This is a genomic window from Streptomyces sp. NPDC031274, assembly GCF_055570235.1.
The window spans coordinates 56454-112537 of sequence record NZ_JBVIHP010000012.1; the positions used below are offsets into that span (position 1 = coordinate 56454).

Consider the following 56084-nt stretch of genomic DNA (forward strand, 5'->3'; position numbering starts at 1 on the left):
CCTGCCGACCGCGGGCGCGGCGAGCGCCGCGGAGCTGGACCCGCGGAAGATCGCCGACAACCCGTTCACGCTCGGCGTGGCGTCCGGGGACCCGCTGCCCGGCTCGGTCCTGCTCTGGACCCGCCTCGCCCCGTCCCCGTACGAGCCGGGCAGCGGTCTGCCCGCTCAGCGCGTCACCGTCCAGTGGGAACTCGCCCACGACGCCCGTTTCCGCCGTATCGCCAGACGCGGTTCCGTCATCGCCCACCCCGAGTTCAACCACTCCGTACGCGTCGAGGTGGGCTACCTCGACGCCGGCCGGACCTACTACTTCCGCTTCAGGACGGGGACGTGGACCAGCGAGACGGGCCGGACCCGCACCGCCCCCGCGCTCGGCGGCAAGGTGAGCTCCCTGACGCTCGCCGCGGTCTCCTGCCAGGCGTACCACGACGGTTACTTCACCGCGTACAAACACCTGGCGCAGGACGACGTGGACGTCGTCTTCCACCTCGGCGACTACCTCTACGAGTACGCGGTGAACTCGGTCGGCGGCAACCGCAACTACACCGACCGCACCCTGCCCGCCCTCTACAACCGTGAGACGCAGACCCTTGAGGACTACCGCCTGCGGTACGCCCTCTACAAGTCCGACCCCGATCTGCGCGCCGCGCACGCCGCGCACCCCTTCGTCGTCACCTGGGACGACCACGAGGCCGAGAACAACTACGCGGGCGACCGCGACGAGAACGGCAACCCGCCGGCCGAGTTCCTGGTCCGCCGCGCCGCCGCCTACCGCGCGTACTGGGAGAACCTGCCGCTGCGCAGCCCCCAGCGGCCCAGCGGCCCCGACCTGCAGCTCTACCGCCGGGTGCAGTGGGGCAAGCTCGCGCAGTTCGACGTCCTCGACACCCGCCAGTACCGCTCCGACCAGGCCTACGGCGACGGCTCCCACGTCCCGGGACCGGAGTCCACGGACCCCAGGCGCACCCTCACCGGCGCCACGCAGGAGCGCTGGCTCATCGAGGGCTGGCGCCGCTCGCGGGCGCTGTGGAACGTCGTGCCGCAGCAGGTCAACTTCTCCGAGCGCAAGCTCGACCTCAACGCGGTGGCGAAGGTCAGCATGGACGCCTGGGACGGCTACACCGCTTCCCGCGACCGCGTCCTGGCGGGCGCGGCGTCGGCCGGGATCGAGAACCTGATGGTGCTCACGGGCGACGTGCACGTCGCGTACGCCTACGACATCAAGGCCGACTTCGCCGACCAGGGCTCCAAGACGGTCGGTACGGAGATCGTCGCCACGTCCATCGCGAGCGGCAAGGACGGCGCAGACAAGCCCGCGAACTGGGACACCTACACCAAGGCCAACCCGCACATGAAGTTCTACAACGGGCGCCGCGGATACGTGACCGTGGACCTCGGCCAGGAGTCCGCGCGCGCCGACTTCAAGACGGTCCCCGCGGTGTCGAAGCCCGGGGCGCCGATCACGACGGCGGCTTCGTTCGTGACGGAGGCGGGGAACCCGGGCCTGAAGCCCGCGTAGTCGGGCGGTTCTGTACGGGTGCGCTCACTCGCCCGGGTAGCGCACCCCGATCCGCTCCCGCACCGCGTCCAGGGTCCGCATCACCGCGAGGGTGCTGTCCAGGGGGACGAGGGGCGACTCGGTGTCGCCCGCGCGCAGGCGGTGCATGACCTCGGCGGCCTCGTGCCTGAGGCTGTCGCGGGGGCCGTCCTCGGGGGCGGCGGTGAACTCCTCGGGCTCGCGGCCGTCGCGGTGCAGCACGAAGCGCTCCGGGAAGAAGAAGCCGTCCGGTACGTCGATGCGGCCCCGCGAACCGGTGACGGAGGCGCCGACGGGGGTGCCCGCGTTGATGGAGCAGTGCAACAGAGCGTGAGCACCGCTCTCCCACGAGAGCAGCATTCCGGTCTGGAGATCAACGCCCTCATCCGAGAGCGTTGCTCTCGCGGTCACTCCCGAGGGCTCCCCGAGCAGCAGGTGCGCGAACGACACCGGGTACACGCCGAGATCGAGCAGCGCGCCGCCGCCCTGCGCCGGGTCCCGCAGACGGTGCGAGGAAGGGAAGGGACCCGCCAGCCCGAAGTCGGCCTGCACCGTCCGCACCTCGCCGATCGCCCCCTCGTCGACCAGCGCCTTCAGCCGCCTGACCAGCGGATGGCAGTACATCCACATGGCCTCCATCAGGAAGAGGCCGCGCCGCCGGGCGAGCGTCACCATCTCCTGCGCCTCGCGCGCGTTCAGCGCGAACGCCTTCTCGCAGAGCACCGCGCGCCCCGCGTCCAGGCACAGCCCCGCCGCCGCCCGGTGCGACGCGTGAGGCGTCGCCACGTACACCACGTCGACGTTCTTGTCCTCGGCGAGCGCGCCCCAGTCCCCGTACGCGCGAGGTATCCCGAACCGCTCGGCGAACGCCTTCGCCGACGCGTCGGTGCGCGACGCCACCGCGACGACCTCCGCGTCCGGCATGTCGAGGAGGTTCGCCGTGAACGACGCGGCGATCCCGCCCGTCGCGAGGATGCCCCAACGCACGGGTTCGAGGTTGTCTTTCACCACTGGGGCCCCTGTCCATACCGCGAAAATGGTCTCAACCAGCACAGCTGAGCTGAGAGCATAGGTAATCGCACGCCTAATCGGGAGGGAATCCGCATGCCGGAGCACGGCAGCCGCACCACGAGTGGGTCCAAAGACCCCCTCATACGGCAGTCCCGGACAGCGGAGCCGGGCCCTGCCCCCGTTGTTCCCGCCGCCGGGGCTCTCGCCGCGCAGCGCCGCACCGGCCTGCTCGTCACCCTCGTCCTTGGCGGACTCACCGCGGTCCCGCCGCTCTCCATGGACATGTACCTGCCGGCGCTCCCGGAGGTCACCCGCACGCTGCACACGTCCGCCGCGACCGCCCAGCTGACCCTCACCGCCTGCCTCACCGGCATGGCGCTCGGGCAGCTCGTCGTCGGGCCCATGAGCGACAAGTGGGGGCGGCGCAAACCGCTGCTCATCGGGCTCTTCGTCTACATCTTCGCCACCGCGATCTGCGCGTTCGCGCCCACCGTCGAACTCCTCATCGGCTTCCGCCTGTTGCAGGGCCTCGCGGGCGCCGCAGGCATCGTCATCGCCCGCGCGGTCGTACGCGATCTCTACGACGGCGTGGAGATGGCCCGCTTCTTCTCCACGCTCATGCTGATCTCCGGGGTCGCCCCGGTGGTCGCGCCCCTCATCGGCGGCCAGGTCCTGCGCTTCACCGACTGGCACGGCATCTTCGTCGTCCTCACCGTGATCGGCGTCGCCCTCACAGCGCTGGTCTGGCGGTGTCTCCCCGAGACGCTCGCCCCCGAGAACCGGCACAGCGGCGGCACCGTCGAGGCGCTGCGCACCATGAAGTCGCTCCTCGCCGACCGCGTCTTCACCGGGTACATGATCGCGGGCGGCTTCGCGTTCGCCGCGCTCTTCGCGTACATCTCCGCTTCGCCGTTCGTCATCCAGGAGATCTACGGGGCGTCCCCGCAGACCTTCAGTCTGCTCTTCGGCGTGAACTCCATCGGCCTGATCGCCGTCGGCCAGATCAACGGCAAGATCCTCGTCGGCCGGGTCAGCCTCGACAAGGCGCTCACCTTCGGCCTCGTCGTGATCACCCTCGCGGCGACCGCGCTGCTCCTCATGACGTCGGGTGTCTTCGGGGACGTCGGCCTGTTCCCCGTCGCGGCCGGGCTCTTCGTCCTGATGTCGGCGATGGGCCTCGCGATGCCCAACACCAACGCCCTGGCGCTGATGCGCACCCCGCACGCCGCGGGCTCCGCGTCGGCGCTGCTCGGCACGTCCTCCTTCCTCATCGGCGCGATCGCGTCGCCCCTCGTGGGCATCGCGGGCGAGGCCACGGCCGTCCCGATGGCCGTCGTCCAGCTCGTCTGCGCCCTGGCGGCCATAGGCTGCTTCATGGGACTGTGCCGCCCCTGGCAGCACTCGGCCAGGCCGAACCGGGAGGGGACGGACCACTGACCGCGCCACGCCTGCTGCGCGCCGGGACGCCGGACCGCGCGGGGCTCGACACGGACGAGATGGGCCACCTCGTACGCGAGGTGCGCGCCCTGACGCGCGGCGAGAGACCCTGGTGCTCCGGCGCCGTCGTGCTCGCCGGACGCGGCCCGGTGATCGCCGTCGAGGAGGCGGTGGGCCGTGCGGTGCGCTACGCGGCGTACGACCCCGAGAAGGACGCGGGCGTCGAACTTCCGCCCGCGCAGCAGGTGTTGACCCGCACCGGCACCCCCTTCGACCTGGCATCGCTCACCAAGCTGTTCACGACGGTCGCCGCGATGCAGCAGCTCGAGCGGGGCACGCTCGGCATCGACGCCCTTGTCTCGGCGTACGTCCCCGAGTTCGGCGCGGCTGCCGAGCACGGCATCACGGTGCGCCAGCTGCTCACGCACACCTCCGGCCTCCGGCCCGAACTCCCGCTGTACGACTGCCCGGACGACGCGGCGCGCCTCGCCGCCCTGCGCGCCGAAGCCCCGTCGAGTCCGCCGGGCGAGCACCTCTACTCCGACCTGAACATGCTGCTCCTCCAGCACGTCCTGGAGCGCCTCACACGCCGCCCGCTCGATGTCCTCGTGCGCGAGGGCATCACCCGGCCGCTCGGCATGGCCGCCACCGGCTTCGGGCCGCGCCCCGAAGCGGCCGCCACCGAGGACCAGCGCAGGCCCTGGGCGAAGGCCGATCGGGGGATGCTGCGGGGAGAGGTGCACGACGAGAACGCCTGGGCCCTCGGCGGCGTCGCGGGGCACGCCGGGCTCTTCTCCACCGCGCGTGACCTGGCGGTCTTCTGCCGGGCGCTGCTGTGCGGCGGCTCGTACGGCAAGGCGCGCATCCTCGGCCCCGACTTCGTGGAGCTGATGCTGACGCCGCCGGGGCTTGGTTTCGGCGTCGATCAGGCGTGGTTCATGGGGGAGCTCGCGGGGCGCGGGGCGGCGGGGCATACGGGGTTCACGGGGACGTCGCTGGTGATCGACCCCGTCACGGACACGTTTCTGGTTCTCCTGGCGAATACGGTGCATCCGCGGCGGGGGCCCGCCGACAGTGGGCCTCGGGCACGGGCTGCTTCCCGGTTGGCCCGGGCCGCGGTGCGCTGAGCGCTTCGCAGAGCGCTTCGCCGGGGTGCGGTGATGTGCCCGCGGGCCCGGTGGGGGTTGGGCGCGCCGTTCCCCGCGCCCCTTGCGGGACCCTGGTGGTGGGAAGCCCGCGGGGCGGTGGGGGCTTGGCGCGCCGTTCCTCGCGCCCCTTGCGGGGTCCGGTCGCGTCCCGCGGTGGAGCCGCTTGCCCCGCGCCCCTTTCGGGGCGCTCCTTCACGCACCCTAGAATCACGGGGTGAACGCCCCGATTTCCCCGGCATCTCCTGCCGAGAACCTGCGCAGTGCCCTCGCGGGGCTTCTCGACGGGTTGCCGCCCAAGCAGGCCGTGCAAGCCGTTGAGCGGCTGATCGCCAACTATCGGGGGCGTACCCCGACCGACGCCCCGATTCTGCGTGACCGTGCGGACGTCGCCGCGTATGCCGCGTACCGCATGCCCGCGACCTTCGAGGCCGTGCGTTCCGCGCTCGGGGCCCTCGCCGACGCGGCGCCCGCGGGGTGGGCGCCCGGCAGCCATGTGGACGTCGGTGGTGGGACCGGTGCGGCCACCTGGGCGGTGAGTGCGACCTGGGACGGGGAGCGGCCCGTCACGGTTCTCGACTGGGCCGAGCCCGCGCTGGCCCTGGGGCGTGAACTGGCCGCCGCCAATCCTTGGTTGAAGGCGGCACAGTGGCAGCGCTCTCGTATCGGATCGGCGCTCAGCATCGAGAGCACCGATCTCGTCACGGTGTCGTACGTGCTCGGGGAGCTGACGGAGAGCGACCGCCGCTCGGTCGTGGACGCGGCGGCGGCAGCCTCCGCCCAGGCCGTCGTCATCATCGAGCCCGGCACCCCCGACGGCTACCTGCGCGTCATCGAGGCGCGGGACCGGCTGATCGCCGCCGGGTTCCGTATCGCCGCGCCCTGCCCGCACAGCTCCGCCTGCCCCATCGTGCCCGGCGAGGACTGGTGCCACTTCTCCGCCCGCGTCAGCCGTTCCTCCCTGCACCGGCAGGTCAAGGGCGGCTCACTGCCGTACGAGGACGAGAAGTTCAGTTATGTGGCCGCCGTCCGCTTCGACGCCGAACCGGCGCCGAAGCGTGTCGTACGCAAGCCGCAGATCCGCAAGGGCCAGGTCCTGCTGGACCTGTGCGCGACGGACGAGACGCTGCACCGGGAGACGGTGACCAAGCGCCACGGCCCGCTCTACCGCGCGGCCCGCGACGCGGAGTGGGGTGACGCCTGGCCGCCGCACCAGGAGAGCCAGGGGAGTGGTCAGGGGAGCACCCCCTAGCCGCGCAGCTCCTGCGTGCAGCACTTCACGCTGCCGCCGCCCTTGAGCAGCTCGCTCAGATCCATGCCGACGGGTTCATAACCACGCTCCCGCAGCGGAGCGAAGAGGCCGATCGCGCCCTGCGGAAGCAGCACGTGCAAGCCGTCCGAGACCGCGTTGAGCCCGAGAGCCACCGCCTCCGGCTCCTCGGCGATCAGCGCGTCGGGGAAGAGGCGCCGCAGCACCGCCTGGCTGCCCGGCGAGAACGCGGGCGGGTAGTACATGATGTCGTCCCCCGTGTCTCCCGTGTCTCCCGTGTCGCTGAGCACCGCGAGCGCCGTGTCGAGGTGGTAGTAGCGGGGGTCGACGAGGTCGAGTCCGAGCACCGGGCGGCCGAAGAACTCCTGCGCCTCCCCGTGCGACAGGGGGCTGGCCCGGAAGCCGCGTCCGGCGAGGACGTACGAGGACGTGACGGCGAAGTCGCCCTCGCCCTCGTTCACGTGCGTGGGTTCATGGAGGTCCGTGAAGCCGTGCTCCCGGAACCACTCCAGGTGGGCGAGGGCCTCGGGGCCGCGCTCGGGGTAGGCGAACCGCGCGCCGAGCACGCGGCCCCCGATGACGGTCGCGCCGTTCGCGGCGAAGACCATGTCCGGCAGGTCCGGACGTGGGGTGAGCTCCTCGACGGTGTGGCCGAGCGAGCGGTAGCGGTCACGCAGGTCCTCCCACTGGGCGACGGCCAGGGGCACGTCGACCGGCTTCGAGGGGTCCATCCATGGGTTGATGGAGTACGTGACCTTGAAGTGTGCCGGTGAGCACATCAGATAGCGCCGGGGTGTGGCGCGACGAGGAAATCGAATCAACGAGGGCTCCTCACGTACCGCGGTGGTCAGTTCCTGCCCATAGCGGGTCAGTTGTGCCCATGGTGCGGTCTGAGGAGCCCTCGCGCTGTGATCTGAACGGGTGGTTCGACGAGTGGTCCACCCGGGGCCGCGGATGGTTAAGACGCCATCCACGTCCCGGCCTCATGACTCGTCGCGCGCCGAGCGGCCTTCCCGCAGTTTGCGCAACAGCTCACGCTTCTGCGCCTGCGGGCTGAGCCCGCCGCCGACCTGGCCGCCCCGGCCCCCGCCGCGCAGCGCCTTGCGGGAGAGGGTGGTGCGTGTACCGCCCACGCCCAGCATGTTTCCTGCTCCGCCTCGCGTCATGTGTGTACCTCCGGATCGAGAACTTCGAGAACTTCGAGAACTTCGAGAACTTCTAGGGCTTTCGAGAACTCCGAAAACCTCCCACGAGACGTCTCGTCTCGCTTCTTCGACTACTTTGAGCGAGACGGTGCGTCTTGTCAAGCATTAATGAGACGGTACGTCTCGGCTCGTTCGCTGCTACATTCGACGGCATGACCACGAAATCCGCCCCTGACTCCAAGCGCCGCAGCGAACGCTCGCGCCGCGCGATCTATGACGCCGCCCTCGACCTGGTCTCCGAGGTCGGCTTCAGCAAGCTCACGATCGAGGCGATCGCCTCCCGTGCGGGCGTGGGCAAGCAGACGATCTACCGCTGGTGGCCGTCGAAGGGTGCCGTCCTGCTCGACGCCTTCCTGGACCTCGGCCAGCAGGCCAGTGCGGAGGCGAGCACCGAGGCGGGCCGCGAGCTGGAGCACGAGATTCCGGACTCGGGGGACCTCGAGGCCGACCTCAAGTACGTCGTGCGGGCCACCATCGACGAGCTCAAGAACCCCAAGTACGACGTGCCGTACCGCGCACTCGCCGCCGAGGGCATGCTCAACGACGAGATCGGCACCGAGTACGTGGAGAAGTTCCTCGAACCCTCGCTCCAGCTCTACGTGAAGCGCCTGCGGATCGCCCAGGACGCGGGCCAGGTCGCGCCCGAGGTGGACCCCCGCATCGCCCTGGAACTGTGGACGGGCCCGCTCGCCCAGCGCTGGCTGCAGCGAACGGGGCCGCTCACGCACGAGTACGGCGACAAGCTCGTCGAGTACGCGCTCTACGGAATCGCGCCCCGCTGATCACATCGGGTTCACCGGCCACCGCTCCCGCGAGCCCGCGGCGCTCACGCCCTTCGTGCCCTTCGTGCCGTTCGCCGGCGTCCGCGCGAGCAGCCCCGGCGCGTCCGTGATCACGCCGTTGCAGCCCAGCCGCAGGGCCCGGTCGCGCTGGCCCGGAGTGGTCACCGTGTGCGCCCACACCCGGGGGACCCCGGAGTTGACCGCGCGCAGGAGGTCGATGTCCCGCGCCTTGTGATCCACGTCCAGTACGTCCACGTACCCGGCCCACCGCTCGGGCCGGTCCGTGCGCATCTGCGTCCTGGAGCGCCACACCTGCGCGAGCAGGCCCATCCGGTGCGCGCGCAGGGCGACGCCGGGATCGTTGGAGTTCACGAACACCGAGCGGGTCAGGCCCCGTGCGCGGATCAGCTTGCCGAGCGACCGCAGGCCGCGCGGATCCTTCGCCTCCAGCATCAGCACGATCCGGCCGCCGAAGCGGTCGAGGATCTCGGCGACCGTCGGTGGCCGCTCGGAACGCCAACTGCCGGGCAGGCCCGGGCCGGGGCGCAGTCTGACCTTCTTCCACTGGCGCAGGGTGAGCGCGCTCACCGGCCCCCTCGACGTCGTCGTACGGTCCAGGGTCGCGTCGTGCATGGCCACGAGCGTGCCGTCGCGCAGTATCCGCGTATCGGCGTCGATGACCTGGGCCGTGCCGCGTTCGTACGCCGCCACCAGGCCGGACATGCTGTTCTCCGGCACCTCCAGGGCGCCGCCGCGGTGTGCGGTGTAGGTGACGTGGGGGAGTGCTTCCACCGTCAGGGGGCCGCCGCCCCATTCGAGCGGGGCGAGGGGGCCCGCGGGTGCGGCTGGCGCGGCTGGTACGGCGAGGGTCAGTGTGGTGAGGCTCACGAGCCCCGATAGTCCGGTGAGGACAGTCCTGGTGACCATGCCGAACACGGTAGGGGGGTATGTCACCGGTTGGTACGCAATGACGCGCGATGTCACCCTGCGCCTTGCATCACCCCAGCTACCCCGGATGTGGGCTCTGGCCCCCCGAGGAGCAGGATGGTGCGACCATGGGACATGCTTCTCGGCACACATGCGAGGTGAGGGGATAGATGGGCGCGGAGTTCGGTCGCCGTTCCGGCGGGCAGAGCAGGATTTCCCAGTGGCTTCGACGACGTCCCCAGCCCAAGGACACGGCGGGTGACGAGGCGGACCGCGAGGCCCTCCTGGTCGCCGCGGCGGCGGCGGGTCTGCCGCTCTCACCGGCCGCGCACCCTTCCGCGTACCGATGTTCCTGTGACCGCATAGGCTGTCCGACCCCCGCCAGGCACCCCATCTCCTTCGCCTGGCAGACGCAGTCCACGACCGACCGCGGGCAGATCGAGCGCTGGGCCAGGCATCAGCCCCAGGCCAACTTCATCACCGCGACGGGCATGGTCCACGACGTCCTCGACGTGCCGCTCGCCGCCGGGCGCGAGGCCCTCGCCAGGCTGCTGGCCGACGGCATCGAGGTGGGCCCTGTCGCCGAGTCCGAGGGCCCCATGGACGACGGGCGGATGCTGTTCTTCACGCTCACCCGTGGCACCCCGGAGGACGAGGACGAGTGGTGGCCCTGTGAGCTCGACTGCCACCCCGAGACGACGAACGAACACCCCGGTCTGCGCTGGCACTGCCGCGGTTCGTACGTCCTCGTGCCGCCCGCGCGGCTGCCCGGCGATCTGGCCGTCAGCTGGATCCGCGGCCCCGAGCACGCGCTCCCGGACCCGCTGACGCTCCTGGAGACGCTCACCGACGAATGCGCCCGCGTCGCGGGCGAGCCCCAGCACGACGACATCGCCGCCTGGCCGTCCAGAGGCTGACGCCCGGCCGCGGGGGCCGCTCCTACTCGCCCCGCGCGCCCGTCAGACCCTGGATGCGGCTCAGGAACGACACCTTGCCCGATCCCGCCGGGTCGATGACGACCTGGTTGGAGACGCGCTCCAGCGTCACCGACTGCTTGACGTCGCCCTTGAGGAGCGGCTTCACCTCGGGATCCACGGTGAGGTTCACGCCCTTCGCGGCGGTCTGCTTCTCGTAGTGGTGCGTCGAGAAGAAGACCATCGCGCCGCCGTCCTGGGTGCGCAGGCCCACCGGAGCGAACGTTCCGTCGTTGCGCGGCTCGTCGATGTACTGGATGGCCATGCCGCGGCGCTTGGTGTTCTTGTCGCGGGCCGCCTTCCACAGCGACGTGTGGTCGCCCGGCGCGAACGCGTCGCCGCCCGACTTCAGATACGTCGTGTACTGCTCGCCGAGGTTCTTCGGCGCCACCGCCAGGGCCTTCGAGTTCAGCTCGACCGGCTCCGCCCAGCCGTCCTTGTCCTTCTTCAGCTCGGGCATCTTGTCGGGGGACACCAGGTTCAGGTAGGACGCCTCCCACAGCTGGTCCTTGCTGCCCTTGGTGAAGACGAGCAGCCAGCGCAGGTCGCCCCTGCGGTTGGACTTCGTGTCCGCGACGAACCACCGTGGCCAGCCGGCCTTCTTGGGGATCGAGAACTTCGGATCCGTCAGCTCTAGCGGAACTTGGTTGGGGCTGCCGCCCGGACTCCGCGCACCCTTCGACTTCAGGCCCGCCTGGTTGATGGCGCTCAGGGGGCCCGTGACCCGGGCCGCGTCCAGGGCCGGGTCGTACGCCTTCTCGGCCTTGTTGTACGCGGTGAGGAAGTCTTTCAGCGCGCGGTCGGCCTCAGCCTTCGTCGCCGACGGGATGACCTCCCGCTCCCCGTGCACCGTCACGCACCCGCTCGCCGTCACCGTCAGTACGGTCACCGTCGACGCCACCATCGCGTACCGGACCGGCCGTTGTCGCCGTCCGCCCCGCATCGGAGTGCGCTGCCTTGGAAGCCTGCTCATGCGTTGCGTTCACCTTCCCCTTCCCGGGCCCGAACCCTACCGGGGCGAAGAAGAACGCGAGCGTCGGGATCAGGTACAGCAGCCACACCGTGACCTGGACAACCGTCGGATCCGGCTGGAAGTTGAAGACGCCCTTCAGGAGCGTGCCGTACCAGCTGTCCGGCGGAATCGTCGCGCTGATGTCGAACGCCTTGTTCCGCAGGCCGCCGATGAACTCCGCCTCCTGCAGGTCGTGGACGCCGTACGCGAGGACGCCCGCCGCCACGATCACCAGCATGGCGCCGGTCCAGGTGAAGAACTTGGCCAGATTGATGCGGACCGTGCCCTTGTAGAACAGCCAGCCGAGCGCGATCGCGGTGAGCAGGCCCAGGAGCACGCCGATCAGCGGACCGTGCGTACCGTCGCCCGAGGCCCGCACCGAGGCCCACACGAACAGCGCGGTCTCCAGGCCCTCACGGCCCACGGCGAGGAACGCGGTGGCGACCAGCGCCCCCGTGCCCATCTGCAGCGCCGCGTCCAGCTTGCCGTGCAGCTCCTTCTTGAGGTGACGGGCCGTACGCCGCATCCAGAAGACCATCCACGTCACGAGCGCGACGGCGACGATCGACAGCGAACCGCCGAGCGCCTCCTGCGCCTCGAACGTCAGCTCCTGCGAACCGAAGGTGAGCCCGCAGCCGAAGCCGAACGCGAGCGCGCACGCGACACCGATGCCGATCCAGATGGGCCGCAGGGCGTCACGCCGCTCCGTCTTCACCAGATACGCGATGAGGATGCAGACGACCAGACTGGCCTCAAGACCCTCGCGCAGCCCGATCAGATAATTACCGAACATGTCCGTCAGATCCCCTCAGCTGAACAGTGCCCGGCCCCACCAGTCGTCCTTGTCGCGGACGCCCGGCGGGATCGCGAAGACCGCTGAACCCACGTGCTGGATGTACTCGTTGAGCGCGTCGGAGCGCGCCAGGTTGCGCTGCACCGGAATGAAGCCCGTACGGACGTCACGCTGGTACGCGAGGAAGAAGAGCCCCGCGTCAAGGCGGCCGAGGCCGTCGGTGCCGTCCGTGAAGGAGTAGCCGCGGCGCAGGATCGTCGCGCCGTCGTTGGTGTCCGGGTGCGCGAGCCGGACGTGCGAGGTCGGTTTCATCGCCTTCAGGAACGGCTCGTCGCGCTCCTTGGCCTTGCCGACCGGGGCGCCTCTGCCCTTGTCGCGGCCGAAGACGTCCTCCTGCTCACCGAGCGAAGTACGGTCCCAGGTCTCGACGTTCATGCGGATGCGGCGCGCGACGAGATACGAGCCGCCGGCCATCCAGCCGGGCCCGTCCTTCTCGCCGACCCACACATGCTTCGCCAGCGCGGAACGGTCATCGCCCGAGACATTGCGGGTGCCGTCCTTGAAGCCGAAGAGATTGCGCGGCGTCTGCGAGCCCGGCGTCGTGGAGGACGTCTTCCCGAAGCCGAGCTGCGACCAGCGCACCGCGACCTTGCCGAAGCCGATGCGGGCGAGGTTGCGGATGGCGTGCACGGCGACCTGCGGGTCGTCCGCGCAGGCCTGCACGCACAGATCGCCGCCGCCGCGGGACCTGTCGAGGTTGTCGCCGGGGAACTTGGGCAGATCGACGAGCGCCTCCGGGCGCCGGTCGTCGAGCCCGAACTTCTCGAAGAGACCTGGCCCGAAGCCGATGGTGAGCGTGAGTCGGGACGGCTTGAGGCCCAGCGCCTCGCCGGTGTCGTCCGGCGGCGCCTCGGTGAGCCCGCCGTAGGCGCCCTCACCGACCTCGTGTCCCGCGGTCATCCGCGCGGCGGCCGCCGTCCAGTCCTTGAGGAGCTGTACGAACTCCTCGCGGTCGTCCGTCTTCACGTCGAACGCGGCGAAGTGCAGCCGGTCCTGGACTGCGGTGGCGATGCCCGCCTGGTGCGTGCCGTGGAAGGCGACCGCGCCGCCCGCCGACGACGCGGGCACGGCCTCGTCCCCGGACCGGGCCACCGCGACGGCGCCCCCGGTGACGGCGGCACCGAGCGCGAGTCCGGCACCGCCCCAGCCCAGGAGCGAACGCCGCGAAGGAGAACTGGAGTTGGCGTCGTCGCGATCCGGCGCGGACGAGCTGTCACTGCTGCTTTCACTGCTGCCGTTACGGCTGTCGCTGTCGCTGTCGCTGTTGCTGCCGCTGCCGCTGCCGCTGTCGCTCGTGGTCTCGGTCATCGGTCCCGTACCCCCTGCCGCTACTTGCTACTTGCTACTTGCTACTTGCTCTTGGCCACGGCGGCGGCCAGCTTCGACAGCGGCTCCGCGAGCGCGTTGACGCCGTCCTGGAGCTCCTTCTGGTCCGCCTTGCCGACCTTGTCGTACGACGTGAACGTGTACGAGTCCTCGCCGCCGCCCTGGCGGTGCTTGCCGAGCAGCTTGTCCAGGGCCGCGAACTGCTTGTCGAGCTCCTTGGTGAGCGCCGGGTCGTTCTCCGACGCGACGGCTTTGAGCAGGCCGTACGCCTTCTGCGCACCCTCGACGTTCGCCTTGAAGTCGACGAGGTCGGTGTGCGAGTAGCGCTCCTCCTCGCCGGTGACCTTGCCGGTGGCGACCTCGTCGAGGAGCTCCTTGGCGCCGTTGGCCATGGAGGTCGGGGTGATCTCCGCCTTGCCGACGCGCTTCTGCCAGTCCTTGAGGTCCTTGTCCAGCTGGGTCGCGAGTTCCTTCTCGCGCCCACCGATCTTCTTGTCCTTCCACAGGGCCCGCTCCAGACGGTGCCAGCCCGTCCAGTCCTTCTCCAGGTCCTGGCCCTCCTCCAGGCCGTCCTCGCGGACGTCGACCTTCGGGTCGATGTCACCGAAGGACTCGGCGACCGGCTCGGTGCGCTCCCAGCCGATGCGGGAGGTGGAGTACGCCTTCTTCGCGGCCTCGACGTCGCCCTCGCGGACGGCGTCGGTGAAGAGCTTCACCTTGGGCAGCGTCGCGTCGGCCTGCTCCTGCGCGTAGGCGCGGTAGTCGGCGACGGCCTTGTCCAGGCGCGGGTCGCGCTTGACGGTCTTGCCGCCGCTGACGGTGACCTTCTGGCGGATGCCGTCGCCCTTCATGCCGGGCTTGCAGGCGATCTCGTACGACCCGGCCTTCACCTCGGCGGTGAGCTTCTGCTTCGTGCCGGGGCCGATGTTCTCGCGCTCGCTGACGATGCGGTCGTCGGGGAAGAGGAGATAGACCTCGGTGACCTTGGAGCCCTTGTTCTCGATGGCGAGTTCGACGTGCCCGGCGGGAAGCTTGGCCGTGGAGACCTCGCACTTGTCGTCGGTGGCGGTCACCTCGACGGTGTTGCCGCCGCCCTTGGCGTCGCTCTTCTCGGTGCAGCCCGTGACGGCGGTGAGCGCCGCCGCTGCGGCGATGGCAGTGGCGACGGGGAGGCGGACGGGGCGCATAGGGGCTCCAAGACGGTTCACGGATGATGCCGACGTGCCGGTGAGGCGGACCTAACTTAACTGACCCTTACCTGGTCGATACCCAGCCGTCCAGTGATTCACCTCTCACCAGGTGGGGGCGCTTACGGGGGCGTCACGACGGGGCGATGGGGGGTTCATGGAGTGGCAAAGGATGGGTCAAGAAGAGTTCCTTTCCCCGGCCCCGACCCTCCTGGTTGTGACCGGGGAAGGCCCCGCGGGGCCCGCCCTCACCCCCGCACCGGCGCCACCAGCGGAGCCCCCGTCCGCGGATGCGGAAACACCTCCACCGGCTGCCGGTAGACCTCGCTCAGAAGCTCCCCGGTGAACACTTCCCCCGGAGGCCCCTCCGCGGCGAGGCCCCCGCCCCGCAACACCGCCACACGATCCGCGTACGCCGCAGCGAGCCCCAGATCATGCAGGACCACCACCACCGCGTCCCCGGCGGCGGCCCGCTCCCGGCAGATCCGCAGGACCAGCTCCTGATGCCGGAGGTCAAGCGCCGCCGTCGGCTCGTCGAGAAGGAGGAGCGGCGCCCGCTGCGCGAGCACCCGCGCGAGGGCGACCCGAGCCCGCTCCCCACCGCTCAGCGCCGAGAAGGGGCGGGCGGCGAACGCGCCGACCTCCGTCGCGGCCATCGCCTCCCTCACCACGCGATCGTCGTCGTCCTGAAGCGCCGTACCGGCCCAGGGCGCCCGCCCCATCCGTACGACATCCTCGACCGCGAAGGGGAAGGAGAGCGCGGCGGACTGCGGCAACACGGCCCTCCGCAGGGCGAGTTCACGGGCGGGCCACTCCGTCGCCGGACGCCCACAGACGCGTACGACCCCCTCATCGGCCGGGAGGTCCGCGGCGAGGGCGGCCAACAGGGTCGATTTCCCGGCCCCGTTCGGCCCGACCAGGGCAAGCACCTCGCCCGCCCGCGCGGTCAGGGACACCCCGGCAAGGACCTCGCGCCCCCCGAGGCGCACCACGAGTTCCGACGCCTCGGCGAGCGCGTCGCCAGGAGAGACGGGCCCCGGCAGCGCACGCCCGCCGCCGGAGGGGAACAGCCGGTGGGCGATCCACCCGATCATGCCCAACCCCCTTGCCTGCGACGGGTCCTGCGCAGCAGCCAGAAGAAGAACGGGCTCCCGAAGAGCGCGGTGAGCACCCCGAGCGGCAGCTCCGCGGGCGCGGCCACCGTCCGCGCGGCGAGATCCGCACCGACCAGGACGACCGCCCCGCCCAGCGCACTGCCCGGCACGAGGAAGCGGTGCCCCGGACCTGCCGCCATCCGCAGCAGATGCGGGACGAGAAGCCCGACGAACGTGATGATCCCGGCGACGGCCACGGCGGCGGCGGCCAGCAGCGCCACCACGAGAACGAGCAGGAGCCGCAGCCGCTCGACGTCGACCCCGAGGTGCCGCGCGGGCCGCTCGCCGAGCGCGAGGAGGTCCAACTTCCGTGCGTACAGCGGCGCCACGGCAAGACCGGCCACCGCGCACGGCAGCACGGCGAGCACCTTCGGCCACGTCGCCTGGGCGAGCGAGCCGAGCTGCCAGAAGGTGATCTGGGTGACCTGCGCGTTGTCCGCGAAGAAGACACAGAGCCCGATCAGCGCCCCCGCGAAGGCGTTCACCGCGATGCCGGTGAGGATGAGCGTGACGACCTCCGTGCGTCCGCCGTTGCGCGAGAGGGCGTACACGAGAAGGACGGTGGCGAGTCCGGCGACGAACGCGCAGACCGTCACGGTCCAGTTCCCGAAGAAGCTCAGGCCGAGCGCGATCGACGCCACCGCGCCGACGGCCGCGCCCGCCGAGATCCCGATGACGCCGGGTTCGGCGAGCGGATTGCCGAACACGCCCTGCATGAGCGCCCCCGCGCAGCCGAGCGACCCCCCGACGAGCAGCGCCAGTGTCACGCGCGGCAGCCGCACGTTCCACAGGACGCTCTCGCCGACCCGGTCGAGCGCGCTCCCGCCGAGTCCGATCCGGTGCCGCACGGAACTGAGGACGTCCCCGAGCGGGATGTCGTACGCCCCGACACCGGCGGAGAGCAGACAGAGGAGAACGAGGGCGGCCGTGAGCCCGATGGCCAGGGAGGCGGCTGCGCCCCGTCGACGGACGCGCGGAGCCGAGGGCTCGACGCCGGTGGCCTCGGCGTCCTCCGCCGCCTTGGTCAGGACGGTCACTTCTTGCTCCCGTACAACTGCTCCACCAGCGACTTCAGGACCTGGTCCGTACGCGGCCCGTAGTTCAGGAGCACTCCGTCGTCGATGGAGACGACGCGGCGGTCGAGCCCGGCCGGGGTCTCGGCGACACCCGGGACCTTGAGAAGCCCGTCCACGCCGTCCACCGATTCCAGCCCCTTGGACATCACGAGGATCGCGTCCGGCGCCGCCTTGGCGAGCGCCTCACTCGTGATCGCCGTGAAGTCCTTCCTCAGGCCCGATGCCTTGCCCGCGTCGACCGCGCCCGCCGTCTCCAGGAGCGAACTCGCGCCGGACTCGCGGCCGCCGAGCAGATAGACGGAGGCGGAGCCGCGCAGGTAGAGGAAGGCGACGCGGGGCTTCTCGGTGCGGGCGGACGCCGGGACGGACTTCCCTGCCTTCGCGATGCGTTCCCGCGTACGGGACTTGAGCTCGTCGCCCGCCTTCTCGACCCCCAGCGTCCTTGCCACCGCGTCGATCCGGGGGCCCACGTCGTCGAGGCCCTTCGCCGCGTCGAACACGACGAGCGGGATGCCCGCGTCACGTATCTGGTCGATGGCCTCGGCGGGTCCCGTCGTGGTGTCCGCGAGGACGACCGTCGGCTTCAGGGAGAGGACGCTCTCCGCCGAGACGTCGTGCGCGCGTGTCACCACCGGCAGCTTCTTCGCCTGCTCGAAGGTCGCGGTGATGTCGCGGGCCACGACGTTCTCGCCGAGCCCGAGCGTGAAGACGATCTCGCTCAGGCTGCCGGTGAGCGGCACGATCCGGTCCGTGTCCTCGACGGTGACCTTCTTGCCGTCGGCCGAGGTGACGGTGGCGGGGAGCGCGGGGTCGGGACGGGACGTCAGCGGCTCGACCCGGTCGGGCGCGGAGGCCGCCGCCTTCGCCTTCGGGGACGTGTCGCCGCCGTCGCCCGACGATGATCCACACCCCGTGAGGGCCAGGGCGAGAACGGCGGTCCACGCGCCGGCGATACGGAGTGAGCGCGGCATACGCACCGAAGTCCACCGTCCTGTTGCTGTTGCTGAGGGAGCTGGGGGTTCCAGCCGGAGTGATCGTAGTTTAGGTTAGCCTTACCTAATTAGCTACACCTGGAGGGGTCCCATGCCGCCGTCAAGACGGGCGCGAGCCATCGCTCGTGCCGGAGCCGTGGCCGTGCTCACCGCACTCGTCGGAGCGCTGCTCCCGGCGGGCGCCGCGCACGCCGAGGACCGCACGGTCCAGGGCGGACGGCTCGACTGGGGCATCAAATCCTCGTTCCAGAGCTACGTCACCGGGCCGATAGCCCAGGGGAGTTCGACCCTGCGGGGCGGCGCCGCCACGGTCGGCGGCAGCCAGTTCCGCTTCCACTCGGCGAAGGGCTCGTACGACCCGGACAGCGGGGCCTTCAGCGCCGGGTTCTGGGGCGGGGTGCGTTTCCTCGGCCACAAGAAGGGCGGCTCGTACGAGCTGGACCTCACCATCAGCCGCCCCACCGTCAGGATCTCCGGCGGCTCCGGCACGCTCTACGCCGACATGGTCAGCAAGGAGAAGGGCACGGGCAAGGTCACGTCCAACGCCCAGGTGCCCCTCGCGACCCTCGGCATGTCCGGCATCAACATGAAGGGCGGCTCCGGGCCGATCGCCCTCGACAACCTCCCCGCGACGCTCACTTCCCAGGGCGCCAAGGCCTTCGCCGGGTACTACGCGGCGGGCACCGAACTGGACCGCGTAAGCCTGTCGACGGACCTCACGGCGAAGTCCGGCCCGGACAAGCAGTCGAAGAAGCCCTCGCCGAAGTCCTCGAAGCCCTCGAAGTCAAAGGAGTCCGAGTCCGGGAAGAAGGCGAAGGCGGGCCGGATCGAGGACGCCGCCGTCGACTGGGGCGTGCGCCGCACCTTCCGGGAGTACGTCACCGGGTCCATCGCCAAGGGCGAATGGAAACTGACCGCCGGGGCCCAGGACGGTGGCGCGCTGTTCCGCTTCCCCCGGGGCGAGGGGACGTACGACAAGAAGAAGCAGGCCCTCGACGCGGACTTCGCGGGCACGGTGCGTTTCACCGGTGAACACGGGCTCGACCTCGCGCTGAGCAAGGTGGCCGTCGAGGTGAAGGACGGCAAGGGCACGCTGTTCGCGGACGTCGACAGCAAGGGAGGAAAGGGCGGCGATGGCAGCAAGGGCGTCGCACTGAAGAAAGCCTCGCTTGTCACCTTCGCGGCCGAGGAACTGAAGCCGGAGGGCGGGCTCGTCTCGCTCACCGAAGTGCCCTCCAAGCTCACGGCCGACGGTGCCAAGGCGTTCGGCGGCATGTACAAGGCGGGCTCCGACATGGACCCGCTCTCGCTCGCCGTCGCCCTCGACGCCGACGCGAAACTGCCCGCGCTGCCGGACCTCGGCTCGTCCGCTAGCCCGACGCCGCAGGCGAAGGCCGGACAGAGGACCGAGCCGAAGACCGAGGACGCCGCCGACTCGTCCGACTCCTCGTCGCCCGCCGTGCCGATCGGCATCGGCGCGGGTGTGGCGGTGCTGCTCGCGGCGGCGGTCACGTTCGGAGTCGTACGCAAGAAGCGTGCGGCGACGGGCGCTCCGGGCACACAGGACGCCCCCGGCTCGGATTCCTGACCCTTCCGCCTCATCTCTTTCTCCCCCCTGTCTCTTTCTCCCCCCCTCTCTTTTCCTCCCCCACCTCTCTCTCCAAGGAGAAGCCTGACCATGGCTGCCACCCGTCGTCCCATAACCCTCGCGGCAGCTGTCGCGACCGCCGTCACGCTGGGCGCGACCGCCCTCACTCTTCCCGCGCTCGCCGCCGACGGCGGTGCCGCCGCCGCGCCGAAACTGGAACTGAAGGACGGCACGCTGGACTGGGGCTTCAAGGAGTCCTTCCGCAACTACGTCACGGGCAGGGCCGCGGGCAAGATCGAGGCCACGGACGGCGCCAAGCAGGCCGCCGGCAACGGGGTGTTCACCTTCACCGGCGGCACGGGTACGTACGACACCGGTACACACGCCACCGACACCGCCTTCAAGGGCAGCGTCCGGTTCTCCTCCACGGCCCACCGCTTCGACATCACGGTCGCGGACGTGAAGGTCCGCACCGAGGGCACGAGCGGCGCCATCCAGGCCGACGTGAGCCTCAACGGCACCGCCCAGAACGACATCGACCTCGCCGAGCTCGACCTGACCGGGATCAAGCCCGGCACGGGCGAGGGCGGCGCGATGACCTTCAAGGACATCCCGGCGACGCTGACGGCGGACGGCGCCAAGGCCTTCAACGGCATGTACAAGGAAGGCGACAAGCTCGACCCGGCCACCCTCTCGGTGAAGGCGGGCGGCGCCCCGACCGAGAAGCCGACCGAGAAGCCGACCGAGACGCCCAAGCCCACGGACAAGCCCACCGAGGCGCCCAAGCCGACCACGACGCCCACCAAGACCTCGAAGCCGAATGCCACGCCCACCGCGACCCGGAAGCCGACGTCCGGCACCGAGAAGACCGCGGGCGAGGTCCACGACGGCTCGCTCGCCTGGGGCGTGAAGAAGACCTTCCGCCGCTACATCGAGTCCGGCGGCGGCGCCACACTTTCCGGCGGCGCCGAGAAGAACGACGACGGCTACGACTTCCCGTACGCCAAGGGCGATGTGGACAGCGACGCGAAGAAGCTGACCGCGTCCTTCGGCGGCGCCGTCCGCTTCCAGTACAAGGCGCACGGCATCGACATGAAGTTCAGCGACATCAAGGTGGCGGCGAACGGCACCAAGGGCACCCTGACCGTGGACGTCACCACGCCCAAGGGCAAGAACAACGACGTGAAGTTCGCGACGCTCGACCTCTCCAAGGCGTCCTACGCGGCGAAGGACGACGTCGTACTCCTTGACAAGGTGCCCGCGATGTTCACGGCGGCGGGCGCGAAGCAGTTCGAGAGCGAGGACGCGCCGTCCGGTTACAAGGCGGGCGAAGCGATCGACCCGGTGACGGTGGCGCTCTCGGTCGCCGACGGCGCGGAGCTGCCCGGCGGCAGCGGTGGCTCGACCGGCGGATCGGCCGACTCCGGTTCCACCGGCGGGGGTTCGTCCGACCTCGGCGGCGGTTCGGTCGGCGGCGGTACGGGGGGCTCGATGGCGTCCACCGGCGCCTCGGTGCCGACGGGCGCACTGCTCGGCACCGCGGGCGCGATCGTCGTCGCGGGCGCGGGTGCGGTCTTCGTGGCCCGGCGCCGCACCTCCTGAGGATGCTTGAATGCCCGGGTGACAGAACTACTTGACGGACTGGACGTCCTGCGAGTCTTCTGCGGGCCCGACGGTCGGCACGGCAACGAGCTGGGTGTCGTGCGCGACGGGGCCCGCGTCCCCGGGCGGGGCGAGCGGCAGGGGATCGCGGCGAAGCTCGGCTTCAGCGAGACGGTGTTCGTCGACGACCCCGAGCGCGGGGTCATCGACATCTACACCCCTACGTCGCGGCTCCCTTTCGCCGGACACCCTTGCGTCGGTACGTCCTGGCTGCTCGATGTCCCTGAACTCGTCACGCCCGCGGGCGTGGTGGAGGCCCGTCAGGACGGGGAGTTCAGTTGGATCGCGGCGCCGGCCGCGTGGGCGCCGGGGCGGACGCTGCGTGCGTACGACAGCCCGGCCGAGGTGGATGCGCTCGCGGTGCCCCCGCTGGGGGAGTGGGTGTACGCCTGGGCGTGGGAGGACGAGGCGGCGGGGCGGGTCCGGGCGCGGGGCTTTCCCGGTCGGGACGACGGCATCCGGGAGGATGAGGCTACGGGGGCGGCGGCGTTGCTGCTCTGCGCCGAGCTGGGCCGGGCGCTGAACATCACGCAGGGGCGTGGGTCGCAGATTCTTGCGGCACCGGGGCCCGGCGGGGTGATCGAGGTGGGAGGACGCGTGCGGCTTGCAGCGGGCTGAGGTCTGCCTCCGGCGGTCATTCCCCCAACCCCGCCCCTTCCCGAAAACCCGCTGGGCACGGGGGCCTTGCCGTTGCCGTCAGCACCGGCTCCGCCGAGTTCGTCCTCGATCGCCGGACAGGCCGGATATTCCAGCCCGCCCCTACGCCGACAGCGGGAACTCGTCGCCCAACTCACGGAACACCCCGGTGTTCAAGGCGAAAGCGCGCTTGCACTCGTCCACGATCCGCTGCCTCTCCAACTCGTCAGGGACCACTTCTCCCAGACCGTCGAGCAGCTCCCGATAACCGCGCTTGAACGCGGCCGGGTTGGAGATCCCCTCGAACACGTAGAACCGCACGCCGTCGCCCTTACGCGCGAAGCCCCACGTCTGCTCCGCCTTGCCGCGGATGATCTGGCCGCCGGAGAGATCGCCGAGGTAGCGGGTGTAGTGATGGGCCACGTAGCCCCCCGGCCACTCCTGGGCGCACTCCGCGACCCGTGCCGCGTACGCGGCGGTCGCGGGCAGTGGCGTGGCGGAAGACTTCCAGCCCGCACCCCGCAGATGCGCGAGGTCCCGCTCGAGCTCCGCGACGCGCAGCAGCTCGGGCTGGATGAACGGACCGGCGATCGGATCGTCCCGCAGCGCCGCGGCGCCCTCCTCCAGGGCGCGATACACGAACCACAGCTGTTCCGTGTAGCGCGCGTACGCGTCGACGCCCAGCTTGCCGCCGAGCAGGTCGCTCATGAACGTCGAGGTCTCCGCCTCCGTGTGCTGCTCGTGCGAGGCGGTGCGGATGACCGTGGAGAACGGATCCATGAGGGACCTCCGAAGCCGAAGATAGCGGGTGAGCCTAAGAGAAGCCGAAGAAATGCCCGAGAAGGGCGGGAACCAGCACGACCACTGCCGATCATCCAAGTTAGGCTTACCTAAGTCAACTGGTTCCCGACGCCCTGTCGGTAAAATCTGTCGGTGAAAAACTACCCGCTCAGAGCTCAGGGAAGCGTAAGGATCTCCGCCCCGCTGTCCGTCACCACGAGCGTCTCCTCGAACTGCGCGGTCCGCTTGCGGTCCTTCGTCACCACGGTCCAGCCGTCGTCCCACATGTCGTAGTCGTACGAGCCGAGGGTCAGCATCGGCTCGATGGTGAACGTCATGCCGGTCTTGATCGTCGTCGTCGCGTGCGGGCTGTCGTAGTGCGGGACGATCAGGCCGGAGTGGAAGGACGTGTTGATGCCGTGGCCGGTGAAGTCGCGTACGACGCCGTAGCCGAAGCGCTTGGCGTACGACTCGATGACGCGGCCGATGATGTTGATCTGGCGGCCGGGCTTGACCGCCTTGATGGCGCGGTCGAGCGACTCGCGCGTCCGCTCCACGAGGAGCGTGGACTCCTCGTCGACGTCCCCGACCAGGTACGTGGCGTTGTTGTCGCCGTGCACACCGCCGATGTAGGCGGTCACGTCGAGGTTGATGATGTCGCCGTCGTTGAGGACGGTGGAGTCCGGGATGCCGTGGCAGATGACCTCGTTGACGGAGGTGCACAGCGACTTCTGGAAGCCGCGGTAGCCGAGTGTGGAGGGGTAGGCGCCGTGGTCGCACATGTACTCGTGGGCCACGCGGTCCAGCTCATCGGTGGTCACCCCGGGCGCGATGTGCTTGGCGGCCTCGGCCATCGCGCGCGCGGCGATACGGCCCGCGGTGCGCATCAACTCGATGGTCTCGGGGGTCTGCACCTCTGGCCCCGTGTACGGGGTGGGCGCGGGTTTCCCCACGTACTCCGGGCGCCGGATGTTTCCCGGAACGGGGCGGATGGGGGAGAGCTCCCCTGGGACGAGCAGTGACTGGCCAGACATGCCAGCGAGTCTAACCAGCGGTGGTGGGGCAGCATGGCGGAGAGAGAGCGGGACCCAGCGGTACTGAACTGAGAGGAGCGGGCCATGGCGCTGTTCAAGAGGCGGACCGTCGGAAAGCCGGGCGAGTGGTACTACTGCCTGGAGCACCGGACAGTCGAGGAGGGCCCCGACTGCCCGGGCAAGGACCGCTTCGGCCCCTACGCCTCCCGCGAGGAGGCCCAGCGCGCGATGGAGACCGCCGCCGAGCGGAACCTGGAGTGGGAGACCGACCCGAAGTGGCATGACAAGGACCCCCGGGGCGAGGGTGAGGGCTAGGGCTGAGGCGCGGGCTGGGGCTAGGGCTGGGGCTGGGGCTACGAGGGGCAACGCCTGATCCCTCGTGCCGGGCGGCCGTCACCCGGTGGCGGACATCTCCCGGCGCCGGGCGGCGTCCTCGTCCGTGCTCGCGTCGTACGAGAGCAGCTTCGGCAGCACCGCTGTCAGCGCGGCGACCGAGGCCACGCAGGCGAGGCCGCCCGACCAGATGGCGGTGCGGGTGCCGGTCCAGCCCGCGGCGGCACCCGCCCGGACCTGGCCCAGCTGCGGGCCGACGCTGTAGGAGAGCACCTCGATACCGGCGAGCCTGCCCCGCAGCTCGTCCGGGATCGTCTGGTTCCAGATCGTGGAGCGGCCGAGCCCGCTGAGCATGTCGCCCGCGCCCGCGAGCGCCAGGCACACGAGCACCAGCCAGATGTTCGCGAACCACCCGGCCGCCATGATCGCGAGCCCCCAGCCCGCCGCCCCGAACACGACGAGCAGCCCGTGCCGCCGTACGCGTGACGTCCACCCGCTGGTCAGGCTGAGCAGCAGCGAGCCGACCGCCCCGGCCGCGTACATCAGGCCGAGCGCCCACTCGGCGTTCAGCTCCTCCGCGAGGAACGGGAAGATCGTGTTCGGGAAGGCGAAGAACATCGCCGCCATGTCGATCGCGTACGTACCGAGCAGCACCGGCCGTGACCACGCGTACCGCGCGCCCTCCGCGAGACCCCGCAGGGACGGCTTCTCCGCGTCGTGCGCGGGAGGCGCGGGCGCGATCCGGGTGCACAGGGCCACGGAGACGGCGAAGCAGGCCACCGTCACCGCGTACGCGGGTGCGTGCCCGGCGTACGCGACGACCACGCCCGCCAGCGAAGGGGCGGCGATCGCGCCGACGTTCCAGCGCAGTGAGTTGAGCGCGGTGGCGGCGATGAGCTGGTCGTGCGGCACGATGCGGGCCATGAGGGAGTCGAGCGCGGGGCGTTGCAGCCCCGCGAGCGCGGAGACTCCCGCCGCCACTACGTACAGCGGCCAGAGCAGCGGCTCGGGGAGCAGCGCGTTCACGAGCAGCACGGCGGCCAGCAGCCCGAGTCCCGCCTCGGTCAGGAGAATCACCTTGCGCCGGTCGACCGCGTCGGCCAACGCGCCCCCGTAGAGCCCGAAGACGATCAGCGGCACCAGCTCGACCGCGCCCATCGCCCCGACGGCGAGCGGCGAGTCGGTGAGGTCCTTGATCTGCAGCGGCAGCGCGACCAGGGCCATGAAGCTGCCGAAGGTGGTGACGAGCCCCTGGACCCAGAGCAGCCGGAAGTCACGGGTGGAGCGCCAGGGGGAGAGGTCGGGCAATATCGAGGAGAGAGACACGAACAGCCATGCTCAGCGCGGCGGGGGACGCGGGGCAACCGATTTCTCCGGGCGGGGCGCCTTCTGTGCCGACCCTGGGCCGCCGCTGTGCCGGGCGGGGCGCCTTCCGTGCCGACCTGGGCCGCCGCTTCGCGGCGGATCTTTTCCCGCTCACCCGCCCGATTACCCCGCATAACAAGACTCTCGTCCCCGAAGCGGCCGCTCAGGCGAGTGACGTCACGTGACGTCACCACCGTGCCGGAGGCGGCGCCGTCAGTTGGTCGGCCAGGCGGGACAGCCGGTCCCGCAGCCTCCTCCGCCCCCGCGCGGCAGGCAGTGAGTTCTCGCCGGCCGCCGCGCTCACCAAGTGCTGGACCATGTCCAGGTCGAGCTCGGGCGACTCCGGCACGGCGAGAGCTTCGTGAGCCATGGCTCGCAGATCCCCGTGCCCCGAACCCAGGGCAAGCACGGTCGCCCCCGCCGCACGCGCGTCGTGCACCCGCTCCAGCAACCCCGCCCCCGGCGGCCGCTCCGGCGTGTCCGGCGCCACCACGAGCAGCGTCTCACCGCGCCGTGCCGCCTCGATCCGGCCGAGCCCGGTCGACAGATGCGCGGGGTCACCCTCCCGCACCCGGTGGCGTACGAGTGTCGGCGTCAGTTCCGGCGTCCCGGACCACGCCGCCTCGTCCACGAGATGCGCGGCCAGATGCCAGGGTTCGTACTCCTGCGTGCCCACGAGCAGCAGCCCGCCCCCGTGCGGCACCACGGAGGACCGCAGTGTCCCCGCGAAGCGGCGCGTCGCGCCCACCCACTCGGTCCCGGCGAGCACTTCGCGCAGCAGCGCGACCCGTACGGCGTCCATGGGGCCGCATCCTGCCCCAACGCAGGAGTCGTCAGGCGGAGTTCACCGGGAATTCGCCCGAGGTGGGGAATGACCGGGGATGGCTGATGAGACATCTGTTCCCTTCCGGGCCGGGCGTGAGGGCTACGCGAGCTTCCGTATCCCCGCCGTCGTGGTCACGAACTCTGGCTCTCTCCTCGCCTTCTGCGAGGGGAGGGTCGGCTCGCAGGAGGACTTCGGCAACATCGACGTCGTACTGAAGCGGTCCGGCGACGGCGGCCGCACCTGGGGTCCGCTCCAGGTCGTCGCCAAGAACGGCGACAACCTCGCGGGCAACCCCGCACCCGTCGTCCTCGGCACCGGCCGGATCCTCCTCGTCCACGTCCGCAACGCCGCCGCCGCGACCGAGGACGCCATCCGGCGCGGCACGGTCTCCGCGGCGAACGGGCGGCGGATCTGGGTGCAGCAGAGCGACGACGACGGCCTCACCTGGTCGGCCGCCCGGGAGATCACCGGGCAGGTGAAGAAGGCGAACTGGCGGTGGTACGCGACCACACCCGGCCACGCGATCCAGCTGACCGGTGGCGCGGGAGGAGGAGGCGAGAGCCGCGGCCGGGTCGTCGTGCCCGCCAACCACTCCCTGCCGCCGACCGGTACGGACAACGGCACCGAGGGCAAGTACAACGGCGGCCACAGCCTGCTCAGCGACGACCTCGGCCAGACCTGGCGCATCGGCTACACCGACGACAACACCGACGGCTATGTGAACGTGAACGAGACCACCGCGGCCGAACTCCCGGACGGCCGCCTCTACTTCAACACCCGCAACGACTCCCCGGCCCCCGGAACCCGCGCCGACGCCCACTCCCGCGACGGCGGCCAGAGCCTGGTCAAGCCCTTCCGGCCGCAGGCCGGGCTCGTCGGCCCGGTCGTCGAATGCGGCGTGCTGCAGCTGCGTACGCCGGACGTGCTGTTGTTCTCCGGTCCCGCCGACCCTGGCTTCCGTGCCCTGATGACGGTGCGCCGCAGCCGCGACGGCGGCACCACGTGGCAGGACGCGTACACCGTGGACGGGCTGCCCGCCGCGTACTCCGATCTCGTCCGGGTCGACGAGGACACCGTCGGACTCCTCTACGAGACGGGTGACTTCAGCGCGTACGAGACGATCACCTTCCGGCGGATACCGGTGACCGCGCTGGCCTGAGCCGAGCGGCGGCCGGGCGGTGAGTAAGGTCGGCCGCATGACCTCTAACGACAGTGTGCAGAAGGCTCCGGCGAAGGATCCCTGGGAGCTGCCCGACGTCTCCGGGCTCGTCGTCGGCGTGCTCGGCGGCACCGGCGACCAGGGCCGCGGCCTCGCCTACCGCCTGGCCCGCGCGGGCCAGAAGGTGATCATCGGCTCCCGCGCGGCCGAGCGGGCGCAGACCGCCGCCGACGAGCTCGGCCTCGGCGTCGAGGGCGCCGAGAACGCGGAGTGCGCGCGGCGCAGCGACATCGTGATCGTCGCCGTGCCGTGGGACGGGCACGGCAAGACCCTCGAAGCGCTGCGCGAGGAGCTGAGCGGCAAGCTCGTCATCGACTGCGTGAACCCGCTCGGCTTCGACAAGAAGGGCGCCTACGCCCTCAAGCCCGACGAGGGCAGCGCCGCGGAGCAGGCAGCCGCCCTCCTTCCGGACTCCAGGGTCACGGCCGCCTTCCACCACCTGTCGGCCGTCCTGCTCCAGGACCCGGCCGTCGAGGAGATCGACACCGATGTGATGGTCCTCGGCGAGGTCCGCGCCGACACGGACCTCGTCCAGGCGCTTGCCGCGCGGATCCCCGGTATGCGGGGCGTCTTCGCCGGGCGGCTGCGCAACGCGCACCAGGTCGAGTCCCTGGTGGCCAACCTGATCTCCGTGAACCGGCGGTACAAGGCGCACGCGGGGCTGCGCGTGACCGACGTCTAGGACGTAGCGGGCATGGGGGACACTGGGTGCGGACGCCGTCCGCGCACGTCGCTGCGCGCGGTGTCCCCGCGTCACCCGAACCGACCCCCGACAGGAGCCGACCCCCATGCCCCGCCTCGCTCTCTACGCCCTCACGGTCTGCGCTCTCGCCGTCGTGGCGGCCGTGGTCTCCTTCGTCCAGGGCAACTGGATCGGCGTCGTCTGGGTGCTGCTCGCGGGCCTCTCGTCGAACATGGCGTGGTACTACCTGCGCCGGGCGAAGGCCGAGCGGAACGCGCGCGCCGCTACGGGTTGAGCGTGCAGTACTGGCTCGGGTCGCCGTCCCAGAAGCGGTAGAAGTCCTGGCCGCAGTAGGTCATCAGGTCGTTGACGCCGAGGCCGCGCAGGATCGCGTCGATCGCGTCGAAGAACGCGCCGTTCACCTCGGGGATCCACAGGATGCCGAAGACGGCGATCAGGCCGAACGGCGCGAACGGCTCCACCTGGCGGCGGATCTTGTGCGAGAGCCAGGGCTCGATGACTCCGTAGCCGTCGAGGCCGGGGATGGGCAGCGAGTTCAGGATCGCGGCCGTCACCTGGAGCAGGGCCAGGAAACCGAGCGCGAACCGGAAGGTGTCCGGGACGCCGGAGAGCGCGTCGAGCCAGAAGGGCGCGGTGCAGACGACCGCGAAGAGCACGTTGGTGAGCGGTCCGGCGGCCGAGATCAGGCTGTGCTTCCACTTGCCGTGGATCCGGCCCCGCTCGATGAAGACGGCGCCACCGGGCAGACCGATCCCGCCCATGATCACGAAGAGCACCGGGAGCACGATGCTGAGCAGCGCGTGCGTGTACTTGAGCGGGTTGAGGGTCAGATAGCCCTTCGCGCCGATGGAGATGTCGCCGCTGTGCAGGGCGGTGCGGGCGTGCGCGTACTCGTGCAGACAGAGCGAGACGATCCAGGCCGCCGTCACGAAGAGGAAGACGGCGATCCCCGGATTGTTCGCGAATCCGGTCCATACGGCCCAGCCGGAGACCGCGGTGACGGCGGCGATCCCGAGGAAGACGGGGCTGATCCGCCGGTCGCTGCGTCGGGTGGGAGCGGTGGTCATGGGGCGGGGCTCCTGGGTCTTGCGGGCCGGTTGTCGTACGGGACCGTACCCCGGCGTACGACGAAAACGTCTCGCACTCGGTGGGGAGTTCCAGGGAGGGTGGGGGCATGGTGCTGTGGAACGTGCGGGACGAGGACCGGGGGCAGGGGTACCTTCGGCGGGAAGTGGGGGTGCTGGTTTCGCTCGGGGTACTGGAAGTCGACGTACTCGACGTACTGGAACTCGACGTACTGGAAGACGACATCTGACCGGCGGCCCTCCCTCACCGCGGGCACGCAGGGATGCGGCCCGGCAGCGCTCGACGACGGACCTCGCGGCGCCGGTGACCGACGCGCGCCCAGGCCCGGCGCGGCACCCGATACCGCCCCTCACCTCCACCGGAGACAATGGACCCCGTGCGCTACCGCATTCTCGGCACCACTCAGGCGATTCAGGCCGACGGCACCCCCATCCCCGTCGGCGGCACAAGGCTGCGCGCTCTCCTGACGGTCCTCGCCCTCCGCGTCCCCCGCCCCGTCCCGGCGTCCGTGCTCGTCGACGAGGTGTGGGACGGCGATCCGCCCGCCGACGCGACCGGCGCGCTCCAGGCACTGGTGGGGCGCCTGCGCCGGGCCGTCGGCGCCGGGGCGATCATCTCGACCGACGGCGGCGGCTACGCGTTGTGCGCCGGGCCGGACGACATCGACCTGTACCGCTTCGACCGCCTCGCGGGCGAGGGGGTGAACGCCCTCGCGGACGGCGACGCGGCCAAGGCGGCGATGCTCCTGGACGACGCCCTCGCCCTGTGGCAGGACCCCGCGCTCGCCGACCTCCCGGACCGCACGGCGCGGGCCGCCCGGTGGGAGTCCCGCCGACTCGAAGCCCGCCGCGCCAGGCTCGCCGCGGCCCTCGCCCTCGGCCGGGCCGAGCAGGCACTGCCCGAGCTCGCCGCCCTGTGCGACACCCACCCCCTCGACGAGCCGCTCCAGACCCTGCGGCTGCGGGCGCTGCGCGACGCGGGCCGCCCGGCGCAGGCGCTCGCCGCGTACGACGAAGTGCGCCGCCTCATCGCGGACCGCATAGGTGCCGACCCTGGGCCCGAACTGCGCGCCCTCCACGCGGAGTTGCTGCGACACGAAACCCCGCATCCGCCGCCCGCTCAGCCCCGCCCGCCGCAGCGGGCGCAGGGCAACCTGCGGGCCAGGCTCACCTCCTTCGTCGGCCGCGAGGGCGACATCGAGACCATCCGGGGCGACCTGGCGCAGGCCCGCCTCGTCACGCTGCTCGGGCCCGGCGGCGCCGGGAAGACACGGCTCTCGCAGGAGGCGGGCGAGGTCTACGCGGGGGGCGTGCCCGACGGCGTATGGCTGGCCGAACTCGCGCCGGTCGAGGACCCGGACGCGGTGCCGGAGGCCGTCCTCACCGCGCTCGGCGCCCGTGAGACGGTGCTGCGCGGCGCGGGCGCCGAAGAGATGCGGGCCGTGTCGGACCGGCACGGCGACGACCCCGTCGTACGCCTCACCGAGCACTGCGGGCCCCGCCGCATGCTCCTGATCCTCGACAACTGCGAGCACGTCATCGACGCCGCCGCCCGCCTCGCGGACCGGCTGCTCGCGCACTGCCCCGGCCTCACCGTCCTCGCCACGAGCCGTGAACCCCTGGGCGTGCCGGGGGAGTTGCTGCGCCCCGTGGAGCCCCTGCCGGAGCCGATCGCGCTGCGTCTGCTCGCGGACCGCGGCGCGGCGGCGCGCCCCGGCTTCCGTATCGAGGACGACCGGTCGGCCGCGGCGGAGATCTGCCGGCGCCTTGACGGTCTGCCGCTCGCCATCGAACTGGCCGCCGCCCGGCTGCGCATGCTCACCCCCCGGCAGATCGCCGACCGCCTGGACGACCGCTTCCGTCTCCTGACGAGCGGCGCCCGCACGGTCCTGCCCCGCCAGCAGACCCTGCGCGCGGTCGTCGACTGGTCCTGGGGCCTCCTCGACACCTCCGAGCGCACCGTCCTGCGCCGCCTCTCCGCCTTCTCGGGCGGCTGCGACCTGCCCGCGGCGGAGGCGGTGTGCGGGGCCCCGGCCGAGCCCGACGGCGGGACGGGTGTTCAGCCGCTCGACGTCGCCGACGTGCTCGGCTCCCTCGTCGACAAGTCCCTTGTCGTCGCGGCCCCTTCGCCGCAGGGCGTCATGCGCTACCGGCTCCTGGAGACCGTGGGCGAGTACGCGCGCGAGCGGCTCGACGAGGCCGGTGACCGCGCCGCCGCCGAGCGGGCCCACCTCGTGTACTTCCGCGAGTTCGCCAGGCTCACCGAACCGCGGCTGCGGGGCGGCGGACAGCGGCAGGCCGTCGAGGGGCTCGAGATCGAGTACGAGAACCTGCGCACCGCCCTGCGGCACGCCGTCGCCGCCGGGGAGGAGCAGGAGGCGCTCTGTCTGGTCCTCTCGCTCTCCTGGTTCTGGACGATCCGTGACCTGCGCGTCGAGATCCGCAACTGGTCCCGCGACGTCGTCGCCCTTGGCCCTGACCCCTTCGCCCGCCCCGTCACCCCGGTGGAACCGCTCTACGAACGCTGTACGGACGCCCCGCTGCCGATGCGCCCCGAGGTGCTCGAAGAGGCGCGTCGCGGAGTCCATCTCATCCAGCTCTCCTGCATGGACATGAACCTGGAGGCCTGGCAGACGCCCGAGTCCGTCGAGAGACTCGCGGGCATCCGGGAGGCGTACCGGCCGGGTCTTCCGCAGACCTGCTGGTCGCCGGGGAGCCTGTGGTTCTTCGCGGTGCTGCTCGAGGGGGACATCACCCAGCTGTACGACCTCATCGACGCGACCATCGCCACCTGCCGCGAGCTCGGATACGACTGGGAGCTCGCCGCGTCCTTGCAGCAGCGCGCCAACATCCTCGCCAACCGCGCCGACTGGGCGGGCGACGCCCGCCGCGACGCCGACGAGTCCCTGGAGATCTTCACCCGGCTCGGCGACGTGTGGGGCATGGCCGAGGCGCTCTCCTCGCGCGGCGAGGCCAATGAGCGGCGCGGCCGGTACAGCCTCGCCGCCGATGACTTCGCCGCCGCCATCGAGCACGCGGAGCGGCTGGGCGCCCCCGCGCAGGTGAGCGTGCTCACGGCCCGGCTCGGGGCGGCGCTCGCCGAGGCGGGCGAACTGGCCCGGGGCGAGGAGCTGCTCTGGTCGGTCATGGAGCGCGACGGCAAGGGCGGCCACACCGGCGAGTCCCTGCCCGCCGCCCGGTTCTTCCTCGTCGACCTGCTCGGCCGCACCGGGCGGACCGCCGAGGCGCGCGAACAACTCCGTCTCCTCCAGGAGGAGTTCAAGGCTGTCCAGTTCGTCATCTTCGAGGGTTTCACGCTGGGCGCCGAGGCATGGCTCGACACGGTGGACGGCCGCTACGCCGAGGGTCTCGGCACGGCGCGCAGGGGGCTCGACAAGTCCCTCGACCCGCTGACCAAGATGATGGCGCCGCAGATGACCTCCGTCCATCTCTCCACCGCCGCCCGTGCCCTGGCCGCGCTCGACGGCGGCCGGCACGCCGCCGACGCCGCGCGGCTGATCGGCGTCGCCCGCCGTGAGCTGCCCGCCGGTCACTTCGCCGCCGCCGCGGAGCGCGAGATCCACACGGCGGCCGAGGAGTCGGCGCGCGCGGCACTGGGTGACACCGCGTACGAGGCCGCGTACGAGGAAGGCGGCGGCCTCTCCGTGGAGGAGGCCGCCGCTCTCTGCGACAGGTACATCACCGGCTAGCGGATCGGCACTCAGCTCTTGGTCACTCAGTGCTTGGTCACTCAGCTCTTGGTGCGGAACTTGTGGATCGCGATCGGTGCCATCACCACCGTGAGCACCACCGACCAGCCGACGGTCACCCAGACGTCGTGGGCGACCGGGCCGCCCACCATCAGGCCGCGCGCGGAGTCCGCGAGCGAGGACAGAGGGTTGTAGTCGGTGAAGGCCTGCAGCCAGCCCGGCATCGACTGAGTCGGCGCGAAGATGGACGACCCGAACTGCAGCGGCATCAGGACCAGGAAGCCCATCGCCTGCACGGACTGGGCGCTCTTCAGGGCGACGCCGAGGACCAGGAAGATCCACATGATGGCCGAGCCGAAGAGTGCGGACAGACCCACGGAGGCGAACAGACCGCCCCAGTTCGTGATGTCGAAGCCCACCAGGACACCGACGACCATCATGACCGCCGTCGCGACGAGCATCCGCATGAGCTCCACCACGATCTTGGCGAAGAGCACCGAACCCTGACCGATCGGCAGGGTGCGGAAGCGGTCCATGATGCCGTTCTGGAAGTCCTGGTTGAAGCCGGTGCCGACGGCCATGGCGATGTTCATGCTCATCATCGCCATCATGCCCGGCACCACGTACTGCACGTACTGGTCCTGGCCGCCGCCGAGCGCCTGCCCGATGGAGCCGCCGAAGACGTACACGAACAGGAGCGTGAAGACGATCGGCATCAGGATGGCGTCGAGCATCGACTCCGGGTCCTGACGGATCCACAGCAGATTGCGCCGGACGAGCGCGCTGGTGTGGCGCACGTGGTCGCGAAGACCGATACGGGCGTCGGCCTCTCCCTGGTGGAGGGGCGGCGCGAGAGTGGTGCTGCTCATACGGCAACCTCCTCCAGTTCGGGGCGGACGTCCTGCGGGGCGCTGGCCTTGTGGCCGGTGATGGAGAGGAACACCTCGTCCAGGCTGGGCAGTTCGGTGGTGATCGCGCCGATCGTGATGCCGCGCGCGGTGACCGCGCCGACCACGGCGGTGAGCTGCTCGTCGCTGAGGATCGGCACCAGGACCGTGCCGGACTCGGCGTCCACGGTCGAGGTGGCGATGCCGGTCAGACCCATGTCGTCGAGGGCGCCTGCCAGTGGGTGCAGCTCCAGCGGGTCGGCCGGGCGGATGCGCAGGGTGCGTCCGCCGACCTTCGCCTTCAGCTCGTCGATGCCGCCGTTGGCGATGACCTTGCCGCGGTCGATGACGGTCAGCTCGGAGGCGAGCTGCTCGGCCTCCTCCATGTACTGGGTGGTGAGCAGCACGGTGACGCCGTCGCTGACCATGCGCTTGACCTCGGCCCACACCTCGTTGCGGGTGCGGGGGTCGAGGCCGGTGGTCGGCTCGTCCAGGTAGAGGACGGACGGGTTGCCGATCATCGACGCCGCGAGGTCGAGACGCCGGCGCATGCCGCCGGAGTACGTCTTGGCGGGGCGGTTCGCCGCCTCGGTGAGGGAGAACCGCTCCAGGAGGGAGTCGGCCTTCGACCTGGAGTCCTTGCGGGAGAGGTCGAGGAGGCGCCCGATCATGTACAGGTTCTCGCGGCCCGAGAGCTTCTCGTCCACGGCCGCGTACTGGCCGGTGAGGCCTATGACACGGCGGAGTTGGCGGGGCTGCTTCATGACGTCGTAGCCGGCCACGAAGGCCGAGCCGGAGTCCGGGACGACGAGGGTGGAGAGGCAGCGGACGAGGGTGGTCTTGCCTGCGCCGTTCGGGCCGAGGACACCGAGGACGGTGCCCTCGCGTACGTCGACGTCCACGCCGTCCAGTGCTTTGGTCTCGCCGTAGTGCTTGACCAGTCCCCTTACGGTGACGGCGTTTCCGGCGCCGCCGGGGGTGTTGTCGATTCGCTTCATGCCGGAAGAATGGCAGCCGCCACCGACAAACCGCCGACAGGCCGCCGACACCTGCGACCGGTGGGGCCGACACCGCTTGTTTTCCACGCCGGGTGGGGCCTCGCCGGGCGGGCGGGCGTGCGCTCTCCCTGTCCCGCCGCTTCGCGACGGATGTCTCCCGCCCACCCGCCCGATCGCCCGGCGTTTGTCCCCTGTCCCGCCGCTTCGCGACGGACGTCTCCCGCCCACCCGCCCGATCGCCCGGCGTTTGCCTCCTGTCCCGCCGCTTCGCGACGGATATCCCCCGCCCACCCACCCGATCACCCGGGGTAATCGGGTGGGTGGGCGGGAGACATCGCCGCGAAGCGGCGGACGAAAGAGCCCGCAACACGCAGCGGCGGACGCGAGGAACCGACGCGAGGAACCGGGCGGGGCCACCCGGTGACCTCACCAGGTGGCCCCGCCCGGTGAGGGAAGGCGACGCCCAGCAAGTCACACGCCGCAAGCCAAACGTCCCACCCGCCCCGCCCCCCGGCGAGAGAAAAGCGGACAGCCCGTCGACGGGGGGAGTTCGACGGGCTGCCGGTGGTGCCGCTATGGCTCAAGCGCCGAGCGCAAGCGCGCCCAGCCGTATCAGTGGACCGAGTGCTCCGCTCAGTGGACCGAGTGCTCCGCGGCGGGGAACGCCCCGCCCACCACATCCTCCGCGAACGCCCTGGCCGCGCCGGTCATCACGGCCCGCAGATCCGCGTACTGCTTCACGAAGCGCGGCATCTTGCCGCCGGTGAGGCCCAGCATGTCCGTCCAGACCAGGACCTGCGCGTCGCAGCCGTCGCCCGCGCCGATCCCGACCGTCGGAATGCTCAGCGACCGCGTCACCTCGGCCGCCAGCTCCGCGGGGACCAGTTCGAGGACGACCGCGAACGCCCCCGCGTCCTGCGCGGCCTTCGCGTCGCTCAGCAGGCGGTGCGCCGCCTCGTCGCCGCGGCCCTGCACGCGGTAGCCCATGGTGTTCACGGACTGCGGTGTGAGGCCGAGGTGGGACATGACCGGGATGCCGGAGGAGACGAGCAGCTCGGTCTGGGGGAGCGAGCGTTCGCCGCCCTCCAGCTTCACCGCACCGACCCCGGCCTCCTTCACCAGGCGCGTCGCCGAGCGAAGGGCCTGGACGGGTCCCTCCTGGTACGAGCCGAAGGGCAGGTCGCCGACGATCAGGGCGCGTGACGTGCCCCGTACGACGGCCGCGGACAGCATGGTCATTTCGTCGAGGGTGACGGGCACGGTGGTCTCGTACCCGAGGTGACAGTTGCCCGCCGAGTCGCCGACCAGCATCACGGGGATCCCGGCCTCGTCGAAGACGGACGCGGTCATCGCGTCGTACGCGGTGAGCATGGGCCACTTCTCGCCCCGCTCCTTGGCGGCGGTGATGTCCCGGACGGTGATGCGGCGGGTGCCCTTGCCTCCGTACAGCGCCTTACTGCTGCTGTCGGGGGACTGGGCGGGCTGGGCGGACTGGCTCGCGGGGGTCCCCGCAGGCTGGGTCTGGGCAGCCGAAAGTTGCGTCATCGCAACGGCTCCTTCTCTTATCTCGAGGCGCCCTGACGGCGTCCCCGGATCCTCTCCATGGTGGCATCGCGTGCCGTCCGTCGGCTAGTGGACCCTTCGGTAAAGTCTTTACAATACGAGACGGTCTCGTATCGGAATGGGCCTAGCCTGGGAGTCATGACTACTCCCGCGGGTGCCACCCCGCGCATACCGGAAGCCGTACACCGGCGCCGTTGGGCGATCCTCGGCGTCCTGATGCTGAGCCTGCTGATCGTGGTGCTCGACAACTCGATCCTGAACGTCGCCATCAAGACGATCTCGACCCCGGCGCCCACGGGCCTCGGCGCCACCCAGAGCGACCTGGAGTGGGCCATCAACGCCTACACACTGGTCTTCGCAGGCCTCCTCTTCACGGCGGGCCTGCTCGGCGACCGGCTCGGCCGCAAGAAGATGCTGCTCGTGGGCCTCGCCGTCTTCGGCGTCGGCTCCGCGCTCGCCGCCGAGTCGGGATCGTCCCTCCAACTCATCCTGTTCCGCGCGGTGATGGGTTTCGGCGCCGCCTTCGTGATGCCCGCCACCCTCGCCGTCCTGATGAACGTCTTCGAGCGCGACGAGCAGCCCAAGGCCATCGGCATCTGGGCGGGAGGTGTCGGCCTCGCCATCGCGATCGGGCCCATCACCGGCGGCGTACTCCTCGACCACTTCTGGTGGGGCTCGGTCTTCCTGGTGAACGTGCCGATCGTGATCATCGCGATCGGACTGATGATCTGGCTCGTGCCCGAGTCGCGCGACCCCAAGCCGGGCCGCATCGACCTGTTCGGCGTGGCCCTGTCCATCGTCGGCCTCGTCCTGCTCGTCTACGGCATCATCAAGGGCGGCCAGCTCGCCGACTTCACCGACCCCACCGTCCTCGCGACCATCGCCCTGGGCCTCGCCGTACTCGTCGGCTTCGTGCTGTACGAGAAGCGCAGCGATCACCCCTCCATCGACATCTCGTATTTCAAGAACCGTGTCTTCTCCGCGGCGATCAGCTCGCTCGCGCTCGTCTTCTTCGCCCTGATGGGCGTGACGTTCTTCGCGGTCTTCTACACGCAGAGCGTGCGCGGCTACTCACCTCTGCAGACCGGCCTGTTGATGCTGCCGCTCGCCGCCGCGCAGATCATCTTCGCGCCGCGCGCCCGCCTCGTCGTCGACCGCTTCGGCGTCCGCGCCGTGTGCTCGGGCGGGCTGTTGCTCCTGTCCGCGATGCTCGCCGCCTTCACGATCCTGGAGGCCGATACGCCGATCTGGATCCTGGAGGTCATGTTCTTCCTGATGGGCACCGGCATGGCGCACACCATGACGCCCGCCAGCGTCGTCATCATGCAGGCGCTGCCCCGCGAGAAGGCGGGCTCCGCCTCCGCGCTGAGCAACACCTTCCGCCAGGTCGGCGGCGCACTGGGCATCGCGGTGCTCGGCTCCGTGCTCTCCGCGGCCTACCGCAGCGGCGTGGAGGACAAGCTCACCCTGCTGCCCGCCGGCATACGGCACACCGCGGGCGAGTCCATCGAGGCCACCCTCGGCGTCGCGGCCAAGCTCGGCCCGCGCGGTGAACCGCTGGTCGCAGCGGCCCACGACTCCTTCCTGCACGCCATGCACATCACGGCGCTCTGCGGCGCGGGTGTGGCTCTGATCGGCGTCGTGGTCGTCGCCCTGTTCCTGCCGGGCCGCACGCCTCAGGAGCCGGAGGCGGAGCAGAAGGAGACCGACACGGTGGTGGATGCGGGGCACTGACCAGGGGGCCAGGGACCGGGGGCCAGGAGGTCAGGGACCAGGGGCCAGAGGTGCGGTAGTGACGGGGGTGCCGGGCCGGGCAGGAGGGACAATCGGCCTGGCAGAGCGTCGGACGACGAGAGACGGAGCACACAGACGTGGCCCACACCGCCAAAGGCGTCCGAGGACGCCCCCGCAGCGAGGCCGTGGAGCGGTCGATCGTCGAGGGCGTACTGAAGATGATCGAGGACGGTGTGCCCCTCGCCGACCTCTCCATCGAACGGATCGCGCGCACGGCGGGTGTCGGCAAGGCCACCATCTACCGCCGCTGGAGCGGCAAGGAGGAGCTCTTCGTCGACATCCTGCGCGGCATCGACGACCCGCCGCCCGAGCTGGCCGGGGAATCGATGCGCGGCGACATCGTCATCCTCCTCGACCACCTGCGCAGACGCGGCGTGAACATGAGGTCGTCCGCGCTCCTGCACAACGTGTTCGCGCAGATGAAGAGCCTCCCGAAGCTGTGGGAGGCATACCACGCGACCGTCGTCGAACCGCAGCGCCGCGTCATGATCGGCGTGCTGCGCCGAGGCGTCGAGAACGGCGAACTGAACGCGGACGTCGACATCGTGCTCGCCAACGACCTCTTCGTCGGCCCCATGCTCGTGCGCACCGTCCTGCGCTCCGACGCGCCGCTCGACGAGGACCTCGCCGAGCGGATTGTGGACACTGTTCTCGCGGGCCTGCGGCCCCCGGAGTGAATGTGAGTGTTTTGTTACAGAGGCCCGTTGTGCGGTGAGATGTGGAACTCGCCGCGCCACACCGCTCGTCCTCGTCCCGTACGGCCGTCACGAACGGCGGGGAGGACACCCGTTCATCGCCTAGGGTTTCAGGGCGAGGACGGTTGCACGGCATCAGTGAGGCGACGAGCGTATGGCGCAGGCGTATGTGACGGAGACGGGTAGCGGCGGTTCGGAACCGGGCCGCCAGGGCTCCCGGTTCCGGCGCCTGGTCGAGGGATGGCGCGGCGACCGGGGCATCTGGAGGCGTGGGCTCGTCACGGCCGGGGTCGCGCTGCTGCTCGCCCTGGTGATGCTCTTCCACGCACAGATCCCGAACGGCATCGGCAACCTCGGCAGCCTCATCGAGACGTTCCTGCCCTGGCTCGGCATCCTCGTCCCGGTGCTTCTCGTCATCGGATTCGTCCGCAAGTCCGCCACCGCGCTGATCGCCGTGCTGCTGCCGGCCGTCATCTGGGTGAACTCTTTCGGCGGCCTGATCTACGACAAGTCCGGTACGGGCGGCGATCTGACGGTCGCCACGCACAACGTGAACGCGGAGAACGGCGACCCGTCGGGCACCGCCCGTGCTGTCGCCGCGTCCGGTGCCGACGTCGTGGCCCTCGAGGAGCTCACGGCGGGCGCCGTCCCGACGTACGAGAAGGCTCTGGCGGGCACCTACAAGTACCACTCGGTGCAGGGCACGGTCGGCCTGTGGAGCAAGTACCCGCTGACCCGCACCAAGCCCGTCGACATCAAGCTGGGCTGGACGCGCGCGATGCGCACGACGGTCGACAGCCCCAAGGGCGAGGTCGCCGTGTACGTCGCCCACCTGCCGTCGGTACGGGTCAAGCTGGACGCGGGCTTCACCGCCAACCAGCGTGACGCGAGCGCCGACGCGCTGGGCGAGGCGATCGCCGACGAGAAGCTCTCCAAGGTCGTGCTGCTCGGTGACCTGAACGGCACGATGAACGACCGTGCCCTGAACGTGGTCACCTCGCAGATGCGGTCCACGCAGGGCGCGGCGGGCGACGGCTTCGGGTTCAGCTGGCCGGCGTCGTTCCCGATGGCGCGGATCGACCAGATCATGGTCAAGGGCGTCGAGCCGCTGTCGTCGTGGACGCTGCCGGAGACGGGCAGCGACCACTTGCCGATCGCGGCACGCCTTCAGCTCTAGGGCCTCTGGTCTAGGGCCTCTGGTGTGGAGCAGGACGGGGCAGTTCCCGCCCGCGGGCCCGTCGTGGCTGGTCACGCGGTTCCCCGCGCCCGCCCCTTCGTACGCTCCTGCCACACAACGCACATCCGTTCTTAACCTCACGGAATACTGGGCCTGAGAGGCTTTGTTCCGCTAGTAAACTTACGGAACACCCGTCCCCCTCGCAGCTCTCCCGCTGCTCCTCCGCATTCCTCTCGCGCTCCCCGGAAGGTTCTTCATGCCCCTGGCCCTGCTCGCCCTAGCTGTGGGCGCCTTCGGCATCGGCACGACCGAGTTCGTGATGATGGGCCTGCTGCCCAATGTCGCCGACGACCTGGGCATATCCATCCCCACCGCCGGTCACCTGGTCTCCGCGTACGCCCTCGGTGTCGTCATCGGTGCCCCGCTGCTCGCCGCCGTCACCGCACGCATGCCGCGCCGCCGGGTCCTCATCGGCCTGATGGTGCTCTTCGTCGCGGGCAACGCGCTCTCGGCCGCGGCCCCCGACTACCACTGGCTGATGGCCGCCCGCTTCCTGAGCGGCCTCCCGCACGGCGCATTCTTCGGCGTCGGCGCGGTGGTCGCCACCGGCCTGGTGGCTCCCGAGCGCAAGGCGCGCTCGGTCTCGCTCATGTTCCTCGGCCTGACCGTCGCCAACATCGTGGGCGTGCCCGTGGCCACGGCGATGGGGCAGCAGCTCGGCTGGCGCGCGACGTTCCTCGCGGTCAGCGCGATCGGCCTGGTGGCGATAGCGGCCCTGGCCTTCCTCGTCCCCGCCGACCACGGCCACGGCGAGAGCGGCGGCCTGCGCGGCGAGATCCGGGCGCTCGGCAGCGTTCCGGTGTGGCTCGCGCTCGGTACGACCGTCGCCGGTTTCGGGGCGCTGTTCTCCGCGTACAGCTATGTGACGCCCATGCTCACGGACGCGGCGGGCTACGCCGAATCCAGCGTCACGCTGCTGCTCGCGCTGTTCGGCGTCGGCGCGACGGCGGGCAACCTGCTCGGCGGCCGACTCGCCGACCACTCCCTGCGGGGCACGCTCTTCGGCGGACTCACGGCGCTTGTCGTGGTCCTCGCCCTGTTCCCGCTCCTGATGGGAACGGCGTGGAGCGCCGCGATCGCGGTGACGCTGCTCGGCATGGCGGCGTTCACGACGGGTTCGCCCCTGCAGCTGATGGTCATGGAGAAGGCGTCCGCGGCCCCGTCCCTCGCCTCGTCCGCGAACCAGGCCGCGTTCAACCTCGCCAACGCGGGAGGAGCCTGGATCGGCGGCCTCGCACTGGCCGCGGGCTTCGGCGTGACGTCACCGGCGGTGGCGGGCGCGGTCCTCGCGGTGCTCGGCCTCGCCGTGGCCGCGGTGGCGTATCTGGTGGACCTGCGGTCGCCCGCGCCTGTGGTGGGCAGCGAGCGGCTCGTGGCTTCGGGGGAGCCCCTGCGGGAACCGTCCCGCCGCTAGTGCTCCTGTGCTCCCGTGTTCCTGTGGTTCCTGTACTCCTCGTTCTCGGGTGACGTGTGGGTGGGCGGCCGATCCGCCGCCTCGCGGCGGATCTTCCCCCACCCACCCGGCACCGTCAGACGGACTCCCGCCACCGATTGGTGATCGGCAGCCGCCGGTCCTTGCCGAACCCCTTCGCGGAGATCTTCGTGCCCGGCGGGTACTGCCGCCGCTTGTACTCGGCGGTGTCCACCATCCGCAGCGTCTTGACGACCAGCTCCCGGTCGTACCCGGCGGCCACGATCGCGTCCGCGCCCTGGTCGCGGTCGACGTACATCTCCAGGATCGCGTCGAGGACGGGATAGTCCGGCAGCGAGTCCGTGTCCACCTGGTCGGGCCGCAGCTCCGCGCTCGGCGGCTTGCTGATGGAGTTCTCCGGGATCGGCGGGGTCTGCCCCCGGTCGACGGCCGCGCGGTTGCGCCACTCGGAGAGCCGGAAGATCAGGGACTTGTAGACGTCCTTGATCGGCCCGTACGCCCCGACCGAGTCGCCGTACAGCGTCGAATATCCCACCGCGAGCTCGGACTTGTTGCCCGGCGCGAGGACGATGTGACCCTCCTGGTTGGAGAGGGCCATCAGCATCGTGCCGCGCAGCCGTGACTGGAGGTTCTCCTCGGCGAGGCCGGTCAGGCCGAGCGACCCCATGTACGCGTCGAACATCGGGCCGATCGGCACGGTCCGGAAGTTCAGCCCCGTCCGCCCGGCCAGGTCTTCCGCGTCGCTGATGGAGTGGTCCGACGAGTAGCGCGACGGCATGGCGACGCCGTACACGTTCTGTGCGCCGAGCGCGTCGCAGGCGATCGCGGCGGTGAGCGCGGAGTCGATGCCTCCGGAGAGGCCGATCAGAACGCTGCTGAACCCATTCTTCGCGGCGTACGCACGCAGCCCGACGACCAGCGCCGAGTACACCTCTTCGTCGTCGTCGAGCCGCTCGGCGTACCCGCCGGTGAGCTCGGGATCGTACGCGGCGAGGGGTTCCTGCGAGACGGTGACGTGCTCGATCCGCAGACCGTCGTCCACGACGCCCGACGGCGGCTCGGCAGCGGCCGCGGGCAGCTCCAGATCGAGGACCACGCAGCCCTCGGAGAACTGCGGCGCCCGCGCGATGACTTCGCCGTCCCGGTCCACGACGACCGAGTCACCGTCGAAGACGATCTCGTCCTGGCCGCCGATCATGGCGAGGTAGGCGGTGGTGCAGCCGGCTTCCTGCGCGCGCTTGCGCACCAGCTCAAGGCGCTGGTCGTCCTTGTTCCGCTCGTACGGCGACGCGTTGATGGAGAGCAGGAGGCCCGCCCCCGCGGTGCGCGTCGCCGGAACGCGGCCGCCGTCCTGCCAGAGGTCCTCGCAGATGGCGAGCGCCACGTCGACGCCGTGCACGCGCACGATCGGCAGGGTCTCGCCCGGCACGAAGTAGCGGAACTCGTCGAAGACGCCGTAGTTCGGCAGGTGGTGCTTGGAGTACGTCAGGATCGCCTCGCCGCGGTGCAGCACGGCGGCGGCGTCACGCGGGGCGCCCGCGGGCTGGCCGTACTTCGGCTTGGCCTCCTCGGTGCGGTCGAGATAGCCGACGACGACCGGCAGCTCGCCGTACCCCTCGTCGTTCAGCCGCGCGGCGAGCGTGCGCAGCGCCTCCCGCGATGCGTCGACGAAGGACGACCGCAGGGCGAGGTCTTCGACGGGATAGCCGGTCAGCGCCATCTCGGGAAACGCGACGAGGTGCGCTCCCTGCTCGGCGGAGTGCCGGGTCCAATGGACGATCGCCTCGACGTTCCCGGCGAGATCGCCGACGGTCGAGTCGATCTGATTCAGGGCGAGGCGTAGTTGAGGCACGCGGCCCAGTGTAATCGTCAGAGCGACGCGATGCCCCCCGGGGCGGGTGTGGGGCGCCCCACTGAAATGGGGCGCCCCATAGGGTCGCCGGTCAGCGGCGGTAGCCGAGGACCGTCATCATTCCTGCCTCCGAGTGGTAGACGTTGTGGCAGTGGATCATCCACAGGCCCGGGTTGTCGGCGTCGAAGTCCACCGTCAGGGTGCCGTTCGGCAGGATGACCGCGGTGTCCTTGCGGGGGCCGCCCGCCACGTTCGCCAGGCCGAACGTGTGGCCGTGCAGATGGACCGGGTGCCACATCGCCGTCGAGTTGGCGAAGACCAGACGGACGCGTTCGCCCGCGCGGACGGGGTGGCGCTGGTCGGGGGAGTAGGGCTTCTTGTCGAAGGCCCAGTCGTACTTCGCCATCCCGCCGGTCAGTTGGATCCTGATCGTCCGGTCGGGCTTGCGGGACCGGAGGGCCACCGACCGGGCCGCCCGCAGCTTGTCCGCCGTCAGGAGGCGGCCCTTCAGCTCCTTGGGCCGGGTGGAGGCGGAGGGCGCCGCGCCACCGCCCGTGCGCAGGACCGCGAGGCCGGACGCCTTCTTGCCCTCGGCCGCCGCGGTGAGCGGAAAGGCGCCGTCCTTGGCGGTGACCAGGACGTCGTAGCGCTCGCCCATGCCGAGCAGCAGCGCGTCCGTCTTCGCGTGCTCCACCGGGAAGCCGTCCGTGTGCGTCACCGTCATCTCGTGGCCGCCGAGCGCCACCCGGAAGGCCGTGTCGCCGCCCGCGTTGATGATGCGCAGGCGGATGCGGTCGCCGGGGCGGGCCTTGAAGGAGGAAGGGGCGTCCGGTGTGCGGCCGTTGATCAAGTAGTGCGGGTACGCCACGTCGCCCGCGTCCCCGCCGAGGAGGTCGCTCTTGGCGCCCATCATCATGCGGGAAGGCCTTGAGGGCTTGGTGCCGGGCTCGGTGTCTGGCTTGGGTGTCGCGTCGGTCCGCAGCGACATGTTGGACATGTCGTGGCCGCCCATGTCGTGGCCACCCGTGTCGTGGTCGCTCATGCTCTTGCTGAGCTCGGCGAGTACGCCGTCCGGTGTCGAACCGTCCACCCCGTCGACCCAGTCGTCAAGGACGACGACCCACTCCTTGTCGTACTTCAAGGGCTCCTTGGGGTCCTCGACGATCAGTGGCGCGTACAGACCGCGGTCCTGCTGCGTGCCCGAATGGGGGTGGAACCAGTACGTCCCCGGGTGCGGCACCGCGAAGCGGTAGGTGAAGTCGGCGCCCGGCTTGACGGCCTTCTGGGTGAGGCCGGGGACGCCGTCCATGTCGTTGCGCAGGGCAAGGCCGTGCCAGTGCAGGGACGTGGCCTGGGGGAGGTGGTTGGCGAGCGTGAGGGCGAGGGTGTCGCCCGCGGTGACGCGGACCTCCTTGCCGGGCAGCTGATCGCCGTACGCCCAGGTGCTGACCGTGCGGCCGCCGAGGTCGAGCTTGGCCTTCATGGCCATGAGCTTCACCTCGCGGACCGCGCCGCCGCGGGCTCGCTTCTTCTCCGCGTCGGCGACTTCCTTGCCGGACGGATCGACATAGCCCTCGGGGCGGCCCTCGGGGCGCGCCTCGGGCTCGGAGCCGCCGCCGTGCCCGGCATGGCCGGAGTCCTGACCGGAGCCGGAACAGGCCGTCAGGATTCCCGAACCGGCGACGGCGGTCGCGGCGCCGAGCAGGGTGCGCCGCGAAGGGGTTCGATTCGAAGGGGTTCGATTCGAGGGGGTGCGCAGGGGTTGAGTGCGCATGGCTGAGTACACCTCGTCTTGGTGGTGCGTGCGGAGGGGCGCATCTGCTGCTTCTGACACACGGCTCGCTCGACACCCGGAGGTTCCCGCCAATGGCTGAGGACCACACCGGGGGAGGGCAGCGCGAAGCAGCTGGTGCGTCGGCCTAAATGCGCAGCACGGAGAGGCGCGAGAGGAGTATGCGGGGCGGCGGCGGATTGGGCCGAAGCCCGTCGAGCAGCCGGGCGAGCGGACGCGCGGGAGCGGTGAAGCCGCCGGGGCGCAGCAGTCCTGCCTTGAGGAGCAGTACGAGGGTGAGCGCGGCAAGGACGGCCAGGCACACGGAGAGCGGGTCCATCCCGCCCATTCCGGCGGGTGCGGATGCGGCGGCCACGTGAGCCGAAGTCGCTTCGGGCGTGCCCGACGTCATCTCTGACGCCATGCCGCCCGCGTTCATCTCATGCTGACCGGCGGCTCGTTCGGATAGATGTTCGATCTGCCCGCTTGCGCTTGCGCTTGTACTCCCGCTGCCGTGGCCGGTCGGGTGGCCCAGCGTATGCATCGTCACGATGCCGAAGAGCAGCGCGGCGAGCAGCAGGAGCTGTCCGCCGTTCGCTGATCTCTTCGATCTCTTCGTGACCGCCATGAGCGGAACCTTACCCCCGGCGGGTATGCGGCAACATGCGGGCCCCGGGTACTCCACTGATCATGACCCCATGACGATTACCACCAAACCGTCACAAAAGCCCGAGTGGATCCACCCCGACCGCAGACCCCACCCCGCCTCCACCACCCCCGCCTCCCCCTCCACCGCTCGCGCCACCATCGCCGTCCCGCTCCTGCTGGCGCTCGGCGCGGTCGCCTACAGCGCGTGGGTCCTCGAACCGCTCCTCGGGACGGGGCTCTCGCCGGTGAGTTCGTACGTGAGTGAACTCGCCGCCCGCGACCAGCCGTACAGCACGCTGTTCCGCACGACCGACCTGACCGCGGGCCTGCTGATCCTCGCGGGTGCGGTGGGCGCGCTGCTGTGGCTGCCGCGCCGGTGGGGCACGGTCGTGGGGTGGGCGGGGATCGCGCTGTTCGGGGCCGCCACCGTGGTCGACTCCCGGCTGCCGATGAGCTGCGCGCCGACCGCCGACGCGGCCTGCGAGGCAAGGGAACGGGCGGGGCTCGTGCCCGCGACGCACGCCGCGCACGTGGTGAGCAGCAGTGTCGCGGTGACGGGGGCACTGGTGGGGATGGTGGTGCTGACGCTCGCGGCACGCAGGTGCGGGGTCGTGCCCTCCCTCGCGGGCCCCCTGGGTCACCTCCTCGTACTCCTCGAACTGGCCGCGACCACATGGACCTTGGCGGCCATCGCCGCCTTCGACGCGGGGTACGGCACGTGGGCGATGGGAGTGGGGCAGCGGCTCCAGGTGCTGCTGATCGCGCTCTGGCTGGGGCTGCTCGCGCGTGCGGTGGCCGTGGCGGCACGGCGAGGGTGAGTTTCGTACGGATCGGGGCCGGGGCCGGGGTGCCGCACCGGGTGCCGCACCACGTGGAGGTGACGGGGAGCGGGCCGGTGTGTGTGCTGAGCGCGGGGCTCGGGCTCGCGTGGTTCGACTGGGACGCGGTGGTGGAGCGCCTCGCCCCGTGGCGCACGGTCGTCCGCTTCGACCGGCCGGGGGCGGGACTGAGCGGGCACGCGCGCGTGGCGCCCACGCTTGTCGGCGAGGCCGAGCGGATCGCGCGGGTCCTGGACGCGGTGGGCCTCCCCGGCCCGGCCACGGTGGTCGGACACTCGCTCGCAGGCTTCCACTGCGAGGCGTTCGCCCGCCTCTTCCCTGCGCGTACGTCGGGCCTGGTCCTGGCCGACTCCAGCGTCGAGGAGCGACCGGGGGTGCGGGTTTCGCGCGGGGTACGGGTGGGGGCGGCGCGGGTGTGCGGGGCGGTACTCGGCGGGGTGGGGCTGCCGCGGGCGGTGGGGCCTGTCCTGCGGAGGGCGGCGGTGCGGGGCGACTTGGCGTCGGCGGATGCGGTGAGGCGGGTCTACGGGGCGAGCCGTGTGTGGCGGGGGTCGCTCCTGGAGTACGCGACGTACGGCGACATGGCGGCCGAACTTGCCGCTCTCCGTGGAGAGTTACCCCTCCCTGGCCACCTCCCGGTGACGGTGCTTGCTGCGTACTCAGGGGGCGGGACGAGATGGCTCGACCGCCAGCGAGCCCTCGCCGCCTCGCTCGACGCGGACTTCCGCGTCGCGACCCCATCGGGCCACCTGCTGATGCGGGACGCCCCGGGGGGCGTGGCGGAGGCGGTGCTGGCCACGGGCCACTAAAACCGTCGAGCGTGACCCAGGCCACTCAACCTTCCCTACGCGTTGCGAGAGGCCAATGGAACACGATCCGTGACGCTCTCGTGTGGCGCGTACCTTCGCCGCGTCGGACGGTTCTACGAACGCGGGGGGCCAAGGAGCCGTTCAAGCTGTACGCGCAGTTCTTGGATGGAGAGCGCTGGATCACCCGAAGGCTCCCCGTCCGTCCCGTCGAGCCGGGGCAGGGTGATCACGACAGTTCCGTCGGGCCGCAACTCACAGGTGTAGCCCTGACCCGATGGGTCCGGCTGCGGTTCGGTCCGCCCCAGATGTTGCGCCTGGCGTGCTTGAAGCCAGGCGGTGAAGGTCTGGAGTGCTGCGCTCGTCAGAGTGAGCACCGCGACGACCGTGCCGAGGTCTCCGTACGTACGGCCGTCGTCGGCGGCACGCGACTGTTTGCGGATGGCGCCCGGTGGCAGGCTCTCGTGCAGTTCGTGGAATTCGACGAGCCATAAACCCTTGATGACCACGAAGGGCTCCCCGGCTTGCCCTGGGCCGCCGTTCTCCGAGTCGGTGTCGGTCATGTGTGAGCATCCTTTCGAGGGATCGGTCGAGGCGGCGTCACACGAGGCTCAGCAGAAGTTCCGGGGACCGCGTCACCCGGGGTGGATAGCCATGCGTGTGCCAGCAGGCGTCCAGCTGATCGAGCGTCCACTCCAGGTCAAATCCCCTGGAGGCGAACACCTCGGCCACCCGGGAGCGGTCGGGGTCGATTCCGGTCGCGAGACCGAGCAGAGCCAAGGAGTTCAGCAGCCGAGCCGAGCCGAGCACAGGGATGAGGCCGTCCTCCGACATCAGCTCCCCACAGTGCTCGGTCGATGCCTGGTCACGTGACGGCCACAGCGCCGTGTCCCGGAACAGGGAGTCAGCGACGGGGACGGTCTGCCTCATGGTGCGGTCGAGGAACTGTTTAAGACCATCCATGTGTGTGACCACGGCATCGGCAAAGCCCGACAACTGGCCACCGGCGGCCACAAGTTCGTCGCGCTCCTGATGGTGCGTGAGCATCGTCCGCCGCAGATCGGCAGAGGCTTGCCGGTTCATGGTGCAGGAGAGCAGGCGGCCTTGTGCGGTGACGAAGGCGCCCCGGCACAGCAGGTCCTTTCCCGTCATGGCCGTCGCGAGCAGAATCTCCAGCCTGGCATCGTACGAACCGGCAGCGGCATGCGGTGTCAGATCCGAAGCCGCCACGACGAAGAGCGGCTTCCCCCGCCACTCGACTTCCGCGCCCGCGCCGTCACCGCGTACGCGCAGCGTGACCGGGACGGAGGAGACGGTGAGGTACGGCCGTCTCCTCCATACCCGAAACAGCAGATCCTGGGTGGCTTGCACGACACGCTCACCCAGCAACTCCTGCCGAGATCCCTCGCCCAGAGACCGCACGGTCTCCATGAAGAGGGGTGTCGCACGTTCACGGCAGCGAGAGTCGGCGAGGATGCCGTCTCCCGTCCCTGGCTCCCCGGTCTGGGCGAACCGCACCAGTGAGTCCTCGAACGACGCCACGTCGTCTGCAGTCACTCGCTCGATGTCGGCAAGCCTGCGGGCCAAATGGTCCACGACGCGATCGACGCTGACGAGTGGATCGCGCTCGGGAGGGGCGAGCAGCACTGTCGCCAGGCCAGGGTCGTCGTAGAAATAGCTGCGCAGATAGGCCAGCACGAGGTCCGTCTCGGTGGCGAGCCGACTGTCCTGGCTGCTGAGGTGCCACCACATGCTTTTGACCGCGAGATAGCCGGGGAGATAGCCCTGTGCACGGGTGCTCAGCGGAGCTGCCAGCAGGCTGGCCTTCGACGCCAGGCCGTAGGGGCTCAGCCTGACGTCACGCAGAATGCCGCCTGCCGCAGCCAGGGTGCTGAACGGCTCGATGATCAGATCGTTCTTGACCAGGTTGGCTGCGCCTTTGAAGTAAAAGGCGAGATCCTTGGCAAGGTGACTTCCCGCACGACTGTTCACCCGGGGTACCGCGTCGTGTTCTGCGAAGAGAGCCAATCCTTCGGCGAGTGGCCGCAGCAAACGGATGGTGACCTGGAAACGTAGGACATCGTCGAGTATCAACCAAGGGGCATCTACCCGCTCCTCGGCCGTCAGCCGGCCGCCGTTTCGCCCCAGCCCGCCTCGCTCTTCGACCAGGTCACTCAACGCCTCGCCCACCGCGTCGAGTTCTGGAGAGTAGTCCCGCCAGGTGGAGGCCGCACGGCGCAGCAGATACACCTGGGCATTGCTATCAGCTCGGGCAGCCGCAGTGAACAGGGCGTTGCCCACACGCGAGTTGAAACACCAGTGATGGGTGGACTCGTGAACGTACGCGGCCACATCGTGCGACCCGCCGGGCAGTTCTCCCAACCACGGCCGAGGGTCGTCCCGTTCCTCCGCTGTAAGCATCGTGGCGTTGGTGATCAAATCCGTCCACGCACCGTTGTCCATCGAGCAGTGCCGACTCATATCCACAGCATCAGCGTCCCACCAGAGATTGGCACTTGGGAGGGCGCACAGGCGCATCCGTGACACATGAGGGGCGAACACGCATGGCGCTCATGGCAACTGCCCTGCCACTATGACTGTGCTCATCGTGCGAACTCCGGTCTCCTGAGGTGTCCGTGGAATTGATCGTGCTGGGCTTCGTCCTGTTCCTCATCTGGGCGTGGTGCGACGAAAGGAAACGCAAGGAAGCCGAAGCCCTGGCCCAAGCCCAGGCTCAGGCCCAAGCCCAGACGGAGGCCGCAGCGGAGGCCGCCCGGCTGGCCCGCATCAATGATCCCGCCTGGGTGGGAAGGGAACTCGCCCGTACGACACGGGAAGGTGACCCTCAGAAGGTCCAGGGATTAATCGAACAATTACCTGCGTGGCCAACACGGAAGCCGCTGCTCAATGCGGCCGCATGGCTGGCAGTCCTGACGCATAGCGCCGATGTTGCGGATGCGGCGGGAGTGGAGAAGGAGTTCACAGACAGATTGCGAGCCCATGTCGAGAGCGCGTTGACCGCGCTCAATGCGGTGGCGGTCAAGCTGATCTCGCTCACTCGTCTCGGGCACGAATGGAAAAGACTGGACAAGGGGCCCCGCCAGGCACTGAAGGACGACGCCCAACAGCTGGACAAGATCAGCGTGGCAGCGGCTGCGGTGCACCGTGAGCTGACTGAAGCCATAGCGAGCGGCGGGGAGGGAGGGGGTGCCCAAGCCCTCTCGGCGGAGCAGAACCTGCGCGCGCTGGCCAACGCGATCCAGAAGCTCTCTCAGCGTAATCAGTCGTGAACCACGGAGCCAGGGTCTAGGAAGCGAGAGAGAAATGACAGGAGAGCAGAGCAACCTTCCGGAACGGGTCGGGGAGGTATTGGGCATCGCAGAGCGCGCCGTTCGCTTCCTCCAGACATTCGAGGAAGGTACAGCCCGACCCCAACAGCTCGGACGGCAGCCCAACGCCGCGATCACACGGTGGAAAGCATTGGAAGGCGAGTTGCGTGCGCAACTCATCCAGGAAACGCAACACAACGAACTCCTCACCGTACAGATAACGGACGCCTCCAAAGTCGAGCGGGAGCAGCGACAGTTGGTGTCCTCCCTGGCCCAAAATCCCAAAAGCCCGTCCGATGCACCGCCCGAGGCTCGAACAGCCTTGCTGAAGGCGCGCCGCCTACGCGCGGATATAGACGCGTGGCAGACCGCGTTGCTGGAATCCGATGAAATCGTTCGCACCTGTCGGCAAGTCGAAGCCTTCATGCGCGAATCCCGAGCCGACCTTGAACGATTCACGGAATCCCTGGAAAGGCGACTTCGCATAGCGGAGACCCGAGGTGCGCTGGCCCACATCGCCGATCAGCTCCGAATAATCGACACGTCGGTACGAGAGGACGGGGCCGCGCACGTACGAGACTTCGAGGCCGAGAGGGTAGCTCGTTTCAAAGAGGCCATGCGAAACGAGGACATGCAGATGCTGAATCTGCGGGGCCAGAACGCGGATGCGGAGGTGGAAAAGGAGTGGCGGCAGATGCAGCAGGGGCCGCAGTGACGCTTGCGACACCGCGAGCGGAATGCCCTGACCGTCGGTGATGACGTGGTGCTTGCTGCCCGGCCGTGCCCGGTCGACCGGACTGGGCACGCTTTTGGGCCCCGCCTGGCCGCCCGGACGTGCGAGGAGTAGATCATCGCCCGCGACCAGTCCAGTTGGTTCTTCGAGCGCGGCTTCTCCAGCAGGACGACGTGACGTTGGCCCCGGACGCCGGCCTCGTTCCAGGCGGCCAGCCGCCGCCGGCAGGTCATGCCCGAGCCGAAGCCCAGCTCCTGGGGCAGGTACTCCCACTGGATGCCGGTGTGCAGCACGAACAAGATGCCGCACAGGGCCTGCCGGTCCGGTGTCCCAGGTCTGCCCTGTGCCGGCTTCGGTCCCGGTTTGGGCAGCAACGGCTCGATGAGCGAGCACAGTTCATCCGACACGATCCACGGCCGCGACTGACGTTTCGCCACAACCGGACCAACGAGCCGACACGCCAACAGTCGCCTGATCAACCGCTTCTGTCAGAAGCACTAAGAAGCCCCGTCCCCCCGGCTCCCCCGGAGCCCCCGCACACTCTCCCGAATCACAATGTGCGTCCCCAGGAGATGCCTCTCCTGCCCCGCCCGAGGCGCGCCCGCCAGTGCGAGGCGGACCGCCGTTCGGCCCATTTCCTCTGCGGGGATGTGCACGGTCGTGAGGCCGGGAGTGATGTCCGTGGCCACCGGGTCGTCGTTGTAGCCGACCACCGAGATGTCCTCCGGCACCCGCAGCCCGTACTCCCGCAGCGCGATCATCGTGGCCGCCGCCACCCGGTCGTCGCCCGCGAAGACCGCCGTGAAGTCCGGCTTGCCGTCCGCCTTCTTGAGGAGGTCCATGATCGCCTCGTACCCGTGGTTCTGCCCGAAGCCGATGCCGTGCAGGATCGCCTCCTCGCGCGGCACCCCGTGGTCGGCCAGGGCGCGCAGATAACCGGCGACACGGGCGTCGCCCGTGGTGTGTCCGGGCTGGTAGCCGATCAGGGCTATCTTGCGGTGGCCCGCGCCCAGCAGGTGGCTCGTGATGGCGTACGCGCCCGCCTCGTTGTCGTACTCGACGACCAGCGCGGGGACGTCCGGCGCCGGCGCCGGACGCCCGCACAGGATCAGCCGGGAGCCCGCCGCCGCGAGCGCCTCCGCGTACCGCGCCATCCGCTCGCGGTACTCGTCGTCCTCGATGACACCGCCCACGAGCACGACCGCCTCGGCGGCCTGCTCGCGCATCATCTGCACCAGGGCCAGCTCGCGGGCCGGATCGCTGCCCGTCGACGCGACCAGCGTGAGCCTGCCCCGCTGGGCGGCCTCCATCTCCACGCCCTGCGCGACATGCGCGTAGAAGGAGCTCACCAGCTCGAACATGAGCACCGCGATCGTCTTGCGGCCCGCGCCCGCCAAGGCACGCGCGTGCGCGTTGGCGACGTAATCGAGGTCCTTGACGGCCCGCAGCACCTTCGCACGCGACGCCGTGGACGTCGGGTAGTTGCCCGCGAGGACCCGCGAGACGGTCGCGACCGAGACGCCCGCCCGCGCCGCCACATCGCGAATGGTGACCCGCTCACCCACTGTGTCTCCTCAAGTCCTCAAGTCCTCACGCCGTCAAGTAGCAGAATCCGGAGCCGGGTTGCCCCCCCCCGAGGCAGCCCGCCCCCGGACCATCATCCCGCGCCCGCACGCATCCCGCGCCCGCCCGGAATCAGTGCGCCGCTTCGTACTCCTTCGCGAACTCCTCGCGAGCCTTCGCGCCGCCCTGCGTCTCCCACTTCTGGTAGACGGCCTCCCAGTCGGACAGCTTCTTGCGGCCCGAGACGATCGCCGTGACGCCGTCCTCGATGACCTGCTGCATGGACGCGCCCTGCCGGTTGTACGTGTCCGACATCAGACCCCAGTGGTCGTCGCGCACGAGCTGCGGCACCACCGCCTTCTCCCACGTGTGCAGCCGCTCGGTGAGATCGGCGAAGCCGGGGAAGTACAGCGGCTGCGGTGCGTCCATGAGGTAGGCGAAGGGGAGGTTCGTCCTGTTCTCCACCAGACCAAGGGAGTTGGCGATCGGGTCGCCGTTCTTGTCGTACTCGAAGTGCGTGCCCTCGACGCCCGAGTGCATCAGCTCGTACTCCTTGGAGCCGAACGGCGACGCCAGCCAGTCCAGGACCCGCAGCATCAGCTTGACGCGGTCCTTGGAGGCCTTCTTGATGACGGTGTAGCCGAAGCAGCCGCGGTTCTGCTGGTAGACGGGCGTCGCGCCGTCGACGACGTACGGCACGGCGGCGTCGAGGCTGAACTCGTCCTTGATGCCCTGTGCGTTGGAGATGACCGCGCCCCAGCCGTCCGTCATCGAGCGGACCGTGCCGTTCTGGAACTGGGTCTTGAGGTCGACCTGGGAGATCGAGGTGGCGTCGGAGTTGTACGAGCCCGCCTTGCGCATCTTGGACATGTACTCCAGTGCGGCCTTGAACTCGTCGGTCCCGTACATGTCGGTGACCTTGCCGTTCTTGATCTGCCACTGGTTCGGCGCCCCGTGCCACATCGCGTGGTAGAGGTAGCCGAAGAAGCCGACCGAGGAGGCGCCGAGCGCGTACTTCTTGTTCTGTGAGGCCTCCCGCGCCATCGTCTGGAAGTCGGCCGCCGACATGCCCGGCTTGTAGCCCGCCTTGTGGAAGGCCTCGCGGTTGATGAACATCGCGCCCTGCACCTTGGCGCGCTCGATCGGAAGGCCGTAGATGCCACCGGAGACGCGGCCCATGCCCTCCCACGCGTACGTGGGGATGTTGGCGAGGTTCGGGTAGTCGTTCACCGCGTCGCCCGACAGGTGCTCCGAGAGGTCCGCGCACCGCGACTTCACGAACTGCGACTCGCGCGGCAGGACGTAGCCGCCACCGAAGTTGATCATGTCGGGCAGGTCGTCGCCTGACATCAGGGTGGACATCTTGGAGCGGAAGTCCGCGTCCGGCACGACCGAGAACTCGACCTCGACGCCCAGGGCCTCGTTCATCGCCTGCCAGAACTTGTTCGATCCGACCGGCTTCGGCGGGGTGCCGTAGGTGATGGTCATGACCTTGATCTTCTGCTTGCCGTTGCCCGGCTTCTCGGCCGTCGCGGTGACCAGCTTCTCGGGGTACTTGGTGAAGCCCGGCTGTACGCCATCGGCGCTGGGCGCGAGGTCCGGCTTCGGGCCCTTGGCGGGCGTGTACGTCGGCCAGGGCGTCGCCTTCTTGTTCGCGTTGCTGACCGAACCGCCGCCGCTCGAATCCGTGGAGCAGGCGGTGAGCAGGGAGGGGGCCGCGACCGCGGCCCCGCCGACGGCTATGGAGCGCAGCAGCGTACGGCGCGACATCGAGGAACCGGACACAGTGTCAACCTTTCAAAACCTGGGGAATTGGCTCAGCTCTTGATGGCGCCCGTGAGCACGCCCTTGGTGAAGTACTTCTGGAGGAAGGGGTAGACGATCAGGATCGGCACGGTGGCGATCACCAGGACGGCCATCTGCATCGTCTGCGGGGCCGAGACGTTCGACGCGTCGCTCAGTCCGGTGTCCGCGATCTGCGAGCCGCCCATGACGTACGTACGCAGGACCTGCTGGAGCGGCCAGTGGTCGGACTCCAGATAGATCGAGGCATGGAACCAGGCGTTCCAGTAGCTCACCGCGTAGAAGAGGCCGACCACCGCGAGGGCCGCCTTCGAGAGCGGGAGCACGACGCGCCACAGGATCTGCCAGTCGTTCGCGCCATCCAGCCGCGCCGCCTCGTACAACTCCTCGGGCACGCCCTGGAAGAAGCCGCGCAGGACGACCAGATTGAAGACGTTGATGAGTACGGGGACGATCAGGGCGCTGTAGCTCTCCAGCATCCCCATGCCCTTGACCAGCAGGAACGCCGGGATCATGCCGGGCGGGAAGAGGAACGTGAAGAGGACGACGAGGAGGATCGGCTTTCCGCCGTAGACCTTGGGGCGGCTCAGCGCGTACGCGAGGAACGTCGTGCACGCCAGCGAGGCGAGGGTGCCGATGAGCGTGACGGCGGCGCTGACCCCCAGCGCCTTGGTGACGATGCCGCCCTCGAAGACCTGCTCGTAGGCGCGCAGGGTCGGGTGCGTGGGCCACAGGACCCAGCCGCCGTTGGCGATGACCTCGCGGTTCGAGGCGAACGACGTCGAGACGATGACCAGGAACGGCACGAAGACCATGACCAGGATGGTGACGATCGCCAGGGCCTTGGCCACCTGGGTGACCGGCTTCGGCTTCTCCATCCAGGAGGGGCGAGCGGGGCGGACGGGACGGGCAGGGCGCGCAGGGCGTGCGGTGCGTGCGGTCTGTATGGGGCGCGCGGGGCGTGCCTCGGCGGTTTTCGTGCTCACTTGTAAACCCCCTGCTCGCCGAGGCGATGGGCGACCTTGTTGGCCGCGAAGACGAGAATCGCGCCGACCACGCCCTTGAACAGGCCCGCCGCCGCGGCGTATCCGGTGTCGCCGCCGACGATGCCCTGCCAGAAGACGAAGGTGTCGAGCACCTCACCCGCCTCGGGTCCGACCGACTGCCGTTGCAGCAGCATCTGTTCGAAGCCGACGGAGAGGATGTCGCCGAGCCGCATGATCAGCAGCAGGATGACGACCGGCCGGATGGACGGCAGCGTCACGTGCCAGAAGCGGCGCCAGGGGCCCGCACCGTCGATGGCGG

The 56084-nt window shown here is 70.2% G+C and carries 51 protein-coding genes and 1 pseudogene (2 of these 52 cut by a window edge); 23 read left to right on the top strand and 29 right to left on the bottom strand.

Annotated features, from left to right (window positions below):
* Positions 1-1519 carry the 3' portion of an alkaline phosphatase D family protein gene (locus ACZ5CR_RS20285; protein ID WP_468859316.1) on the top strand. It extends 116 nt beyond the left edge of the window, so 1519 of the gene's 1635 nt are visible here — the last part of the coding sequence; its start codon lies off the left edge, out of view; its stop codon occupies positions 1517-1519.
* A 24-nt stretch (positions 1520-1543) separates the two neighbouring features.
* Here ACZ5CR_RS20285 and ACZ5CR_RS20290 read toward each other — a convergent pair whose 3' ends face one another.
* Positions 1544-2548 carry a Gfo/Idh/MocA family protein gene (locus ACZ5CR_RS20290; RefSeq protein ID WP_468859318.1) on the bottom strand — a complete coding sequence of 335 codons (1005 nt, stop codon included), beginning with the start codon at positions 2546-2548 and terminating at the stop codon, positions 1544-1546.
* A 93-nt stretch (positions 2549-2641) separates the two neighbouring features.
* Between ACZ5CR_RS20290 and ACZ5CR_RS20295 the strand changes: the two genes are divergently transcribed.
* From ACZ5CR_RS20295 to ACZ5CR_RS20305, 3 genes are all read left to right on the top strand, one after another.
* Entirely contained in the window at positions 2642-3985 is a 1344-nt protein-coding gene (locus ACZ5CR_RS20295) for a Bcr/CflA family multidrug efflux MFS transporter (RefSeq protein ID WP_468859320.1), read from the top strand.
* A gap of 59 nt (positions 3986-4044) precedes the next feature.
* Entirely contained in the window at positions 4045-5112 is a 1068-nt protein-coding gene (locus ACZ5CR_RS20300) for a serine hydrolase domain-containing protein (protein ID WP_468859591.1), read from the top strand.
* A gap of 235 nt (positions 5113-5347) precedes the next feature.
* Positions 5348-6382 (top strand): small ribosomal subunit Rsm22 family protein, encoded by a 1035-nt coding sequence (locus tag ACZ5CR_RS20305; RefSeq protein WP_468859322.1) that lies wholly within the window; start codon positions 5348-5350, stop codon positions 6380-6382.
* Here ACZ5CR_RS20305 and ddaH read toward each other — a convergent pair.
* Positions 6379-7218 (bottom strand): dimethylargininase, encoded by an 840-nt coding sequence (ddaH, locus tag ACZ5CR_RS20310; protein WP_468859592.1) that lies wholly within the window; start codon positions 7216-7218, stop codon positions 6379-6381. The genes ACZ5CR_RS20305 and ddaH overlap by 4 nt on opposite strands.
* 165 nt (positions 7219-7383) lie before the next feature.
* A complete protein-coding gene (locus ACZ5CR_RS20315; protein ID WP_468859323.1) occupies positions 7384-7566 on the bottom strand; it encodes a DUF6243 family protein in 183 nt (60 codons plus the stop codon).
* 191 nt (positions 7567-7757) lie between these two features.
* Here ACZ5CR_RS20315 and ACZ5CR_RS20320 point away from each other — a divergent pair, with 191 nt between their 5' ends.
* Positions 7758-8387, top strand: a complete 630-nt coding sequence (locus ACZ5CR_RS20320) for a TetR/AcrR family transcriptional regulator (protein WP_468859325.1) — start codon at positions 7758-7760, stop codon at positions 8385-8387.
* Here ACZ5CR_RS20320 and ACZ5CR_RS20325 read toward each other — a convergent pair whose 3' ends face one another.
* Entirely contained in the window at positions 8388-9314 is a 927-nt protein-coding gene (locus ACZ5CR_RS20325; protein ID WP_468859327.1) for a glycerophosphodiester phosphodiesterase, read from the bottom strand. It lies immediately after the preceding gene.
* A gap of 170 nt (positions 9315-9484) precedes the next feature.
* Here ACZ5CR_RS20325 and ACZ5CR_RS20330 point away from each other — a divergent pair, with 170 nt between their 5' ends.
* The gene (locus ACZ5CR_RS20330; protein WP_468859329.1) at positions 9485-10231 is read left to right on the top strand and encodes a bifunctional DNA primase/polymerase; all 747 of its coding nucleotides are present in this window, start codon (positions 9485-9487) and stop codon (positions 10229-10231) included.
* Between the two features lie 22 nt (positions 10232-10253).
* Here the strand turns inward: ACZ5CR_RS20330 and ACZ5CR_RS20335 are convergent, their stop codons facing one another.
* The 7 genes from ACZ5CR_RS20335 to ACZ5CR_RS20365 form a co-directional block, all read right to left on the bottom strand.
* Positions 10254-11192 (bottom strand): SCO2278 family lipoprotein, encoded by a 939-nt coding sequence (locus tag ACZ5CR_RS20335; protein WP_468859594.1) that lies wholly within the window; start codon positions 11190-11192, stop codon positions 10254-10256.
* Positions 11095-12093 carry an iron uptake transporter permease EfeU gene (efeU, locus tag ACZ5CR_RS20340; protein WP_468859331.1) on the bottom strand — a complete coding sequence of 333 codons (999 nt, stop codon included), beginning with the start codon at positions 12091-12093 and terminating at the stop codon, positions 11095-11097. The genes ACZ5CR_RS20335 and efeU overlap by 98 nt, the downstream gene beginning before the upstream one ends.
* A 15-nt stretch (positions 12094-12108) precedes the next feature.
* Complete coding sequence (gene efeB / locus ACZ5CR_RS20345) at positions 12109-13461, bottom strand: iron uptake transporter deferrochelatase/peroxidase subunit (RefSeq protein ID WP_468859333.1); 1353 nt, start codon at positions 13459-13461, stop codon at positions 12109-12111.
* A 41-nt stretch (positions 13462-13502) separates the two neighbouring features.
* Entirely contained in the window at positions 13503-14666 is a 1164-nt protein-coding gene (efeO, locus tag ACZ5CR_RS20350) for an iron uptake system protein EfeO (protein WP_468859335.1), read from the bottom strand.
* A 248-nt stretch (positions 14667-14914) separates the two neighbouring features.
* The gene (locus tag ACZ5CR_RS20355) at positions 14915-15760 is read right to left on the bottom strand and encodes a heme ABC transporter ATP-binding protein (protein WP_468859337.1); all 846 of its coding nucleotides are present in this window, start codon (positions 15758-15760) and stop codon (positions 14915-14917) included.
* Positions 15757-16848, bottom strand: coding sequence for a FecCD family ABC transporter permease (locus ACZ5CR_RS20360; RefSeq protein ID WP_468859596.1), 1092 nt, complete (start codon positions 16846-16848; stop codon positions 15757-15759). The genes ACZ5CR_RS20355 and ACZ5CR_RS20360 overlap by 4 nt, the downstream gene beginning before the upstream one ends.
* A gap of 5 nt (positions 16849-16853) precedes the next feature.
* Complete coding sequence (locus ACZ5CR_RS20365; protein WP_468859339.1) at positions 16854-17867, bottom strand: heme/hemin ABC transporter substrate-binding protein; 1014 nt, start codon at positions 17865-17867, stop codon at positions 16854-16856.
* A gap of 112 nt (positions 17868-17979) precedes the next feature.
* Between ACZ5CR_RS20365 and ACZ5CR_RS20370 the strand changes: the two genes are divergently transcribed.
* The 3 genes from ACZ5CR_RS20370 (at position 17980) to ACZ5CR_RS20380 (ending at position 21756) form a co-directional block, all read left to right on the top strand.
* Positions 17980-19476, top strand: a complete 1497-nt coding sequence (locus ACZ5CR_RS20370) for an HtaA domain-containing protein (protein ID WP_468859341.1) — start codon at positions 17980-17982, stop codon at positions 19474-19476.
* 90 nt (positions 19477-19566) lie between these two features.
* Positions 19567-21078, top strand: coding sequence for an HtaA domain-containing protein (locus ACZ5CR_RS20375; protein ID WP_468859342.1), 1512 nt, complete (start codon positions 19567-19569; stop codon positions 21076-21078).
* A gap of 18 nt (positions 21079-21096) precedes the next feature.
* The gene (locus tag ACZ5CR_RS20380; RefSeq protein ID WP_468859344.1) at positions 21097-21756 is read left to right on the top strand and encodes a PhzF family phenazine biosynthesis protein; all 660 of its coding nucleotides are present in this window, start codon (positions 21097-21099) and stop codon (positions 21754-21756) included.
* Between the two features lie 141 nt (positions 21757-21897).
* Here the strand turns inward: ACZ5CR_RS20380 and ACZ5CR_RS20385 are convergent, their stop codons facing one another.
* Both ACZ5CR_RS20385 and map read right to left on the bottom strand, forming a co-directional pair.
* Positions 21898-22554, bottom strand: coding sequence for a biliverdin-producing heme oxygenase (locus tag ACZ5CR_RS20385; RefSeq protein ID WP_389909525.1), 657 nt, complete (start codon positions 22552-22554; stop codon positions 21898-21900).
* Between the two features lie 176 nt (positions 22555-22730).
* On the bottom strand, positions 22731-23588 hold the full coding sequence (gene map, locus ACZ5CR_RS20390; protein ID WP_389909528.1) for a type I methionyl aminopeptidase: 858 nt from the start codon (positions 23586-23588) through the stop codon (positions 22731-22733).
* An 84-nt stretch (positions 23589-23672) separates the two neighbouring features.
* Here map and ACZ5CR_RS20395 point away from each other — a divergent pair, with 84 nt between their 5' ends.
* Positions 23673-23903 (top strand): hypothetical protein, encoded by a 231-nt coding sequence (locus tag ACZ5CR_RS20395; protein WP_468859347.1) that lies wholly within the window; start codon positions 23673-23675, stop codon positions 23901-23903.
* Between the two features lie 78 nt (positions 23904-23981).
* Here the strand turns inward: ACZ5CR_RS20395 and ACZ5CR_RS20400 are convergent, their stop codons facing one another.
* Complete coding sequence (locus ACZ5CR_RS20400) at positions 23982-25247, bottom strand: MFS transporter (protein ID WP_468859349.1); 1266 nt, start codon at positions 25245-25247, stop codon at positions 23982-23984.
* 226 nt (positions 25248-25473) lie between these two features.
* The gene (locus tag ACZ5CR_RS20405) at positions 25474-26088 is read right to left on the bottom strand and encodes a hypothetical protein (RefSeq protein ID WP_468859351.1); all 615 of its coding nucleotides are present in this window, start codon (positions 26086-26088) and stop codon (positions 25474-25476) included.
* Between the two features lie 79 nt (positions 26089-26167).
* Between ACZ5CR_RS20405 and ACZ5CR_RS20410 the strand changes: the two genes are divergently transcribed.
* The 3 genes from ACZ5CR_RS20410 (at position 26168) to ACZ5CR_RS20420 (ending at position 28308) form a co-directional block, all read left to right on the top strand.
* Positions 26168-27271, top strand: a complete 1104-nt coding sequence (locus ACZ5CR_RS20410; RefSeq protein ID WP_468859353.1) for a sialidase family protein — start codon at positions 26168-26170, stop codon at positions 27269-27271.
* 37 nt (positions 27272-27308) lie between these two features.
* Positions 27309-28013, top strand: coding sequence for an NADPH-dependent F420 reductase (npdG, locus tag ACZ5CR_RS20415; RefSeq protein WP_468859355.1), 705 nt, complete (start codon positions 27309-27311; stop codon positions 28011-28013).
* 106 nt (positions 28014-28119) lie between these two features.
* Positions 28120-28308 (top strand): hypothetical protein, encoded by a 189-nt coding sequence (locus tag ACZ5CR_RS20420; RefSeq protein WP_468859357.1) that lies wholly within the window; start codon positions 28120-28122, stop codon positions 28306-28308.
* On the opposite strand, the gene ACZ5CR_RS20425 is transcribed toward ACZ5CR_RS20420, so the two are convergent.
* The gene (locus tag ACZ5CR_RS20425) at positions 28298-29101 is read right to left on the bottom strand and encodes a site-2 protease family protein (RefSeq protein WP_468859359.1); all 804 of its coding nucleotides are present in this window, start codon (positions 29099-29101) and stop codon (positions 28298-28300) included. The genes ACZ5CR_RS20420 and ACZ5CR_RS20425 overlap by 11 nt on opposite strands.
* A gap of 107 nt (positions 29102-29208) precedes the next feature.
* On the opposite strand from ACZ5CR_RS20425, the gene ACZ5CR_RS20430 reads away from it, so the two are divergent.
* Both ACZ5CR_RS20430 and ACZ5CR_RS20435 read left to right on the top strand, forming a co-directional pair.
* Positions 29209-29349, top strand: a complete 141-nt coding sequence (locus ACZ5CR_RS20430; RefSeq protein ID WP_468859361.1) for a hypothetical protein — start codon at positions 29209-29211, stop codon at positions 29347-29349.
* Positions 29350-29487: 138 nt separating this feature from the next.
* Complete coding sequence (locus ACZ5CR_RS20435; protein ID WP_468859363.1) at positions 29488-32829, top strand: AfsR/SARP family transcriptional regulator; 3342 nt, start codon at positions 29488-29490, stop codon at positions 32827-32829.
* A gap of 41 nt (positions 32830-32870) precedes the next feature.
* Here the strand turns inward: ACZ5CR_RS20435 and ACZ5CR_RS20440 are convergent, their stop codons facing one another.
* The 3 genes from ACZ5CR_RS20440 to panB all read right to left on the bottom strand — a co-directional run bounded on the left by ACZ5CR_RS20440 (position 32871) and on the right by panB (position 36259).
* Positions 32871-33698: an ABC transporter permease gene (locus tag ACZ5CR_RS20440; protein ID WP_468859365.1), complete on the bottom strand. Its 828-nt coding sequence runs from the start codon at positions 33696-33698 to the stop codon at positions 32871-32873.
* Positions 33695-34714, bottom strand: coding sequence for an ATP-binding cassette domain-containing protein (locus tag ACZ5CR_RS20445; protein WP_468859367.1), 1020 nt, complete (start codon positions 34712-34714; stop codon positions 33695-33697). The genes ACZ5CR_RS20440 and ACZ5CR_RS20445 overlap by 4 nt, the downstream gene beginning before the upstream one ends.
* Before the next feature lie 633 nt (positions 34715-35347).
* A complete protein-coding gene (gene panB, locus ACZ5CR_RS20450) occupies positions 35348-36259 on the bottom strand; it encodes a 3-methyl-2-oxobutanoate hydroxymethyltransferase (RefSeq protein ID WP_468859368.1) in 912 nt (303 codons plus the stop codon).
* Positions 36260-36415: 156 nt separating this feature from the next.
* Here panB and ACZ5CR_RS20455 point away from each other — a divergent pair, with 156 nt between their 5' ends.
* From ACZ5CR_RS20455 to ACZ5CR_RS20470, 4 genes are all read left to right on the top strand, one after another.
* Complete coding sequence (locus tag ACZ5CR_RS20455) at positions 36416-38011, top strand: MFS transporter (protein WP_468859369.1); 1596 nt, start codon at positions 36416-36418, stop codon at positions 38009-38011.
* A gap of 218 nt (positions 38012-38229) precedes the next feature.
* Positions 38230-38748 (top strand): TetR/AcrR family transcriptional regulator, encoded by a 519-nt coding sequence (locus ACZ5CR_RS20460; RefSeq protein ID WP_468859598.1) that lies wholly within the window; start codon positions 38230-38232, stop codon positions 38746-38748.
* A gap of 172 nt (positions 38749-38920) precedes the next feature.
* On the top strand, positions 38921-39943 hold the full coding sequence (locus ACZ5CR_RS20465; protein WP_468859370.1) for an endonuclease/exonuclease/phosphatase family protein: 1023 nt from the start codon (positions 38921-38923) through the stop codon (positions 39941-39943).
* A 256-nt stretch (positions 39944-40199) separates the two neighbouring features.
* The gene (locus ACZ5CR_RS20470) at positions 40200-41417 is read left to right on the top strand and encodes an MFS transporter (RefSeq protein WP_468859372.1); all 1218 of its coding nucleotides are present in this window, start codon (positions 40200-40202) and stop codon (positions 41415-41417) included.
* A gap of 115 nt (positions 41418-41532) precedes the next feature.
* On the opposite strand, the gene ACZ5CR_RS20475 is transcribed toward ACZ5CR_RS20470, so the two are convergent.
* The 3 genes from ACZ5CR_RS20475 to ACZ5CR_RS20485 form a co-directional block, all read right to left on the bottom strand.
* Entirely contained in the window at positions 41533-43287 is a 1755-nt protein-coding gene (locus tag ACZ5CR_RS20475) for an NAD+ synthase (RefSeq protein WP_468859373.1), read from the bottom strand.
* A gap of 91 nt (positions 43288-43378) precedes the next feature.
* Positions 43379-45061 (bottom strand): multicopper oxidase family protein, encoded by a 1683-nt coding sequence (locus tag ACZ5CR_RS20480; protein WP_468859375.1) that lies wholly within the window; start codon positions 45059-45061, stop codon positions 43379-43381.
* 145 nt (positions 45062-45206) lie between these two features.
* Complete coding sequence (locus ACZ5CR_RS20485; RefSeq protein WP_468859377.1) at positions 45207-45686, bottom strand: hypothetical protein; 480 nt, start codon at positions 45684-45686, stop codon at positions 45207-45209.
* Positions 45687-45756: 70 nt separating this feature from the next.
* Between ACZ5CR_RS20485 and ACZ5CR_RS20490 the strand changes: the two genes are divergently transcribed.
* Entirely contained in the window at positions 45757-46524 is a 768-nt protein-coding gene (locus ACZ5CR_RS20490) for a DUF998 domain-containing protein (protein WP_468859379.1), read from the top strand.
* Entirely contained in the window at positions 46521-47354 is an 834-nt protein-coding gene (locus tag ACZ5CR_RS20495; RefSeq protein WP_468859381.1) for an alpha/beta fold hydrolase, read from the top strand. The genes ACZ5CR_RS20490 and ACZ5CR_RS20495 overlap by 4 nt, the downstream gene beginning before the upstream one ends.
* A 113-nt stretch (positions 47355-47467) precedes the next feature.
* Here ACZ5CR_RS20495 and ACZ5CR_RS20500 read toward each other — a convergent pair whose 3' ends face one another.
* A complete protein-coding gene (locus tag ACZ5CR_RS20500; protein ID WP_468859383.1) occupies positions 47468-47914 on the bottom strand; it encodes a hypothetical protein in 447 nt (148 codons plus the stop codon).
* 37 nt (positions 47915-47951) lie between these two features.
* Entirely contained in the window at positions 47952-49814 is a 1863-nt protein-coding gene (locus ACZ5CR_RS20505) for a hypothetical protein (protein ID WP_468859385.1), read from the bottom strand.
* A gap of 173 nt (positions 49815-49987) precedes the next feature.
* Between ACZ5CR_RS20505 and ACZ5CR_RS20510 the strand changes: the two genes are divergently transcribed.
* Together ACZ5CR_RS20510 and ACZ5CR_RS20515 are read left to right on the top strand one after the other, a co-directional pair.
* Positions 49988-50641 (top strand): hypothetical protein, encoded by a 654-nt coding sequence (locus ACZ5CR_RS20510; RefSeq protein WP_468859387.1) that lies wholly within the window; start codon positions 49988-49990, stop codon positions 50639-50641.
* Positions 50642-50675: 34 nt separating this feature from the next.
* Positions 50676-51395, top strand: a complete 720-nt coding sequence (locus ACZ5CR_RS20515) for a hypothetical protein (protein WP_468859625.1) — start codon at positions 50676-50678, stop codon at positions 51393-51395.
* A gap of 6 nt (positions 51396-51401) precedes the next feature.
* Here ACZ5CR_RS20515 and ACZ5CR_RS20520 read toward each other — a convergent pair.
* From ACZ5CR_RS20520 to ACZ5CR_RS20540, 5 genes and pseudogenes are all read right to left on the bottom strand, one after another.
* A pseudogene (locus ACZ5CR_RS20520) lies at positions 51402-51850 on the bottom strand (transposase); the annotation flags it as partial.
* 60 nt (positions 51851-51910) lie between these two features.
* Positions 51911-52978: a LacI family DNA-binding transcriptional regulator gene (locus ACZ5CR_RS20525; RefSeq protein WP_468859389.1), complete on the bottom strand. Its 1068-nt coding sequence runs from the start codon at positions 52976-52978 to the stop codon at positions 51911-51913.
* Positions 52979-53108: 130 nt separating this feature from the next.
* Positions 53109-54746, bottom strand: coding sequence for a type 2 periplasmic-binding domain-containing protein (locus ACZ5CR_RS20530; protein ID WP_468859391.1), 1638 nt, complete (start codon positions 54744-54746; stop codon positions 53109-53111).
* Positions 54747-54793: 47 nt separating this feature from the next.
* Positions 54794-55657, bottom strand: a complete 864-nt coding sequence (locus ACZ5CR_RS20535; protein WP_468859600.1) for a carbohydrate ABC transporter permease — start codon at positions 55655-55657, stop codon at positions 54794-54796.
* A gap of 104 nt (positions 55658-55761) precedes the next feature.
* On the bottom strand, positions 55762-56084 hold the 3' end of the coding sequence (locus ACZ5CR_RS20540) for an ABC transporter permease (RefSeq protein WP_468859602.1). The gene runs 532 nt beyond the window's last position; the window shows 323 of its 855 coding nt (coding positions 533-855); its start codon lies off the right edge, out of view; its stop codon occupies positions 55762-55764.

Bases quoted from the DNA above. Each gene is read 5' to 3' on its own strand.
- ACZ5CR_RS20365 (WP_468859339.1), bottom strand. From the start codon at position 17,867: ATGCCGCGCTCACTCCGTATCGCCGGCGCGTGGACCGCCGTTCTCGCC.
- ACZ5CR_RS20385 (WP_389909525.1), bottom strand. From the start codon at position 22,554: ATGGATCCGTTCTCCACGGTCATCCGCACCGCCTCGCACGAGCAGCAC.
- ACZ5CR_RS20485 (WP_468859377.1), bottom strand. From the start codon at position 45,686: ATGGCGGTCACGAAGAGATCGAAGAGATCAGCGAACGGCGGACAGCTC.
- ACZ5CR_RS20435 (WP_468859363.1), top strand. From the start codon at position 29,488: ATGGACCCCGTGCGCTACCGCATTCTCGGCACCACTCAGGCGATTCAG.
- ACZ5CR_RS20500 (WP_468859383.1), bottom strand. From the start codon at position 47,914: ATGACCGACACCGACTCGGAGAACGGCGGCCCAGGGCAAGCCGGGGAG.
- ACZ5CR_RS20355 (WP_468859337.1), bottom strand. From the start codon at position 15,760: ATGATCGGGTGGATCGCCCACCGGCTGTTCCCCTCCGGCGGCGGGCGT.
- ACZ5CR_RS20440 (WP_468859365.1), bottom strand. From the start codon at position 33,698: ATGAGCAGCACCACTCTCGCGCCGCCCCTCCACCAGGGAGAGGCCGAC.
- ACZ5CR_RS20535 (WP_468859600.1), bottom strand. From the start codon at position 55,657: ATGGAGAAGCCGAAGCCGGTCACCCAGGTGGCCAAGGCCCTGGCGATC.
- ACZ5CR_RS20445 (WP_468859367.1), bottom strand. From the start codon at position 34,714: ATGAAGCGAATCGACAACACCCCCGGCGGCGCCGGAAACGCCGTCACC.
- ACZ5CR_RS20480 (WP_468859375.1), bottom strand. From the start codon at position 45,061: ATGCGCACTCAACCCCTGCGCACCCCCTCGAATCGAACCCCTTCGAAT.
- ACZ5CR_RS20335 (WP_468859594.1), bottom strand. From the start codon at position 11,192: ATGGTGGCGTCGACGGTGACCGTACTGACGGTGACGGCGAGCGGGTGC.
- map (WP_389909528.1), bottom strand. From the start codon at position 23,588: ATGTCTGGCCAGTCACTGCTCGTCCCAGGGGAGCTCTCCCCCATCCGC.
- ACZ5CR_RS20420 (WP_468859357.1), top strand. From the start codon at position 28,120: ATGCCCCGCCTCGCTCTCTACGCCCTCACGGTCTGCGCTCTCGCCGTC.
- ACZ5CR_RS20410 (WP_468859353.1), top strand. From the start codon at position 26,168: ATGGCTGATGAGACATCTGTTCCCTTCCGGGCCGGGCGTGAGGGCTAC.
- ACZ5CR_RS20325 (WP_468859327.1), bottom strand. From the start codon at position 9,314: ATGGTCACCAGGACTGTCCTCACCGGACTATCGGGGCTCGTGAGCCTC.
- ACZ5CR_RS20465 (WP_468859370.1), top strand. From the start codon at position 38,921: ATGGCGCAGGCGTATGTGACGGAGACGGGTAGCGGCGGTTCGGAACCG.
- ACZ5CR_RS20320 (WP_468859325.1), top strand. From the start codon at position 7,758: ATGACCACGAAATCCGCCCCTGACTCCAAGCGCCGCAGCGAACGCTCG.
- ACZ5CR_RS20530 (WP_468859391.1), bottom strand. From the start codon at position 54,746: ATGTCGCGCCGTACGCTGCTGCGCTCCATAGCCGTCGGCGGGGCCGCG.
- ACZ5CR_RS20515 (WP_468859625.1), top strand. From the start codon at position 50,676: ATGACAGGAGAGCAGAGCAACCTTCCGGAACGGGTCGGGGAGGTATTG.
- ACZ5CR_RS20395 (WP_468859347.1), top strand. From the start codon at position 23,673: ATGGCGCTGTTCAAGAGGCGGACCGTCGGAAAGCCGGGCGAGTGGTAC.
- ACZ5CR_RS20375 (WP_468859342.1), top strand. From the start codon at position 19,567: ATGGCTGCCACCCGTCGTCCCATAACCCTCGCGGCAGCTGTCGCGACC.
- ACZ5CR_RS20430 (WP_468859361.1), top strand. From the start codon at position 29,209: ATGGTGCTGTGGAACGTGCGGGACGAGGACCGGGGGCAGGGGTACCTT.
- ACZ5CR_RS20460 (WP_468859598.1), top strand. From the start codon at position 38,230: ATGATCGAGGACGGTGTGCCCCTCGCCGACCTCTCCATCGAACGGATC.
- ACZ5CR_RS20425 (WP_468859359.1), bottom strand. From the start codon at position 29,101: ATGACCACCGCTCCCACCCGACGCAGCGACCGGCGGATCAGCCCCGTC.
- efeO (WP_468859335.1), bottom strand. From the start codon at position 14,666: ATGCGCCCCGTCCGCCTCCCCGTCGCCACTGCCATCGCCGCAGCGGCG.
- ACZ5CR_RS20300 (WP_468859591.1), top strand. From the start codon at position 4,045: ATGGGCCACCTCGTACGCGAGGTGCGCGCCCTGACGCGCGGCGAGAGA.
- npdG (WP_468859355.1), top strand. From the start codon at position 27,309: ATGACCTCTAACGACAGTGTGCAGAAGGCTCCGGCGAAGGATCCCTGG.
- ACZ5CR_RS20470 (WP_468859372.1), top strand. From the start codon at position 40,200: ATGCCCCTGGCCCTGCTCGCCCTAGCTGTGGGCGCCTTCGGCATCGGC.
- ACZ5CR_RS20370 (WP_468859341.1), top strand. From the start codon at position 17,980: ATGCCGCCGTCAAGACGGGCGCGAGCCATCGCTCGTGCCGGAGCCGTG.
- ACZ5CR_RS20295 (WP_468859320.1), top strand. From the start codon at position 2,642: ATGCCGGAGCACGGCAGCCGCACCACGAGTGGGTCCAAAGACCCCCTC.
- ACZ5CR_RS20405 (WP_468859351.1), bottom strand. From the start codon at position 26,088: ATGGACGCCGTACGGGTCGCGCTGCTGCGCGAAGTGCTCGCCGGGACC.
- ACZ5CR_RS20505 (WP_468859385.1), bottom strand. From the start codon at position 49,814: ATGGACAACGGTGCGTGGACGGATTTGATCACCAACGCCACGATGCTT.
- panB (WP_468859368.1), bottom strand. From the start codon at position 36,259: ATGACGCAACTTTCGGCTGCCCAGACCCAGCCTGCGGGGACCCCCGCG.
- ACZ5CR_RS20490 (WP_468859379.1), top strand. From the start codon at position 45,757: ATGACGATTACCACCAAACCGTCACAAAAGCCCGAGTGGATCCACCCC.
- ACZ5CR_RS20330 (WP_468859329.1), top strand. From the start codon at position 9,485: ATGGGCGCGGAGTTCGGTCGCCGTTCCGGCGGGCAGAGCAGGATTTCC.
- efeU (WP_468859331.1), bottom strand. From the start codon at position 12,093: ATGTTCGGTAATTATCTGATCGGGCTGCGCGAGGGTCTTGAGGCCAGT.
- ACZ5CR_RS20315 (WP_468859323.1), bottom strand. From the start codon at position 7,566: ATGACGCGAGGCGGAGCAGGAAACATGCTGGGCGTGGGCGGTACACGC.
- ACZ5CR_RS20455 (WP_468859369.1), top strand. From the start codon at position 36,416: ATGACTACTCCCGCGGGTGCCACCCCGCGCATACCGGAAGCCGTACAC.
- efeB (WP_468859333.1), bottom strand. From the start codon at position 13,461: ATGACCGAGACCACGAGCGACAGCGGCAGCGGCAGCGGCAGCAACAGC.